This window comes from Selenomonas sp. oral taxon 892 str. F0426, from assembly GCF_000468035.1.
Taxonomy (GTDB): domain Bacteria; phylum Bacillota; class Negativicutes; order Selenomonadales; family Selenomonadaceae; genus Centipeda.
Map to the genome: position 1 here is coordinate 1 of NZ_KI260545.1, position 57,671 is coordinate 57,671.

The following is a 57,671-nucleotide window of genomic DNA, read 5'->3' on the forward strand; positions in this document are numbered from 1 at the left end:
TCCCCATGTTGAGCAGCTCTCCATAGGCACGATAGCCGACAAATGAGACGAGAATCGTCACCATCACGACAATCCCGGTGAGCGTGATGGCGTTCAGCTGAAAGCCCAGACCTCTTCCCTTCTTTTGACCTTGTTCCTGCAAAATATTCTCTCCTTTCCCCTGCACACGATCACGCCTGCACAAAACACATCTCCTTGCATCGCCGTGTGTCAAAGACGACAGATCGACTATCGTCATCAAACGATACTATACGCATTTTTTAATTCTCCATTCATGCTTATTTTCCTGCCTCCATAAAATTTATTTCCAACAAAACCGGGGTTGTTGCACGAAGACCCTAGCGTCTCGTACAACAACCCCGGTTTGTTCTTCCGTCTCCCGCTGACACTATCCCCATGCAGCAGTGCCAACAAGCATCATTCCATGCTACGCAAGCGTCACGAGCGGCTTGCCAGTCATCTCCTTCGGGATTTCAATTCCCGCAAGCGACAGAAGCGTCGGCGCGATATCGCAGAGCGCGCCCGTATGCACTTCCTTCACGCGGTCAGAGACCACGATGAACGGCACTGGATTTGTCGTGTGCTTTGTAAACGGCTGATTCGTCTCGTAGTCCCACATCTTGTCTGCGTTTCCATGGTCTGCCGTGATGCAGACCTCGCCGCCGACCTCGCGGATGGCATCGACAAAACGACCAACGCACGTATCAACCGTCTCAACAGCCTTCACGACCGCCGGCACGACACCCGTATGTCCAACCATGTCACAGTTTGCATAGTTGAGGATGATGAAGTCATACTTACGCGACTTGATCGCATCAACGACCTTGTCCGTGACCTCGATCGCGCTCATCTCAGGCTGCAGGTCATACGTAGCAACCTTCGGCGAGTTGACGAGAATGCGATCCTCGCCCTTGAACGGTTCCTCAACGCCGCCGTTGAAAAAGAACGTAACATGTGCATACTTCTCCGTCTCGGCAATGCGCAGCTGCGTCATGCCGAGATCCTGCACGTACTGACCGAATGTATTGTCAAGTTCCTCGGGCGGGAACGCCACAAGCGCATTCATGCCTGCCTCGTACTGCGAGAACGTCGCAAAGGGGATCTTCAGTGACTCATCGCGCTGGAATCCATCAAACTTCTCATCTACGAATGCATGCGTGAGCTGACGTGCACGGTCGGGGCGGAAGTTGTAAAAAATCGCACCATCCCCGTTCTTCATACCGTGGTAGCCCTCGACCACGAACGGGACGACGAATTCATCCGTGACACCCTCGGGCTTCTCGCTCGTATCGGCATAGGAGGCGAGCAGTCCCTCAACGGCTGTCTTTGCTGTATGCGGTGCCTTTGCATGAGCAATCGCCTCATAGGCAAGCTGCTCACGCTCCCAGCGATGATCGCGATCCATTGCATAGTAGCGGCCACTGACCGTCGCGATGCGCCCGACACCGATCTCTGCCGCCTTCTTCTCGACCGCCTCGAGATACTCCTGTGCGCTCTTGGGCGGTACATCACGTCCATCCAGAAACGCGTGAATCCAGACCTCAGACAGCCCCTCGCGCTTTGCCAGCTCAAGTACGCCAAAGAGATGCTCGTCATGGCTGTGTACGCCGCCGGGTGAGACAAGTCCCATGACGTGCAGCGCTGCGCCGGGCGCCTTTACACCGCGCACGATCGTGAGCAGTGCCTCGTTCTTGAAGAAATCCCCATTGCGGATGTCTCGTGTGATACGTGTGAGCTGCTGGTAGACGATGCGCCCGGCGCCGATGTTCGTGTGGCCGACCTCGGAGTTGCCCATCTGCCCGTCCGGCAGTCCGACATATTCGCCGGAGGCGTTGATCTCATTATGCTTGTATTTCGCAAGCAGCCCGTCGATGACCGGGGTCTTTGCCATGGCAATCGCATTGTACTTCAGGTCGTTCGGGTCGCCATCACCAAACCCATCCATGATGATGAGTGCCACAGGGGCGTTTTTAAGTTTTGCCATAATATTTTATTCTTTCTAAGAGCTTTCGCCCAATACTCAGGAAGCGCAGATTCTTCGCTCCTGCGAAGAATCCGCGCCACCCAAAACGATTGATCTTTGATTGTATTAGAAATTGACGATCGCAGCGAAGTCCTTGGCCTTGAGTGCCGCACCGCCGACAAGTGCGCCGTCGACGTTCGGCTTCTCCATGAGGCCCGCAATTGTCTCGGGCTTCACGCTGCCGCCGTACTGGATGCGTAGGCCCTCGGCTGCTGCCGCGCCATACTTCGCCTCAATGGTCTTGCGGATGTGTCCGCAGACCTCCTCCGCCTGCTCGAACGTCGCCGTCTTGCCCGTGCCGATCGCCCAGATCGGCTCATAGGCGATAACGAGCTTGGCAACATCCTCTGCTGTAAAGCCCGCGAGTGCTGCCTCGATCTGATATGCCACGTACGCAAGGTACGTCTCCGCCTCGCGGATCTCGAGCGACTCACCGCAGCAGATGATCGGTGTGATGCCCGCTGCATACGCCGCATGAGCGCGCTTGTTCACGCCCTCGTTCGTCTCGCCGAAGTAGTCGCGGCGCTCGCTGTGGCCGAGCACGCAGTAGGAGACGCCAAGCTCCGTCAGCATATCCGTCGAGATCTCGCCCGTAAAGGCACCGCTCTTCTCCCAGTGCACATTCTGTGCGCCGACCGCGATGTTCGTTCCCTTAACCGCATCGGTAACGCCTGCAAGCGCCGTTGCCGTCGGGCAGACCACGACGGTCGCCTTTGCGTCCTTCACGAGCGGAGCAAGCTCCTTGACGAGCGCGACGCCTGCCGCGACCGTGTTATTCATCTTCCAGTTTCCTGCAATAATCGGTGTTCTTGCCATATGCTATTCTCCTCTATCGTCCATCTCACGCATTTGCAAGTGCGTCAATCCCCGGCAGGACCTTGCCCTCGAGCAGTTCCAGCGTTGCACCGCCGCCCGTTGATATGTGCGAGATCTGATCCGAAAGCCCCGTTTTCTTCAGGGCTGCGATGGAGTCACCGCCGCCGACGATTGAGACCGCGCCGCCCTTCGTCGCCTCAGCAACAGCGTGTGCGACCGCCTCGGTCCCCTTTGCGAAAGCATCGAACTCGAACACGCCCATGGGGCCGTTCCAGATGACCGTCTTTGCTCCCTGCAGTGCCTTGACGTACTCCTCCGAGGTCTTGTCACCGCTGTCGAGCGCCTGCCAGCCGTCGGGGATCTTGTCCACATCGACCGTCTTCGTGTTTGCATCCGCGGCAAACTTGTCCGCGATGACAACATCGACGGGCAGGACGACCTTAACGCCCTTCTTATCTGCCTTTTCGAGCAGTTCCTTGGCGAGCTCAATCTTGTCGCGCTCGCACAGAGAATCGCCGATCGGATAGCCCTTCGATGCATCAAAGGTGTGTGCCATGCCACCTCCGATGATGATCGTGTCAACCTTATCGATCATGTTCTCGATGACGCCGATCTTGTCCGAGACCTTCGCGCCGCCGATGATGGCAACGAACGGCCGCTTTGGATCCTCGAGCGTCTTGCCAATGTAGTTGATCTCCTTCTCCATGAGGAAGCCCGCCACTGTCTCAAGATACGACGTGATGCCGACGTTCGAGGCATGCGCACGATGCGCTACGCCGAATGCGTCGTCAACAGCAACATCTGCGAGGGCTGCGAGCTGTTTTGCAAATGCAGGATCATTCTTCTTCTCCGCCTTGTGATAGCGCAGATTCTCGAGAAGGAGTACCTCACCCGCCTTCAGATCGCCGGCAGCCTTCTCCGCGTCAGGACCGACGCAGTCCGGCGCCCACTTCACTTCCTTGCCGAGCAGTTCAGAGAGGCGTGCCGCGATGGGTTTCGTCGAGAACTTCGGCTCGCGCTCCTCGCTCGGGCGACCGACATGGCAAGCGAGGATGACCGCAGCGCCGCCATCCAGAAGATGCTGGATCGTGGGGAGCGTTGCGCGAATGCGCGTGTCGTTCGTAATGTTCTGGTGCTCATCCATCGGCACATTGAAATCCACGCGGACAAATACCTTTTTACCCTTGACATCGATGTCACGAATCGTTTTTTTGTTCATATTTTAGCCTCCAAAGGAACAAGGTCCGGCCCAAACTCGGCCGGACCTCGTGAAAGATCGTATGCATATGGAAACGCCGAGGGAGGACTAGCATTCTCTGTCCGCATTTCCTTATATCACTGTTTACTTGTCTCAGCCGAGCTCAGCGAAGTACTTGATCGTGCGAACCATCTGGCTCGTGTAGCTGTTCTCGTTGTCATACCAGGAGACAACCTGAACGAGCGTGTTGCCGTCGCCCGTGTCGCTGACCATCGTCTGCGTTGCATCGAAGATCGAGCCGTAGGTCGTGCCGATGATGTCGCTCGAGACGATCTCGTCTGTGTTGTATTCAAACGACTCCGTCGCTTCCTTCTTCATCTGCGCATTGACCTGATCAACCGTAACTTTGCCCTCAACCACCGCATAGAGGAGCGTCGTGGAGCCCGTCGGAGTTGGAACGCGCTGTGCCGACCCGATGAGTTTGCCGTTGAGCTCGGGGATAACGAGGCCGATTGCCTTCGCTGCACCCGTCGAGTTCGGGACGATGTTGACCGCTGCTGCACGGCTGCGGCGGAGATCCCCCTTGCGCTGCGGGCCGTCAAGCACCATCTGGTCACCCGTATAGGCATGGATCGTCGACATGATGCCGCTCTTGATCGGAGCGAGATTGTTGAGTGCCTTTGCCATCGGCGCAAGGCAGTTCGTCGTGCAGGATGCTGCCGAGATAACCTTGTCGTCCTTCGTCAGGGTCTTGTGATTGACGTTGAATACAATCGTCGGGAGATCATTGCCGGCAGGAGCCGAGATGACAACCTTCTTTGCACCGGCCTTCAGATGCGCCTCAGCCTTGTCCTTCGCCGTGTAGAAGCCCGTGCACTCGAGCACGACATCGACATCATGCTTGCCCCAGGGAATCTGGGCAGCATCCGCCTGCGCATAGATGTTGATCTTCTTGCCATTCACCGTGATGGAGTCGTCACCCGCCGTGACCGAGTCTGCATACTTATAACGCCCCTGTGTGGAGTCATACTTCAGGAGATGTGCAAGCATCGTCGGACTCGTCAGATCGTTGATCGCGACGACCTCATAGCCGGGAGCATCGAACATCTGACGGAACGCGAGACGACCGATACGGCCAAAACCATTGATAGCAACTTTTACTGCCATTGAAATACCCCCTGTTGAGTGTTGAATTTTCGACGCAGTGAGACATCCCACTACGCTCTTTATATAGTTTATATTATAAACCATTCCCAATAAAAGTCAATTTATTTATCTTGCACCAGGAAATTTCCCCAGAACATTTTATGCAGATGTAAAAATCCCTTGCCATAGCGTGCAAATTTTCGTTAAAATATGTCCATAGGAATACGAGGAGGTACACTATGCTCGAGGAACTCAAAGAATACGTGCGTCGCTGCGCATTGGAGGCGGATCACGCGGGACTGTGCAAACACCGCTCTGGGAATTTCAGTGTACGCGATGCGGCCAGCGGTCTCATCTGCATCACGCCGACGGGCATGGATCGTGAGACCATGACGATCAACGACATCGTTGTGATTGATATGAACGGCCATACAGTCGAGTCGCTGAACAGACGAAGGCCCACGAGTGAACTGATGATGCACACGGCGATCTATCGGAGCCGCAGCGACGTGTACGCGATCGTGCATACACACTCGCGTGCAGCGACATCATTCGCCGTCATGAATAAACCGATCCCCGCCATCGTCTACGAGCTGTCCATCCTCGGATGTAAGGAGGGCTACGTTCCCGTCGCACCCTACGGGCGTCCCGGCACACGTGCAGCCGCTGAAAACGTCCTCGCCCCACTCGCCATCTCCGATGTTGCGCTCATGCAGGCACACGGCGTCGTCGCCGTGGCAGAGAATCCCAAGGAAGCCCTCCTCAAGGCAAGCTACGTCGAAGAACTCGCCGACATCTACTATCGCTGTCTCACCGTCCTCGGGCATGAACCCGCAACCATTCCAGCGGACGAGTTGGCAAAGTGGAAATATCCGACGGTTTAGCAACAGCAGCTTTCCCGCCGCTTTTCTTAGCCTCCCCCGTCACAACGGGGGAGGGGGACCACGCGAAGCGTGGTGGAAGGGGCGCCACGATCTATTGTACAAAAAGAGAGGCACACAATGAACACAAACATACTCGACATGGAAACCCTCGCCCTCGACGAAGAGGAACGCGCCCTCGTTATCATCGACCAGACCAAACTCCCAAACAAAGCTGAATATCTTCATCTCAAAACGCAGGGCGAGATCTGGACGGCAATCCGTGACCTCCAAGTGCGCGGCGCCCCTGCTATCGGCGACGCCGCCGCCATCGGCATCTACCTCGCCGCACTCGAGATCGACACCGATGACTATGTCGAGTTCGCACGCCGTTTTCATGAAGCAGCCGACTACCTGAACTCCTCGCGGCCCACTGCCGTCAACCTCTCATGGGCGCTGAACCGCATGGAAAAAATCGTTCAGGGAGCAAAGGACAAATCCATCCCCGAGATCCGCACACTCCTACGTGACGAAGCTCTGCGCATCAAGCAGGAGGACATCGACATCTGCAAAAAAATAGGCGAGCATGCGCTCACCCTCGTAAAACCTGGATACGGACTTCTCACCCACTGCAACGCCGGACAGCTTGCCACCGCCAAATACGGCACCGCAACCGCCGTCATGTACCTCGGACACAAAAAAGGCTACAACTTCAAAATCTACGCCGATGAAACGCGCCCCCTTCTGCAGGGCGCACGTCTCACTGCCTATGAACTCAGTGCCGCAGGAATGGACGTCACACTCATCTGCGACAACATGGCTGCCACCGTCATGAAAAACGGCTGGATCGACGCCGTATTCGTCGGCTGCGACCGCGTCGCGGCCAACGGCGACGTCGCCAACAAAATTGGTACCTCCGGCGTCGCCATCCTCGCCAAACACTACGGCATCCCGTTCTACGTCTGCGCCCCCACCTCCACAATCGACATGAACACCCCCACTGGCGCCGATATCCACATCGAACAGCGCCCGGCAGAGGAAGTCACCGACATGTGGTACAAGGAACGCATGGCCCCTGAGGGCGTGAAGGTGTATAACCCAGCGTTTGACGTTACCGATCATGAACTGATTACGGGGATTGTGACGGAGGAAGGAGTTCACTCTTTCGCGAAGGATTTCTCATGTGAAATTCAAATTTGACAAGGCATTTTATCACTTGCCGAACCACATCTCTAGGAATTATTGATTTGGGAAAACCACATTTTCTGGAACAGGTAACACGCCTGCCCGCACCACATAATGAGCCCATTTTTGTTGAATTCTCGTGATATATGGAGGTAGCAACCTCCCCACACGTTTGTCTTTGTCTTTCTGAAACTCTTTTATCTCAATATCTTTTAATTTGAATTCTATTGCTACTTCCTCTGCAATGCACGGAATAATAATATGGTCTGCTCTTTCCAGAAAAGTGCCATGTCTAAAGAAAATTTTTCTATCACGCTTTTTCAATGCTGCATTTATTTGTGTACGATTATCTAGGTTCTTATCTATTCCCGTTATAATGTTGAAAGAAAATTGTTTTCCATCTCCAAAGACGAGATCTCCATTCTCATTAAACTCCATCCCACTAATAGCCATATCTTTTTCTTTTAGTTTCTCTCCTTTAAGGCAATAATAACAAGGAGCTCCATCTCGAGATAAATCACATTGAGCACGTATATTGAGATAATAACGAGATCCTTCTTTAATCAAATCGCCAGTATATGCTTGCTGAGGCTTTGTATGCTCACCGTAAGAAAAAAACCTTTCCCCTTCAAGAACCTTTCTTGCCTCCTCGGTAGAAACCCCTTCTAGCTTGGTGGCAAAAACTGTTTCATCAAAGTAATATGTATCAACGCAATTACTTAGACTTCTTGTTAAAAATTCTCCAAATTCATGCTGATAGCCATGTTCACTATCTGCTTTTATCATATCCCAGACGATTTTTGCCCAAACAGGTGAATATTGATATAGTCTGAGAAGCATTTTATTTTTACTTCTCAGAGTAATTCTCTCCCATTCTTTCAATACATACACGGAGGGCATAGTGAGAAGCCAACTCTCCATTTCATTGAATAAGTGCTCCTCAGTGTCTACATCTTCCTTGTTTTTTATAAAAACACGAGAATCTTCCAAACAGCCACCATTTTTTAATTTACTGCGAATATCATCTTCTTTTAATGCTGTAAATATGAATATAGGGACGAGACTATGTTGTAAAAAGTCTTTGATAAATTCAATCAGTTTATTTTCACTGTCATCCCTAAGTGTATCTGGTACTAAAATGCGTTCTTCTACGGATCCTAGCTTCTCATCTATAAAATTCCAATCTACAATAATAAACGCAGCATTCTGCAATGAAGGAATCATTTCCTTGCTTGGTTGCTCTTTGGAAGTTGCTACAGGAATATTCTGCTCCTCAAGAAGCTGTTTGATCTTAAATATTTTGGATTGATCATCATCTATCTCATCATCGAATATAACGGCAATGCCTTGGAAAAGTTCTCTTACATTCATATTCTATCTCTCCCTAACAAATTCAATAACAAAATTTGCTCCAGCAAGCAATTTATCCCTTGAAAATTCTGCCAGTTCAATAGAATAGTCGTATCGATCTAACAACTGGCGAGCGATATATAAGCCAAGCCCTCTCCCCTCTTCTCCTTTTCCAGAATAAAACGCCTCAAATATATAATTAACATCGTCAACCTTAATCCCTGGACCATTATCAGAAAAAATCAATCGTTGTTCATTTCCATTTATTGTTATTAATATTTTTCTTTCTCTTTTCGTATCTTTCAACCAATATAGAGAATTATCAAACAGGTTGATAAATACCTGAAGCAATACCGCTTCTGTTGTTTTCGCCACTAATGGGGATCCTGTTATATCAAAGGATAGTTCAATATTATACTCTTTAAATACACGCTTATAAAGGTTATAGACTTTATCAAGAATTTCTTTTACATTGATGTTTTTCGTCTTAGATTTTGTTGAAGGAAATAAGAGCCTAACATCTTTCATTTGACCGTCAATGATAGAAAGATTACCACGTATAGATGTTAAACGCTCCAACAATACTTCTTGATCAATCACTTCGCCCATCATAATTTGTCGAATAAGCGCATCCATTTGCTCAAGAGTTTTTTTGATAAAGAGCATCACATCGTGTGCTGCAGTTTCAATAGATAAACCAACTGCAGCAAGATTTTCTGTTTTATAAATACGTTCTTCAAATACTTGACGTTCTTTTTTATAACTTTTTTCAAAGTCAGCTAATAAATTGTCGACTTTCGGTGTCGTACCTATTTCCTTTTTTAGTCTCTCAATTACTTCAGAAGGACGTCCTTTCTTGATATCATCCAGTTCTTTTTTTTTCTTTTTTTCAATCAAATATTGAGCAAATGGTTTTTTTCTTAGATACTGTAAGATAATTTGGAGTACAAAGATAAAGTCATGAAGTGCTCGTCCATCCTCGATTAGCCCTTCTCGGTTAGTTTTATCTACTAATTTAGGATTTTCAGATTGTGTGATATAAACACATCCAACAATTTGATCATTGCTCAAAAATTCGTCTGCTCGTACAGTTCCACGCGCAACATCAATGTTCAGCCAATCATCTTCAGGATCACCATAGGGCATCACGCGAATGCCATCACGATACAAATATATTCTATGGTCACGAATTACCCCCTTTTCTTTTTGTTCTAAAAAAAATCTAGGTGAATTATGCATATCTGCATTAAAATCAAAGAGATAAAATTCAAAGCGGAAGTTGCCACATTCCATTGGGGAGTCATCCATTACGCCTATACTCTTTTTGTATAGATTTAGCCCATTAATGTCTGGATCCTCAAAATCAAGTGACTGCATCTGCCCATTTAGTTCAAAAGAGATTCTATTCCCGTCTGCTATATACTGGCCATTAGTCACCTTAAATACAGCCTTGTGGTCAAGGCAAGAACGTAGTTTTTCTTTATAGTCTGATGTAGATTTGTATTCTTGCCCATTTCTATAAATCCAGACAGAAAAATCACTATTCTCATCGTTGGAAAAAATAGGCTGCAATTTTCCGACTTCTGCTTGTATCCGCGCAACCCTATTAACATCCCAACGTGTTTTAATGTTTTCAATTTCGATGATGGTACCGTGTGGCTTTCTTTTTCTCTTCGTTATACCTAGTATAACTTCTCTATCAGTAATATAAGTAGGACGTGATTCGCTTAACTCTATTTCTAGATGATCCAAAAAAAGCTCTTTTTCGACACCATCCTCTGTCAAAAAGTCATTGTCATACTGCGAAAAATCATAAATCAACGTGTTTTCTGTCATTTCTCCAGCATCCCCCCCCATATCATTATTTTTTTGACGTCGTGTGATAATTTTTATTTTCTTGCCAAGCTTAAAAATCGCAAAACGACCGATTCCTTTTTCTCCTTGTAGGAAACGTCCTTTGCTTGTTCTAGCATTGCCCCTTTTTTGTTTCAATTTTGTTGGAGTTGCAGGGTTTAGCCAATGACGTTTGAGAATCTCCGCATCCATACCGCACCCATCATCTTCTATGACAATTTTAGATGTATCAGTCACAGAAAAATTCTCGCTGAAATTAATAAATTCAACTTTAACCCATGAAGCATCGGCATCGTATGCGTTTTTTATAAGCTCAATCAATGCAATCAGCTCATTTTTTATCAACTGATCGCCCAACATGGTAATCAAGCGTGCATATGGTCGTATTGCAACTTTTTCACTCATTGAAAATCCATCCTTCCACTAATAACAAATTCTTCGTGATAAATTTCTCTTTGTCTTTTATCCGATGAAAATCTTCCTTCTTTATCTCTGTATGGAGTAAGTAGTTTATTTGAGATCTTACGTTTTGATGCTTTTAAATTAGAAAACCCATTCTCTCGAAGGCAACAAATTAAATGTTCTGCATTTCTTATCTTAACACCCTTATATTCAGTATCACCAACGACAAAAAGAGCCATTCCTCCTGTATTCAACATTTTTGCACATTTAGAAATAGCCCTTTCAATATCGGCATAATATCTTGCTACTGCACGAACTTTTCTATTAAAACCTTGTTTGTTTTTTAAATCTTGCACTATACTGAGCCCTACAGGATTTAAGGGTATATTCTCCAGCTGAACTTCTTCACTATTATAAAGGCTGCCTATAGAACCTTGTCTTAAAGTGCGATAGTCCTCAGCGTAATCCAACCATAATGAAGAAAGTTGATGTAAATCAGCATATTCATAAGAAGTCACATAAGGAGGACTAGAGACTATCATATCTACCTTGGGTAGTTTCGTAATTTCTAAAAAATTTTTACAAATCATATTTACATCTTTATGCTGATAGTAATATTGTTGTATTTGTGCAATTGCCTGAAGAAATTTTTGACATTGCCTGTCAAAAAGATACCAAACATCTTTGGGGGATTTATCAGGATCTACTTGGGGCTTAATAGATTTGGTTAACCATCTTGAAGCCCCTTTTAAAATGGAAGAAAGAACACATAAGAACGCATTTAAATAAATATCGTCTTTTGATATACTCATCATTACTGATCGTTTTAAACGTAATACATCAAGAAAACGTTCTCTTGAAAACCAATATTGTAGCCTTATATTTGCATTTTCATATTGAACGTCAGATAAATCCATTGAAAAAAACCGTTTTTTAATTTCTTGATAATAATCATTAAATTTTTCTATGCTGTATTCCGAGTTTTTCGTTTTTGCAATTAGAATTGCTACTGGATTAATGTCACATCCCCAAAAATGTTTACTATGCAGCTTTGCCTCAAGTGCCACAGTGCCACAACCACAGAAAATATCTGCAACACACTGAACATCCACTCCTTCTTCTTCTGCGTATTCAAATGCTTTACTTGCAATAAAGGCTGGAAATTTCGCAGGATAAGAGTGAATTGAGTGCATAAGTTTTTCTTTCTCTTGACTAAAATTCCACGCATTCTCTATGATGATTGATTCAATAGTATCGCTTTCTTTTAATCCGATCATGGCTATACCTAACCTTCTATCATAATAATTGCAAATATAATCCCCCACACTATATCGCAGAGATTTTTCATTGCATTTTGTGTTTTGATGTTTCTACTAAAAAAGTTTTGCGTTACCGTGCCATGATTTTATCTCCACATGTAAGGTGGAGCTGGCAACTTCGAGATCTTTATCGATTTTCACCTTGGGTACACCAATCTGCGGCATTGCTTCGATCTGTCCACGCTGATAGAGGGTTAGATGTTTGAATGTGCGGGGCATACAGAACCTCCTGGTGGTGTTTTGGCAAAGATATTTTAGCAAATTGATTCCATATGTTCTACTTTTTATGTGTCCAATTTCATTTTATAATGAACCTTCTACAGATTTTCCTTATACCACTGGATCGCTTCTTTGATCCCCTTTTCGAAATCATACTCCGGCGAATACCCAAGCTTCTCTCTGATCTTCGAAATATCCGCCCCGCTGTGGCGAATATCTCCCTTGCGTTCCGGGCCATAGATCGGCTTCAGATCTTTGCCGAACAATTCGCTGAGCACCGCATACATCTCATTGAGACTTGAGCGCTTGCCCGCCGCCACATTGTACGCCTCGCCCGCCGCCTCATGCGGCGCGACACACGCGAGGAGATTCGCCTGCACAACATCCTCGACATAAACAAAGTCGCGCGACTGCTCCCCGTCGCCGTTGATCGTCGGCGGCTCATCACGGAGCAGACACTCGATAAACTTTGGAATCACCGCAGCATACGCCCCATTTGGATCCTGCCGACGACCGTAGACATTGAAGTAACGCATCCCATAACAGTCCAGCCCATAGTGCATCGTATACTGGTACGCATACTCCTCCGCAGCAAACTTCGTCACCGCATACGTCGAGAGACGATTGCCGACAATCTCCTCCTGCTTCGGCATCGTCTCATCATCGCCATAGACCGCCGCACTGGACGCGTAGGTGAACTTCTTCACCCCGTTTTTCGCCGCCGCCTCCATCATATTCACCGTACCAACAATATTCGTCAGCGTATACTCAACCGGCTGCTCAATACTCTCAGGAACACTCACCGCCGCCGCCTGATGCAGCACATAGTCCACGCCCTCGCACACGCGCATGCAGAGCGCCGCATCTCGGATATCCCCCTCGACAAACTCGAAGTTCGGATTTTCCCGAAATCCCGCGATATTCTTCGCATATCCCGTCGACAGATTGTCCAACACACGAACCCTGTGCCCCATCGAGATCAGCGCCTCGGTCAGATTCGAGCCAATGAAGCCCGCACCGCCTGTGATAAGGAATAAGGGATGCTTGGGAAAGATAATTATTGTATGACAGTTCACGATTTCCCTCTTCCCATGCAATAAAATCCAACAAAGATGCCATTTGGCACATCATTTGTATCAATTGTCTTGTTGATAAGATCTCGCATATTATTCTCTGTATGTATCCCTGAGCCCACGCAATCACCAGCTATGTGAACTTCTTCTTCGTCAGGTTTTCATTGATATCGAGTATGGGTGAGAATAAAATCATGGATGTTCCTCCTGTCGATTGATAGATATTGCTATAATATCACACAAGACTATATTACCACACCTCCATATATTCACACGCTCATATATGGACTGTATTTCAAATCGTTATAATTGATAAGTACCTTATCACTATCATCAGAATCAATTTGCTTCATGATTCTGACGTTTTCCTCTTTATAATTGGAGTCTGCTAGTAACACTAATATTTTTTGAATCAGTTGCTCATACATTTCAACAATCTCCTCCCTATGAGCACGATTACGACTACATACGTAATCCACGGCATGCAGGAAAGCATCCGATTTTTTTATTCGATCAAAAAAGCGCAATTCTGCATTCGCCACATATCCATTTTCATGCAGATCTGCAATCAACTCTTGGGCAACTTCTTCTATTGGTAGGTTAATAAAATATTCCCGCCTGTGGAGAAGACCATCCTCAAAATTGGAAAAATCCCAATCTAAGGACACTCCCAGCTTTTCATATCCATGCAGCACGTAAAATCCACGATATCTCTTCCTGAAGGAAGATAACACCACATGCCTAAAAAGGAACATGCTTTTTATTTCTATTGCAAATTCATCGGGATGATAAATCTCAAGAGGAATCGCTTCTACTAAGAGAGAGAATTTATCATTCTGTCGACCAACAAAGTATCGAATTGGACAATGACTCAATATATGCTCAGTAAACAAGCCTTCTGGTTTATTATCATAGCATTCTCTCTCGGAAATATCTTCCGCCTCTTTTTCTAATAGACATTTTGTTGTCGAAGACAGATATTCAGGAGAAATGTTAGCAATAAAAAAACACATCTTTTTACGTCGCAGTTCTAGTAGCGTGAATTTTCTTTCTTGCTTTGTATCATGAATATAGTATCCCCCAATATGAATATTTTTCAGAACATCTGAATATAGTTTCTGCAATTGTTCTACGCAATACCTATATTGTATTGCAGCTTCATAAAACAATAAGACGGTATCTTTAATTTCAGGATTCCTTTGTGCAAGCAAATAGTCGATTCCTTTTTTCATTGTTTTTTGAATCGAATTCTCCAACTTGTCCCTAAAAAGTCCCCTATAATTATCTTGCAGACGATCGCGACTGATAGACAAAACTTTATCTGCATCGTCAGATAATAGATTTATCCGCCAGTCAATGAATGCAGGAATGATTGATTTTGAGGAAAATATCCTAGACGATACATCATGCCTTACATAGATATTACGAAAAAACACAGAATTTCCATATCGCATATAGTGCAGATGTTGTACGGTACGATATAAATGGTCATCCTTACCATCTTCCTGGTCTCCACCTATACGATACTCAGGCTCTAAGAGAATGTCACACCATATATAGCATCCGGTTTCCAAGACAAACGTTTCAACGGACATACGACCATCAGCAACTCCTATGGATGGCTCATTAAGCTCTAAAGCTAACGAGTCTCGTTGACAAAATATTCTTGTACCTTTTACAGGGATCTCGTTTCCAGTTTCCTCTAATACAACAGGAATATAATCGTATTTCTCCTGTTGAAAAAGATCAGCAGGTCTGCTCAAATTCATATTTCCATACATACCGCGAATAATTTTTAATAACGGAAAAACGTATTTATCTGTAGGGAAATAATAATCCGAGCAGCCAATATCATTTGCTTGTAGTTTTTTTCTCTCTATACGAAAACTTACTCGTGTCCCCTGCTTCCACGGTTTTTTATACCGACTCACATCTATGTATCCATTGTCGCCCCTCTCTGGGGCATAAAAAACAATCCTCCGCGGAGGTTCATCCATGGTTTTTGTAATCATTTCAAACTGACTTGTCAAAAGAAAAACAGATTGTAACCCCAAGCCGAATACTCCGGATGGTCTAAACCAAACTGGCATACACTGAATTGCATCTTCACGGATTTTACTTGATTTATTATCAATTCTCGCTATTTTCTTGATATCCAGTTCAGATACCCCTGTTCCGTAATCTCGGATAGCGACCTCGACGTACATCCCCTCACTATCTTTCTTCACTTGAATCTCACCATGAACTTTATAGTCATCTAAGTTAATACTATGACTGGAAAGTTGTTTTCGAACACCATCCTCATCATTCAGGGGTAATATCTCCTCCATAAACAAACGTAGAATCGTTGCATCTACCGCATTTTGTATGATTTCACGTATACACACAAACTTATTTTTATAAATATTTTGTCCTTTTAGTAAATCGAATATCCGATTTCCAGAAATCATATATGATAGATCCAGCAATTCTGAATAATGTCGTTCTCCACGTAACATCAGAATGCATTCCGAAAATCTTGGAGCATTACCAAATTCTTGTGCTGGTATGATCTCTCCCCAGTGTAAAGAAAAAAAATCACAGGCTTTTTTGATCCAATCACACCATCGCTTCATTTCCCTGTATATCTTTATGCCTTCAACTATTGTTCCACCATTCGCATCTACAACATCATTTGCATCAAAGATCAGTTTTATCTCTCCGTCCTGCACCAGATAAGACTGCACAAACTCATGCTTTTTCTTATGAATCAATGACAAATCTGGTAAAGGGGTAGCTGACTTCAATGCCACTTCATCGAATCTATCAGAGTCTAAATCTAATAAATCGCCTAACAGCAACATAGATGCAATAAAACGTGGATGCATAAAGTCACCATAAAGACCATTGACAACAGGATTTAGCTCCATAATTGCCGAAACATCTTTCTGGTGCATTTCACAAATCTGAGCTAAAGTTCTGCGCAGTCTAAGTCCAAGCAAGCTCTCCAACATATCATCCCGTAATATACGCTGTCCACTTCTCCGTGCATGCCCAGATCGACTCATATCTTCTATAATATGTAAAACAGCACAATAAACATTCCAAGAAATTACATTGGCATCTATTGTCCTGTTGAAATCTATTTGGTATACCAATCTAGATGACTTTCCCAAGTCTGTATCGTCATTTAAATGTTCACGCACAAATTTTTTGAACGGCGTTCTCGAACATTCCTCTCGAAGCTCTTCATACTCCAAAGCCATGCCAATATCATGATAATAAATTGCCAACAACAACATCATAAGATCCGTGGCTGATAGTTTCTCTACACGCTCTTTTCCTAATAAGTTCGCAACCTGTATAGCAATCTGTTCTGAATGCGTTTTATCATGCCGACTAAAATGTGGAAAATAATTAGAAACGGTCTGCAGTTTTTTTTCGACCATGCTTCTTAGCACTTTCCATCGGCTGAAGTCATCCTCCTTTCCAATTGACCGCAACAGTTTTTCCATCTGTATTTCCATAACTAACTGCACAGCAATCACTCTTCCTATAACAACAATATATGTAAATAGAATATTTTTTCATAAGAATTTTATGGCTTTCAAGTTAAAACACGTTGTTTGCATTCTTCCGTCCCCCACACAATCTTATCATCTGCGTCAATATCCTCACCCGTCTGGATTTCCATCACCTTCAGCAGGGTTTCCGCTCGTATCGTATGAAACGATCCACGAGGGATGCGTACCGTCTGCCCCTCGGCGACGGAAAACTCGTTGCCATCAAGTTTCACCCAACCACGCCCCTCGATCACTGTCCACGTTTCATCACGCCGTTCGTGCATATGATAAGTAAGTGAACGCCCCGGACTAAGTGTGATCTTGATCGTGAGACTCTCCGTCTCGGCATCGATGATGCGGAACTCGCCCCATGATTTTTCGGTATACATGACCGGTGTATGAAGCTTCTCTGCATACGGCTTCATCGCACTGGAGCGCTCCTTATCCGAAATGAGAATGCCTTCAGGACTTGCAGCGACCACAACATCCTTCAGCCCCATGCAAAGAATCGGCATCGGCAGTGTATTCACAACATGGACATTTTTGCACATCTCATCCATCGTGACACGACCAATCGAAGACTCCGGCATCACCTCGGCAAGCGTATTCCACGTGCCAATGTCAAGCCATGTTCCGCTATAACGTCGAACTGTAATATTTTTTTCTTTCTCAACCACGGCATAATCAAAACTAATTTTGGTGAGTTCCTCATAGCGGTTGAAGAGCTTCTCATAATCCATATAGTCCAACGATTCACGTGCCTTGCCGAGCGCATAGCCAAGCTTGAACGCAAAAACACCACTGTTCCACAGTGCCCCCTGCGCAATGTATTTCTCAGCGGTTTCCTTATCCGGTTTTTCCTTGAACGACTGCACCTTGCTCTGTGCTTCTTGGGACACAGGAATAATATAGCCGTATTTCTCACTCGGATAGGTCGGCTCAATTCCCATCAGTACGAGATTTGCGGCATCTGCTCTCTCTGCCTCTTGAAGAAGCTGAAGAACCGCATGAAAATAATCCTCATCGACATAAGGATCGGCGGGACAGATCGCGATTGCTTCATCGAGAGAAACACCGCGCACCTCATGCAAATATGCCGAAACCAATGCAATCGCAGGGAACGTGTCGCGCCTACACGGCTCAATGGAGATATTCACCCCCGAGCCAAGCTGCCTCCGGATGAGTGAAACCTGCTCCCGTCCTGTTGCAACCGTGACTGGAACACGGGGAGCAACGCTCTGCACCTGACGACAGACACGCTGAATCATCGACTCACGTATACCGTCCTCCCGCTTCAAGAGCCGAAGAAATTGCTTGGAGTAAAGATCATTGGACAGAGGCCATAGCCGCTTGCCCGCACCACCGGAGAGTAGTACGATTTGCACATCACACCTCATATTTTCTCATAAGTCTCGTTCTGCTATCGCGGTCAGTGACACCTTCTCCAAAAAACTGTTCTGCAGCTGACCGGATTAAAAGGGAATCACACTGATATTTTCTTCTCCCTATATTGAATAAGTTCGGCTAAAACTGAAAATATAGAAACTCGGTCACATCTGACAGATGACTAATTCCATAAACAAATATCCCGGCAAGAACAACCGCCCATTTATAGTTTGGTTGTAACCGCTTGATAATATCATTAGAGCTCGGAGAAAAAGAAACCAATAAAAGTGCCAACAACAGGACTTTCTTAGGGGCATCAAAAGCAACAAGAGTCATCAAGTTGGTATCAAAGTGCCCATTCATGAAGTCAGCAATCACATGGGGTAAAAGGACGCCATTTCCACCCACCATTGCATATAAGACTTGAAGTGCATCTGTAACAGATTCTGCACGGAAAAAGACGAATGCCACCAATACCAGACCTAGGGTCAGAACATACCCAAGAGGCTTCCACATCCAGAGATGATATTTTTTCCACGTATGATTGAGAACGAGTCCAAGTCCATGCAGAGAACCAAAAATAATATAAGTCCATCCGGCTCCATGCCAAATACCCGCGATGAACATTGAAGCAAAGGTCGCCACCATCGCCTTGCCGAATGTGATTTTTTTACACGCCATCACCATCGGCGTATAAAGATAGTTGGTGATGGTCGTTGTCAGCGACATATGCCAGTGCTGCCAGAAGTCAATAATCCCATAAGCACGATATGGTGCGTTGAAGTTAATAGGAATGCTAATATTCATCATACGGGCAATACCAACCGCCATATCACTATATCCGGAGAAATCAAAATACAATTGCATCATGTAACAGATGGCAACTGTCCAGCTGTCCACCAAGGTGAGCTGCTCCGGATGAGCAAAGCCTTTCGCAACAACAGTAACAAAACTGTCCGCAATCAGCACCTTCTTTGCAAGACCAATAATAAACAGACTCAACCCGCGTCCCAAATTATCCCAGTCCACATGACGCAAAGAGGAGTCCTTAAACTGCTTCATCATGGGACGATGATAGAGGATCGGACCAGCCAAAAGGTGCGGAAAAAACGATACAAACAGCGCATAGTGAATGAAGTTGCGCTCTTTTGCAACACCTTCATAACAGTCTACGAGATAGACCATCTGCGTAATCGTAAAGAAACTGATGCCAAGCGGAAGGATGATATGCAGGAGAGGGAACTGTGCGCCCAGATAATTCAAATTCTCAAGGAAGAAATCCGTATACTTGAAGAAGCCAAGCAATCCTGCATTAAAAATAATTCCCAACAGGAACACTGTCTTGGCATTTTTCTTTTGTTTTTCCTTACGGTATCGGATGATGTAGCCACTGATCACATAGTTAAAGCCGATGCTAAGCAAAAGGAGCGGCAGATACTTAATGTCCCAATAGGAATAAAAGAACAGGCTAAGTCCGACGAGCCAGATGTTTGCCCATTCCGATGTTTTCTCCCGATTGCCGAGAAAGAAATATCCGCCAACGGCAATCGGGAGAAACAGGAACAGGAACTCATACGAGTTAAAAAGCACCGCTTAATTCTCCTCTATCTTTTCCTGAATGAGGTCGATCATTTCACCGACATTCTTCAGATCCTGCAGTTCGCCAAAGGCAAACTTGATATCGAACTGCTTTTCGATGGCAACAACAAGACGGATGTGAGACAGCGAGTCCCAATCCTCGATTTGCTCTGCATTGCTCTCATTGGTGATGACGAGATCCTCATCATCAAAAATATCCTGAAAAATCGGCTGAAGGTCGTTTAGAATTTCCTCTTTGCTCATGATCATCTACTCCTTTATCTTTAGAACACTTAGAAGCCATCGCCACCCGTCACAGGAATGTTAACGCCTGTGATAAAGGTATTCGCATCTGAAAACAGATATTCAATCACCCCGACAACATCCTCAGTCGTTACATTCCGCTTTGCAGGATTCCCAGCCGCACTCTGTTGAACAACCTGTTCGTGCATATTCTGAAGGAATTTCGTCTCCATCATCGACGGAGATACCATATTGATCTGAATGTTCTTCGGCGCATACTCGACGGCAAGTGCTTTCCCAAGCCCCATCAGGGCGTATTTTGCCATGACATAGCTTGACAGGTATTTCGGCGGCATATTGATCGTACACGAGGAAAGCCCGATCACAATCTTCCCCTGCTTAGCCTTCGTCAGCTGCTTGATAAACGCCTGCAAAACAACGATAAGTGCTCTGCATTGAACAGTCATTTGACCCTCTGCATCACTCCAAGTGATCTCTGTAAATCGCTGATTTTCAATTGGTACAGCAGGAACATGGAGGATATGTGTCGGTACGAATCCCTCCGATTTCAGCCCGTTTGCAAAAGCCACCGTACTCTCTTCATCACGAAAGTCAGCTTGTACCAACCTCATCTGCGCAGGAATTTCCTGCGCTATTTTTTCCAGTTCTTTCATATTGCGAAAATACTGGGCGACGATCTCGTCGTCTTCCTGCCACCTATGCCGCCGCAGGAATGTGCAGCAAAGATCAGACGAAGCTCCAAGCAATAAATATCGTTTTCCCATCAAAGCACCCCCGCTTCTATTCTCGCCTTGGAGACTTTCTTCCCATCCTGATTGCGAATGACCGCCTTGACAATAATCTGCCGAACGCTGTCATTTTTCTCCGTAATCTTACCCTCTACGCGGAGTGTATTTCCAATAAATACGGGATGCAAAAAGTCACTGTGTACGCTTTGCAGCAAGCAGCGCTCTCCTGGAAGATGTTCCCCTGCAAGACAGCTATAGAGTGATGCAGTCAGCATCCCATAGACAACGCGGTCCGAAAAGCCATGATCCCGTGCGAAGTCAGAACTTACATGGAGTGGATTATTGTCGCCGGAGACTGCACGGAACTGCTGCATCATTTCCGCTGTAACCTCGCGCGTAAACGCAGCACTCTGTCCCACATAAAGGTCTTCATAGGTCAAGTGATTCATGCAGATACCTCCGTTAAGGAAATGAATTTCCCCTGTTTCTGATAAGTGTCAAGAGACAGCTTCCAGACAGTATCATCTCCCTCCTGCGTAATCTTCTCAAAGCCAAACGTCGCATAGAGATCGGAAACCATCTTATTCTTTGCCGTTTTATAGTAGTAGCCAATCAACTCCTTACAGCCGTCAGCCGCAGCACACTCTACAAGCGCATCGAGCATCATCTGTTCCATGCCTCTTTTCAGAACACGGCAGCTCATCAGCCACAGGCGAATATGCACTTCATCACCGATTTTTTCACCAATCACCACGGAAACCAGACCATTGTCACCAAATTTGTCCGTCAATCTCCCATATAGCGTGATATATTGCGGCTCATTCGCCATCTGCTCAATATCCGCACGCGTATAGCGGCGCGTTGTCAGATTGAACTGATTGGATTTATTGGTGAGCTGGGCAATTCTATCAAAGTACAGCGGTCGAAACGGTGCTATCTCTGCCTCCATCTGGAGTGATTTCAGGAAGTCGTCATAGCTCTCCATCGCCCCTGCCAATTCTCTGCGCTGCTTGTTTTCCATATAGGAGGCATTGCGCTTCCGATCATCCTCAGAGATCGTTACCGGCTCAAAATAACCGCCCCCCTCAATCGCCCGAATGTAGGAAAACACATCCACAGGATCGACTTCCGGCACCGTCACCTCGGGCATCGTATCGCGCACGATCTGTCGCTCCGCTGGATTATCATCGATGAAAACGAGGCTGTCCGTACCGATATTGATCTCTTCAGCAATCGCTTGGATGTTTCGATTCTTTGGTTCCCAGTTGGCTCGGAAGGAAACAAAATCATCTACATGAAGCACACTATCCGGGTGGTCAAATCCCGTCTTGGCAACATCTTCCTCATTCTTGGAGCAAACCGCCAAAATGATGCCTCGCGCCTTCAGCCCCAAGACATATTGCTGAAATGCAGTATATGCCTCAGCCGTCGGCGTTTCGTGCCCGATCTCAATATTCTCCATGCCATCATCGCCAATGATGCCGCCCCAGAGAGTGTTGTCGAGATCCAAGACAAGGCATTTTTTGTTTTTACCCAAGATCCCCTTGATGATCTTCGCGAGACTGAGCGAAACATCTGGGATCACATCGTAGCTCATCGCAAATTTATAGGCATAGTACTGGAAACGATCATGCCACTTAGAGAGTCCAATACGTGCAGCAAGTCCGTGTAAATCATGCAGATAGAAATTATTATGCGTTGCGGCATAGTCGGAAAAGCTTCGGTTAAGGAGCTCGATAAACCGCGTCATCCCGTAGGACTCGACCGTATCCAAATTTCCAAGACCTGTCTCATACGAGAGTTCCATATTGTTCTGTATGATGATTGCAGAAGGATAACGCGCAGCGAGTTTCTCCCAAATCTGCGTAAATCGTTTCATCTCCGCATCGTGTTTATCACGAACCACATCGTTGCTGTCACCGAGCGTAGGAGCGTCCAAAATATTTACTACACTCGTAAATACAACAATGATCTCCGGCTGAAATTCGTCAAGTTCCGAGTTACCAAAAACGGCATCCTCATAGTACTTATTGTATTCGGATTGATAGAACTGCGGACGAATCCCTGCCTCTAGAAGAAAGAGTTCCAGAACATTCTTAATGTCATCGGTTGTCGATCCGCAGAGAACGGCAATCCGTTTGTCCATATATCCCGTACCCTCACGCGCCAACAATGCCCGTCGGATGCTCTTTTGCTTTCGCATCAAGAGATCATTGTCATACGGATAGGTAAAGATTTTCTGTAAATCAAGCGGCATATAATCGCCTCCTATAAAAATTACTTTATTATACGGAGTCAAATCATTATCGCAGAGTCCTAGTAGGAGTTTAATTCATTTTCCAAATCACGAATATGCTCCTCTACATTGTCTTTCGTCACCCAAACACCGAATCCACGGGGGAGGGGACTATCTTCCATTCCAAAGATACGGTCAATGATCTTATCTCCCACATTCGGACGATAGTGAGCCGTATCATAGTAGTTATGGTTATCTATCGCAATCTCATTCAATCCGCTAAAATCATAATATCCTGTAATCCTAGCCAGTCGTCGTTTGAACTCATTGAATTCATTAAGGTCAATCTCTAAATAGTTCACCTTGCTCATTGGATTGATGAACACGATGAGTTCAATGCCATTTTCATCCGCCAGCTCTTTGATCTCCTGTATTTCTTGCATTGCCTCATCCATTCGATTACCGGAGCCACGCGTTGTAACATAGAGAAGGTTATTTGCATATTTCTCAGGATCTTTCTCTATTTCTTGCTCTGTTATGTAATGAAAAGGTCTTCCTGTATCATAAATATCAAAAACAGTGCCCTTAGTTTTCGCCGAAACAATTGATGGTTTTTGTAACAAGAGCAATACGTACTGCGCCCAATCATATTCTTTATAAGATCTGCGCAAAAAATTCTTCTCATTGACCTTGGGATCGCCCCAATAAGAAACATTATCTACGCCAAGAAGAATCTGCCGTATCTCAACCCCACCTGCAATAAGCTGTTTCATATCATTCAGCCACTCATAGGGAACACCGGCAGCATACGTCATATTATAATACGTATATCCATTATGGATGCGTGTGAGATCTATGCTTCCCACACGAGACGGTCCAAAACAAAACGCATTGTATTTTTGGGGATTTTGCAGCAAAAACTTCATTTTAACGTAATGTTCCGGTGTCCCAAGTTTCGGTGTCGAATAGTCGCCCCTGAAAAGCCCGTAATCGTCTACTACATAATTATAGCCCATCAGGATCAATAAAAAGACTCCCGTAATAAAAATAAGTCTTTTCACATACTGTTTCACAGATATTCTCCCAAAAAATCACTTAAGTTCCGCTCATTTTAACACGCAAAGTTCCTGCCGCATTTCTTTACATAAAATACGGCAGGAGCCTCATAAACGAATCGAATTGCTCAAGAAAAATATGCCTTAATGTGTGCACAAACCTCAGTAATTTCCTCATCTGTCAATTGTGCCGCAGATGGAAGCCAAAGTCCCTTACGTGCAATCTCCTCCGTCACTGGATAGCTGCCCTCATAGCCGTAGGCAGGTTCTGCATGAAGCGGTGGATAGAAATCGCGCGAACCCACGCCGTGCTCCTTCAGATAGGCTTTCAGGCTTTCGCGATCCTCTACGAGAATATCAATAAACCACGGGGTCGTGTTTTCATAATTCGTAGGAATAAACTCGATCTCTTTGACATCAGAAAGCAGCTTTTCGTACAGCTTGCCGATTTCCTTCTTGCGCTCGACACGATAGGAAAGCTTCTTCATTTGTTCCAAGCCGACGACCGCCTGCAGATCTGTGAACTTAAAGTTCCAGCCCTTGATAAGATAGTGATCCATACCGCCCTGCGAGCGTCCGAAATCACGTATTTTCTTGATACGGTCGAACAGTTCCGCATCGTCCGTGATGAGCGCACCGCCCTGACCGGTCGTGATGACCTTCGGCGCACTGAATGAAAAACTGCCGATATGCCCGAAAAGCCCGAGATGCTTTCCGTTGAATCGTGAGCCGAGAGACTGTGCGGCATCCTCAATCAACCAGAGTCCCTTCTCTTTGCAGAATTCTGCAAACTTCTCGATTTCATCCGGATAGCGCCCATTGATCGTTACGAGCATAACAGCCTTTGTTTTCGGTGTAATCGCCGCTTTCATTTTTTCAAAATCCATGCAGAGATTTTTCCGATTGATATCCACGAAAACAGCCTTTGCTCCAATCAGCTCTGCAGAGTTCGGTGTGGCAACCATTGTATAGTCAGGAACGATAACCTCATCATCCTTCTTCACACCACAGGCCATCAGGGCAATTGAAAGGCTGACCGTACCATTTGCAACGACAGAACAATACTTCGCCCCTGTGTATTCGGCGATACGGTCTTCAAACTCACGCGTCTTTCGGAACTCTGTCACCCAGCCGCCGGACTTCATATACTCATGTACTGCATTCGCCTCAGCTTCGTCAAACCACGGCTCCATCTGATTGATAAATTTATCCATGTGTATTCTCCTATAAAATCTCACCAAGTAAAACTTATGTACAGCAGCGAGCATTAACCTCTTATCTGCCAGACACGGAGTTTAGAAATTCTCGTTCCTTCGCCAAAATTTCCTCGCGGTTTCTTGGCACCATCGACTTTGCCGGATTGCCTAGATGCAAATACCATTCCTTTGTAGATTTATTGACTAGCGATAATGCACCTACTGCCGAGCCTTCAGCAATGGTAACATTGGGCAAAATCACGGTATTTGACCCGATAAGCACATGATTTTTTATGACAACTTCAGCTGCCTGGCATTTCGGTCTGAACTGAATGGGAATGGTCACATTTCCAAACCCCTCCAAGAAGTCATCCGATCCGCAAATAATACGGCATCCTGCAGCAATACCACAGTAGTTGCCTACTTCAAAGTAGGAGGCTTTTCCTCCAATAACAGAGCAGGAAGGAGATATATGACAGTAATCGCCGATCTTCACACTGGTGGTAAAATAACAAAAATCGTCAATGATGACATTATCGCCAATCTCCACTTCACCAGGGTAGCGGAAATATACGTTGCGCCCAATCTGGACATTCTTTCCGATCTTCTTGAATTTATACACCAGATCTGTATATGGCATAATTGCACCTCCGACGATCAGATGCGAACCCGATCCACCTCAGCCCCCAAATAGGGCCCATTCTTGATCTCGACGACCTGCGTACCGTCTTCTAATATCTTATACCCATGCGCGCCATTGAGCAAGACCAAAACTTCTCCCTGCTTGACAACAAAGCTGTCGAGCAGCGTATGTTCCTCATCCTCATCAAAGATACTTGCCTGAATCGAACCTTTTTGAATCACAAGCACCTCTTGTGTTCGTTCGACCGTACGCTCTACAAGATTATGCTGATGCGCCAACAGATCCTTACCCGCTTCATAGCGCCATGTTCCAACCTGAATAAAGTCACTATCATCCGAAAAAAATCCAAGACCATCCTGAATATCATCTGCCGTGATATGCTTCGCTAAAATCTTCCCGCTTGGAGATTGTACGATTTTCATGTATGTACCTCATTTCAATCAAATTACAACAAAACAAGAAGCACTTTAGCAATGCTCAAGATACCACTCGACCGTCTCCCGAATCCCATCTCTGAAATTCTTTTCCGGACTCCAGCCAAGGAGTTCAGCCCCCTTGCTCCCGTCCACAGTCTTATACGGAGCCCCATCAGGCTTCGAGGGATCGAGTTTCAGTTCTCCCGTATAGCCGACATCCTCTTGGATGAGTTTCGCCATATCGATGATGGAAATTCCCTTACCTACACCGATGTTCACCGGCTGTTCCGAGTGCGGCGCATCAAGCCCGCGCACCATCGCTTCCGCACCATCATCGACATAGAGCCATTCGCGTACGGGCTTTCCCGACCCCCACACAATGACCTCGGGCAGGTTCTCGCGCTTTGCCTTGACAATCTTCATAACGAGAGCGCCGAGCGCATGGGATCGCTCCTCCTCGAAGTGATCCTCCGGACCGTACATATTGGAAAGAATCAGATTGAGGGAGTCCAGCCCATACTGCTTCTCATATGCCCATGCACCGACCCAGGAAGTCTTACGCGCATGACCATAAACCATCACTGACTCGTGTAGCTCTCCTTCCCAGAATTCGTCCTCTTTAAAGAATGTCGCGCGAGCCGGATAGGCACAATTCGAAATAGGGTTGACCAGTCGCTGCACAGAAAGCTCTCTGCAAGCCTCTAAGAGGTTGATCGTCATCAGAAGATTGTTGCGGAAAAGCTCTGCCGGATGCTTATAACCGAACTGGATTCCGCCAACGTATGCCGCACAGTTGATGACTTTCTCAGGCTTTACTTCTTTGAACAGCATTTGAACAGCGGAGAAATCCCGCAGATCCATCCCCATCGAAAGCGATGTCGGATAAAATTCTAAACCACGTGCTTCCAGTTTTTTTGCGACACGTTTTCCAAGAAAGCCCGTCGCCCCCGTCAATAAAATCATTTGTGATCACCGCCATAGCTGTCAAACTTCATATCGTAGTCCATCATGATCTCTACAAGACGTTCGAAGCTCGTCTTGTTCGTCCATCCCAGCTTCTCCTTCGCCTTGGTCGGATCTCCCCACAGAAACTCGACCTCGGCAGGACGGAAGTACTTCGGATTCACCTCAACCAGCAGACGATTCGTCTTGCGGTCATACGCCTTTTCCTCGACACCCTCGCCGTCCCAGGCAAGCTCCACACCGATATGATGGAAAGCGAGTTCCGTAAACTCGCGTACTGTATGCGTTTCACCCGTCGCAATGACAAAGTCATCCGGCTTCTCCTGCTGCAGCATGAGCCACATTGCCTCGACGTAGTCCTTTGCATAGCCCCAATCGCGCTTCGCATCCAGATTGCCAAGGGAAATTTTATCCTGTCGCCCCTGCGCAATGCGCGCGACGGCGCGTGTGATTTTCTTCGTTACAAACGTCTCACCACGGCGCGGAGATTCATGGTTGAACAAGATGCCATTGCACGCATACAGATTGTAGGCTTCTCTAAAGTTCACCGTAATCCAGTACGCATATAGCTTCGCTGCGCCGTACGGACTCTTGGGATAGAACGGAGTTTTCTCGCTCTGCGGTGCAGTCTCAGGAAGCCCGCCAAAGAGTTCCGATGTCGATGCCTGATAAAAACGCGTATTGCTGCGCATCTCTCGAATCGTGTCAAGAAGTCGAAGCGTACCCAGCCCATCTACATCTGCGGTAAATTCAGGCACGTCAAAAGAAACCTGCACATGGGATTGTGCCGCCAAATTATAAATTTCATCCGGCTGAATCTTTTCCATCAGGCGATTGAGGTTGGATGAGTCAATCATATCACCGTGATACGTGTGAATATCCTTCATCAAATGCTCGATACGTGCCGTATTAAACACGCTCGCACGGCGAACAATGCCATGCACCTCATAGCCTTTTTCCAGCAGAAATTCTGCAAGATAGGAGCCATCTTGCCCCGTCAGCCCTGTAATAAATGCTTTTTTCATCTTCGTCCTCCATTCTATACTTTGTAGATTCACGCAAATCCACTATCTGCATATCTATCTCTAGCCTGAAAGTAATCCTCAGGAATGCCAATATCGATAAAAAATCCATCCGAAAGATACGCTATGATGTCCAACTTTCGGACATAGATTTCCAAATGTTTTTCAAAGGAAAACTTATCCTCCGCCTCATTCAGTAGATCCCTTCGAAGGCAGTAGATGCCACCATTGATCCAACCGGCAGATTGCTGCTCCTTTTCACGAAAAGCGCAAACTTGTTTTCCTTCCAGAACCACGGTACCATACCGATCAAAGTCCTTCATTTCTTTAACGGCAATGGAAACATCCGCCTTGGATTCTTCAAATTCCCTCTTCATCTGAGAAAAGTCCACATCAAAGTAGGTATCTCCATTGAGCACAAAGACATTTTCCTCGTCACAACAGGAAAGTGCTTTCTTGATTGCGCCCCCTGTCAAAAGAGGCGTTTTCTCCTCCGAATAAATCAACCGGACTCCACGATAGCTATCGCCAAAATATTCCTCGATCTTATTGTGCATATACCCTGTTGACAGAATGATTTTCTCGAAACCATATTGAAACAGCTTATCCAATAAGATTGATAAAAACGGCGTTCCCCTGTCATCTATGGAAGCCATTGGTTTAGGTACATCTGAGACAATATGCTTCAGCCGTGTACCAAAGCCACCGGCCAAAATGATTGCTTCCATGTATCTCCTCCTAAAAAGACTTAGACCTTACAGAAACCAGCCGCGATAGGTCAGATCATAGGTCAAATCCTTCTGCCTTGTCCCAATCACTTTGCCGGGTACACCTCCCACAAGGCTGAATGGCGGAACGGACTGCGTGACAACAGCCCCGGGGAGGATGACCGCCCCCTCCCCAATGGTAACCCCGGGCATAATCATCGCCCGTGTGCCGATCCACACGCGATCCTCGATCCGAACCGGTGCGGAATAATAGGCAAAATCCGTTGAATTGATTCGATGACCACCGGTATATATGGCGGCTTCTGCCGAGATGTTTACATTATTCCCAATATATACATCATCGCGCCAATCAAGAATGACATTTCGATTGATTGCCGTATTTTTCCCGATCGAAATACCATGAAAAGTTGGTGGGTATAGGTAAACCCCCATATAAATAAAGACTGATCTATCCATCTTCATTTTTACAACAAAGCGATAGTAAACCCATCGAAATAATTCGCAAGGGATATGTGCAATGATGTGATTCACAATGTATCCACGAAAAAAACTATTTGTTGCTAATAAAAGTTCTTTCAGTGGCGGAAGATCATTGATATATCTCATAAACTTACCGGACTTTTTCAAAATTTTCTCCCACCTTAAGTCCTAGAATCGTCGCCCATTTTTTTCTATTCTTCGGCGAAACAAAGGTATCATAAAAAAATTCAACTGCCCCCCGAGATAGAGAGCTTCTCACTTCTGCCGATTCTGTCAGGCAACCCATGTGTTCCAAATACTCCTCCGTTCTCGATGAGACAAGATACGGTTTCTCGTACTCCGTCGTAAAAGGAACTCCTTCAAAACAATGCTCCGATGCCACAATCGGAATCCCGATCGAGAGACCTTCAATCAATTTCAATTTCGTCCCGGAGCCAACAATAATCGGTGAAACCATAAAACGGCAAGAACATAGTAACTCATACAGACGTTCCTCACTAACAAAGCCGGTAAATTCAATATTTGCATGAGAAAACTCTTTTCGAACAGAATCCTTAACCCCGCCTGTAATGAGCAATTTCATCTCCGGATAACGTTTTGAGTACTTCGGAAAAACAGTTTTGCAAAACTCCTTCATACTATAATAGTTTACATAGGAATTCAGTGAACCATTGAAAATGATATGCTTTGAAGCCCTTTCTTTCCATCGAATATCAGGCATCTCCATTGGAATCGGCAAAAAGATCACATTGGTCAATCCAAACTCCTTTTCCAAAATTTCCTTATCCACCGGAGAGACTGTAACAATCTTGTCCGCCTGCGGCAAAATTGTTCTTTCATACTTTTTCATCCGGCTAATTTCCGGCCAAGCCAGACAACCATATTTAGACAATGCTTCCTGCTCGTAAATATATTCCACATTATGTTCAACAAGAATGATCCGTATTCCCTTTTTTTTCACAGTTTCAAAGTCGATATGCTCTGCCGTAAATGGCAGTTCAAGAAGAATTGTATCAATATTATGCTTCTCGATGTAGTCCATCACATGTTTCTTATTTTCTCTTGATTCAAGAACCTGAGCACGTCTTGGTTTACCGGACAGCAGCCATTCCGACAGCGCCTTCACTGGTCGTTTGCCAACCTTTGGATGACAACGCCGAAGAATCAAAAGATCTTCGAATTCCGGCATGTACTCGCGCCAATCCTCGCATCCATCATTGACATTACTCATGACACCGTAAAGTTTGACCCCCATCTGATGCAACATACGATGATGTACCCGGAGACCTTGCAGTCCCCCGTCGATAGCAGGATAAACTTTCAGCGGCATAATTACAAGAATATTCATCCAGTTCACCTTTTTCGAGCATTCGATTCAATGTTAACATAATCCGGAATATACCATCTAAAACTACCGACTTGCATAAAGTCTCGTACATTCAAAAAGAATCAAAACGTACGGCTCCACATAAAGTGTAACCACTCCAAAAAACATTCCCCAAACAACGACAAAAATGCTCAGAAATATAAGATCATATCGCTGCTGAATCCTCCCTGCTGAGGAAGCTAATACGCGAAACCATAGGATAAGCCCTACTACCCCTAGATCAGACAGCATCGTTGGAAGTGCAGCCAGCGCAAACTGAAATCCAATTCCCAGCCCCAACAAAGGGCGGTCCACAAAGCTTGCCGTGACATCAAAGATACTTGTCAGCCGTGCAAAAGTCGAAAGCTCTCCCTCCGCCCCGATCGCCGCCAATGCCCCACTTGTTGCAAGAGCATTTATCGTATAGAGTACATCCTCCATGCGTGCAATCGCATATTCCATTTCTTCTCCAAAGAAAAACAGAACACCTCCAACAACCGAAAAGACAACCATCAGTGTCACAATAATATAGGGAATACTCTCACGCAAAGTTTTTTTATAAATATCATATCGCAGGGAAAAGTAGACCAAGAACAAAATAAAGAGACACCACCATGCAGAAAATCCGCCGGAAAGAATCATCAAGACAATCAAAAGAAGTAGATAGACATGATAAACAGAAATTCCCGATTTATTAAATCGAACCGTTTGAATTTTATTCCAGATAAGAATACTCAATGCAATAACAAACATGGAAAGGATAAAATGTGATGCCTCTTTTGTCACCCCTTGCAGAACATAGAGATCGCCGCCTTTTGTAAAGGCATGTGTAAAGGTGCTTTCACCTACACCAAAAATAATTTCATTAATGTCATACGTCAGGGTTAAATTCCCAAGTATGTTTTTTTCAACAAACTCAAATATGGCGTAGTATGCCAATGGCTGAGAATATACAATCACCCTTTTCAACACAACCATAAGATCATCATCATTACAGATGATTTTAACACTGGCAACTATGCCCAAAAACGTCACCACACCAAAATAAAGACGGAATGCATTCCCTACTTCAAGAGGAGCGACAACCTTGGTGCATTGCCCCATTGTATAAAGATCCCACGAATAATCAGGAAGTGGTGGTATAATCGGCTCTGTATAAGGATAAACAAGTGCTGCAAGGATACCCGCCATAAGGCTTGCCAGAAGCAGCCCGGTACGAAATACTAATTGTTGCGGCAACTGCATCCTATGAATCAAAATATAATATAAACCGTACAGAAAGCATACAAGTCCGGATAATTTTCTAAGGCTGGAAATCTCCGTATCGCCAACCAACAGCAAATATCCTTGCGGCATCGCAATGGCCATGATGGTTGCCAGTGTCAAAAAGGAGAGATATTTTTCCTTTGAAGAGCCTCCCGCCAACAAAATGTATCCCATATAGATCAACAATAACACCGAAGCGATTGGCACTCATACCCCCCCTTACAACGATAGCAAATAAGCAGACAGTTTTTCCTTTTGATTGTAATTTTCTCTCAAATATGCCTGTGCGCGGTTGACAAAATTTCGGCGCACAGAAACATCTCCCAAAAGCTCTGTGATATACCTGCAAAGGGCTTTTGGGTCGTCATCCACAAGGACTTGCTCTCCATGGATAAGCCCTGTTCCCTCGTTGCCGATTGTGGTAGCGACAACAGGAAGCCCGTTTACAATGGCGTTCACCGTCTTTAATTTTACGCCGGCGCCATATCGCATGGGATTGACAAAAACACTCGATCGTGCATAGAGCTCATCCAATTTCTCCGGTGTATCATGGATCTCTACATTGTTATAATCACTTGTCAGCTTCTCAATCCACGCAATTCCTTGTTTCCTGCTGTTCCCGGCAATAATCAGACGATACCCCTCGACATCCCGCGTCAGATGCGGATGCACTTTCTGCAAATAAAAGCGAACAGCGTCCTGATTGTTAATCATGAACAACGACCCTATCAGCAAGACCGTCTTCGAATCCAGTGCCTGTTCCCTGTATTCCGTCTCAATTGCCACAGGCAAAAATGTCGCATGGATTTGGGGATATGCTCTTTTGTAGCGAAGCATTTCATCATAAGAAACAAAAGCGATATTCGGGAGGGAACGAACGACAGCAACATCTATTTGCTTATACTTGAATGCATCCAGAAGAAAGTACACTTTTTTCCAAAGGACGCCCTCACTGCTCGCAAGCCCTTTGAAATAAACATAGTTGTCATTGTTCATATGCAGCATCGCTTTATCATAAGACAACCTTGGATTCTGCAAAATAAGCATGGCAGCAGTATCATCAACGATCAAGTAATCATATTTACCCTCTAAGCCCACATGTTTTAACTGTTCTCTTGATTTCAGCTGTAACGGAAGAAAAGAAAATATATCGACGATGCGGTTCTTGCGTGGACAAAGAAACAAGTTCCGCACATATTTTTTTACTTCGTCCACATATTCCTGCTTTGGCGATTCTTTCACTGTGCAGATCAAATCTACAATACATCCCATCTGTCGTAAGCATTTGATGCGATTCCATGAATCCACCCGATCACCATGATCCGGTGGGTAGACGAAATCACAATTCACCATCAGTACGGTTTTCCCTTCAAATCCACCCAAAATCTTCACCCTTATCTACTTGAGGTATTTTTCCGGAACATCATAATCTTCTGCTTTGAAATAGATAACCTGTGTTCCCTCATTTTCAAAGAGGAATGGGACATACAGTAAATCCTCCAATTCGTTCAGAACACGTTCCTGCTTATCCCTTTCCACATAGAATAGTAAGAAACCACCGCCGCCGGCTCCCAGCAGTTTTCCGCCTGTTGCCCCTGCCTTCATCGCTCTCTGATAGATACGGTCAATGGAATCTGTAGAAACAGCATCTGAGATGCCGCGTTTCAGATTCCATGTATAGTCAAGCAATTTCCCGAACTCGTTCAGATCTCCTTTGGAGGTCAGAATCTCCTCAGACTGATCGACCAAGGCTTTCATTTCAATCAGATTCTTAATCTTGTTCGCGATATTTTTTTCTGTTTCCTTCTGTATCTCCGAAGAAAAGCGTGAGAATCCTGTAAAGAATAGCATGAGGTTGTCATTAAATTCTTTTTTTCGCTGATTTGATATGATAAGAGGCGTAACCTTATAGCCGTTTTTGTCCATATCGATGCGGTTCAAGCCGCCAAAAGCCGCCGCGATCTGATCCTGAATCCCGCCGGCCTCACGGCAGAGAACGCGTTCCACGTAAATGGCTTCATCCGCCAGCCGCCGTTTGTCTACACGTTTTCCCTTCAGTCCATAGAAAGCATTCAACATGCCGACTGCAAAGGAAGATGAGGTTCCAAGTCCCGTCCTCGCCGGTAGATCTGCCTCGTAGGAAAGGCGGATCTCGTGCATGTCCTTAAACTTCATGAGGTTACGGATCAGCGGGTGTTCAATATCATCTACAGTTTTAACACGTTCAATATTGGCATAGGAAAACTCGCTGGAATACTCAAAGAACGGCGGCAAATGACGTGCCGTCACATAACAATACTTATCGAAGGTCGTCGATAAAACGCTCCCTCCATACTGCTCATAGAATTCTGCCATATCCGTTCCGCCGCCAAAAAACGACATACGAAAAGGCGTCTTCGTTATAATCATTTGCCCACCTCGTTTATTGTATACGTCCCTGTTTTAAAGACTATTAGACCTTTTCTTTATGTAATTTCTCATAGACAATCCCCTTTACCGTTTTCATATAGCTACATATATCTTTGAATTCCTGCGTCCGATGAAAGAACAATATCTGCATCGCCCCCATCAGAACTGCAATCAGCAAGCATTTTACAACAAGATAAAGATATGTATCAGGAAGTGCTAAATAGTCAACCATGATATATATCAACAAAATTTCTACCGCGACCAACAAACTCCATCTAAGATGACTCCACAAGTACGACTTCATACTTCGCTTAAAGATAATTCGAAATACAAATTGTACACGGCCATAAACGATGCACAAAAGTCCTGCGATTGTCCCTATCATAATGCCAACAATGCCGTAAACGTATACGAGTCCTATGGAAAGGAATAAATTTACAGCAGCAGATGCAACCATATAGCTGCGATCATTATCAAACGTCCCATGCGTACTGCGGAAATTATATGCGTTTTCAAACTGTATTCCCAATAATGTATTAACAGCCAAAGCAATGGCATACGCCTCCGGCAACAAAAAATCCCCACCGAAGAACGTTCGCATGAACGGCTGCAATACAACTGCATAGATGCACGCAATGTAAGCGCCCCAGAACAAGTACATCATATCCAACATACGGTATACTTTATAACTTTTCTCTTTATCCTCAGCGTAGATCAGATTTCCGACACTGGGTATGATCCCCTGCAGTATTTTATACATGATGGAATTGACTCCCGTGTAAATCAGGATATAATTTGAGAGCAATCCTGCCATGCGGAGTCCGAGGACGGTCGAAACGACAATGGCATCTGTGCCAAAATAGATGATATAAGAAAGCTTATGTACGAGAAAGTTTCCAACATCTGTAAAGAATTTACGTGCACGCATATCTGCAACTGTCACCTTTACCGAATGCAGAAATGGATACATTTTTCCCGCCTTACGATGCAGGTAGACATTCGCAATAATATTGAAGGTCAGACCCGTTGCCGCATAGAGGAAATAGTCCTGCCACACAATAACCGCCAAAAACTTGACAAGATTCGAGCTGAGCGTACATGCAATATCCGCACGTGAGCAAACAAAATCCTTTTGATTTGCTGTAAAAAGTGTCCTGCGATATGCCAAAAAATAAGAACTGAGAACTGTCCCTATCTGTATCACATAAACGAACTCAACATAGTACCACGAGATACTATCATCCTGTACAATCCATGGGAGGAAGAAAAAGAGAACAACGCCGACCAGAAAAACGAACGTGCCTATAACGAGATAAATATACCGATATACACTCATCAGCATATTGATTTCTTGCTCATTTCCATTTGCAAACTCACGATAAAGACCATAGCTGATGACAGTACTGACGCCAAGCTCCGCCAAGGACAATATCGTGAGAAGATTGGAAAACAGACCTTCCAGGCCGAGCAGCTCGATCGGCATATAACGGGTAAACGCCTGTCGCAGCAGAATGCCAAGGACTGCTGCCAACACGTAGAACACCATCGAATACGCGCTGTTTCGCAGGACATTAAGAACTCGCATTAGCTCCGATACAACCCCTTGTCTAAAATATTCATGTATTCAAAAGGTCCATAATCCGCCAAACGCCGAATGCGCGCTGAAATAGAAATCTGAGAAAGCCCTGCAATCAGTCCATCACATGCCGCCAGTGTGTACATATCACGCAATGCCTCAAGGCCATCCAGATAATGTGTATTCTCCCGATCCAACGCATCCAATATTGCAAGACGAACACCTTCTCCTCGGTGCACATCTTCATAGTAGAGCAATCGTTCTCCATAACGTTCCTTGAACGCCTCAAGCCTCGTATTATCATCGGTTGCAAGGAAAATATGGGTAAATCCACCTTCTTTGTCCAAGACATCATCAATTGCGGAGAAAAAATCCTCCACCGTCACCATATTGGGATGTCCTTCCCATTGGAGTGCGAAATCCGTTCCACGAACATGAACCCCTAAAACCTTTTTCTCCGACTCTCCCCGTGGAAGGAGTTTCCAAAAGCTATTCTCAAAAAAACGCTTTGTTTTTTCATTCAGATGGAGATGCTTGCGGGCCACACCTGCCAATTTTTTCAAATATTCTTCATTGACAACATATCCGACAGGCGCGTCAGGATTCAAATTTCCTAGATCATATTCAATACGCGAGAAATGTGGCAATTCAAGAAAGAAAACGCGACTGCTTTCATATACATCTGAAAGAGATACATCTGTTGGCTGTGAAAAATAATACTCAAAGGCATTATCCGTCCCATCGATCAGATGCGCCTCTCGATAAATACAACTGTCGTGAAATTTTATAACCGGCGTAAACCCCAACCGTTCTGCCTCCCAAAGAGCATATAACATATAACGGTACATTGCCCCCATAGCACCATTGACTTCAATAAAAAAAATGTTCTTATCCGGATGTTTTTCTCCATAGGACTGCAAATGAAGGGAATTTGGATTATGACCTATCGTCATGACATTATTCACAAAGGTCGCGTCATTACAATGACGTAAAACTCTCTGCAGATAATTCACTTTGGGATGTTTCTTTAGGAAAGTCTTTATATGCTCGCTAATACGATACTTCCAATAGAACTTATTCACAGCCATTTCTGACAGGAACTCCTCTCTTATAATAAGGACTCTATTCCTTAGCAACTTTATAATATGTCGAGAAAAGAGCTTTTCTCATTTTATTAGCTGTAAACTCTGCTTCATAGAGAGTTCTAGCATTCTTCCCCATATTAATCAATGATGACTTATCCAGTGAGTCCAAAATTTCTTGCAAAGATTTGCCGCCATCATCCAATTCGAACAACCATCCGCTTTGATTCTTGTGAACCAACTCTGGCAGGGCTCCCCGATTACTCGCAATCACCGGAGTTCCATTGCGCATAGCTTCAACCGCTGTAAGACCGAAGGCTTCCCATCGGGAAGGCATAATAAGTGCATCGCAAATGCTATAATACCCGTCGATCTGTTGATAGTCGACCCATCCTAAGAAAGTGACCCGATCATCTGATACGGATATCTTCTGATCCTGTACAACAGAATCACCAATCACATATAAATGCACATCCTGTCTTGATACGTTATAATGAAATTGCTCCAAAAGCCAATCCAGTCCCTTTTGCCGATCCAATCGACCTACAAAGAGAAGGTTTATCTTATCCGGATCAAATCCGAGAATTTCTACAGCTGGCACTGCTCCAAGAACATCCGCCCCATTGTATATGCGCAACATTTTTTTTGAGGGAATACCAAATGCAATCGCGGCATTTTGCTCGTAATCCGATACATTGATAATACAATCCGTCACGTATGATAACAGCTTTTCCACAAGAGCATATATTTTTTTATTTCTGAGAGATGTTTCTCTCAGAAATGCCCACCCATGTGCGTTATAAATGATTTTTTTCTTTCCTTTGGGCAGAAATAGATAGGGAAAACGTACAAAAACACCTGCCCATGTGCTGTGAACCATCAATATGTCAGGCTCTACTTGGCAAATCACTCTCCAAATGCGAACCATAGCCCGAGGAATATTCAAGAGAGTTCTTGCATAGGGATAGTAATATACTTTTGACGATGGAAGTTCCCATCTTTTTTCCGACATAGGATGGCTCAATACTAAATAGTCATCTATATCGTCCGGTGTTTCACCAGAGAACAACGTATGCAAATAGGTCGCCACGCCGCCTTTTACATACTCTCCAACATGCAACACCTTCACAATCGACCTGCCCCCTTATAAGGTTTAATACGCACCTTTTCCTGTAAACACCGTTTTTACCGTTTTAAACAGATATACCAGATCAATCCAAACAGACCAATTGCGTACATACCATGTATCCATAGCAACCCGTTCCTCATAGGTCGTATCGCTGCGCCCGTTTACCTGCCACATCCCCGTGATGCCCGGCGGAACCATGTAATACTCACGGATATAGTCCCCATACCGCTCAACCTCTTTTGTCACAATAGGGCGGGGGCCGACAAGACTCATATCGCCCATCAGCACATTCCAGAGCTGGGGCAGTTCATCAAGGCTTGTTTTACGAAGAAACGCCCCAAGTTTTGTAACACGGGGATCGTTTGTAAGTTTGAAGGACTCCTCCCACTCTTTCCGGGCTTCCGGATTCTTTGCAAGGTATTCTTCCAGACGTTCCTGCGCATCCGATACCATGGACTGGAATTTATAGCAGGGAAAAAGCTTCCCGTTCCGTCCCACGCGGCGATGCGCGAAGATGATACGCCCCTTATTGTCAATCCCAACGAGAATCGCCAAGATCAAAAGAATCGGCAAGATCAAAAGCCCGCCGCAGATCGTAGCAACAAGGTCAAAGATACGCTTTGCCAGACGATTCCTCCTCCGTGCAAGATTGTTGCGGATACTGAGCATAAAGACTTTTTCGGTATAGAACGGCTCAACACCGACATGTCCCAAAGGAAGCATCATCAAATCAGGAACAAACAGAATATCCCGAACAAGGGGCTGAATCTTTGCGACAAGTTTTTCAAGACGCTCACTGTCCATTCCCGGTGCTGTAATGATGACGGTCTGTATCCCGGAATCCCGAATAATGGTCTCAGCATCGCTCACCTTGCCCAATAATAAAAATTTTTGCGGCAGCATCTCTGAAATCGGGTTATCGTCCAAAAGACCGACAACCCGGTAACGATAGCCCAAATCGCCTTCAAAGAACTGAAGGACAAGCTCTGCTGTTTTGCCGGCGCCGATGATGATAACGGGCTTTACAAACGTCTGTGTCACCTTAAGGAGCTTCATCAGGACATAGCGCACGGCATAGACGTTGAACAACGCAAGGCATCCAAACAAAACGACATAGAGACGTGATGCGAGTATGCTTGCCTCCATAAAGTAAAGTGCCACAATACAGGTGATAAGCGCATACAGTATGGCATAGAAGATCTGCCGCACCGTCTCAAGGATCGGCTGCATCTTTGTATAGGTTTGCGCAATCCCGAGGAAAGCGATAAAGACGAGCGGAATCCAAAAGAAGAGATAGGCATCGGGAACGTGATAGGATGTCCCCATAAAGAGCCCATAGAGGTCATGCAGACCAAATGCCATCTTCTCCGCAAGGAGAATGGCAGCATAATCGCAGATAATAAAAAGCAGAGGGGCACATATTCTGCGTATGCGATCCGGAATCTGAGTTCCCGTATGCATAAATATGCTCCCCTCCTTTTCTGTATTATGCTTCGCGTCGATAGACACGTAGACTATAGCCCATTGCAATAAGAATACCAACCACAAAGCCAATCGCCACAATCAACTTCTTGCGCGGCGCAACAGGCTTATCGATATCCGGTAGATTCGCCATATCTACAATCTGGATATCCATACTCTCCATGGCTGCCTGAATCTTATTCTGCTCATACTGTTTGACGAGATTCAAATACACCTCATTCTTGATGGTCGAGTCCCTCTTGAGGCGCATATACTCCATTACATCATCCGGGAAAGTTCCCAGTTCTTCTTCCTTCTTGGCCTGTTGTTCTTTCAGGGCGACAGCACTTGCCTTTGCAACAGCAAGATTAACCGAGGCGAGAGCACGGTTACTGAGCATCTGCGATTGCGTTGGGTTGAGCGTTACCGTATTGGACTCGACCGTAGCCACAACCTCCGAATGAAGGAGGTGTTGCAGCTGCTCGAGTTCCTTGCGCGCTTGCTGGACGCTCGGATGCAGTTCGGTGTAATTCTGCTCAAGGCCCACGATTTGAATCCGTTTGGCAACAATCTGATCACGGATCTTCTGTACGGTCTCATTATCCGAGATGTTATATGCCTTGCTCGCAGATTGTTGCTCTCCAAGCCGCTCATTCGCCGCATCAAGAGATGCCTGCGCCGACCGTGCTGCAACCTCCACCTCGCCGATCGCCTTATCGAAGGCTGCCATCTGCTCGATTGCAGCCCTAGCCTGATCATCAGGGCTGTATAGCTTATGCTCACGACTAAATTCTGCCAGTTTCGCCTCCGCCTCCTCGACATCACGCTTCGCCTGTCCTGCACGATCATCGAGGAACATCATGAGAAGGGACTGCGTCTGCTGGTTCATATTCGTCTGCATGAGGAGGAAGTTATCAACAACCGCCTGTGAGATACGCTGCGCGTCTTCTGGCGTCTCCCAAACAGAAGTCACTTCGATTAAATTTGTCCCCTTGGTATTTTTTATCTCAAGATATTTTTTTGCAAACTTTTTTTCATCAGGTTTCTTATCTTCTTCAAAGTCAAGACTGTCAATGATTGGTTCTAAAACTGTTCGTGATTTCATGAGTTCAATGTAATTCAATGTGGGTGAAGAAACATTGCCTCCTCCAAGGAGTGCCATCGCTGCTGCAGCGCCTGAAACATCAACTTTTGCAGCAGTACGCGTCTGAACCAATGTCGTAGACTCGTACTGTTTTGGTAGAATGAAAGAAATTACGAGCGCCATAAGCGTACAAATTCCAACAATGCCGAATATAACAGGCTTGTGATCACTCATTATCCGAAACAGACGTCCGAGGTCGATCGAATCTTCATTGCGTTCCATAATTCAATCTCCTCCCGACTTACTTCGTCAAAGCCTTATACATCGCCCACACATTCACATATGGCAGGACATCCTCATCAAGCTTAATCCCATTGGAGCGCGGTACATAGACGATGTCGCCATCCTGCAGAACGACATTCTGTGTGAGGTCGTGTTTTTTGATGTAGTTCTTGATATTCAAGGTCTTATAGTACATGGTATCGCCGACAACACGCAGTACCTGCACCTGCGTACTGCGTCCACGACGCTTAATGCCTCCCGCAGAGGAGAGCGCCGCATATGCATTGAGATTATCGGCAGAGAGTTCGTGTATCCCTGGCGAGCCGACTTCCCCCATGACATAGACCTTGCGTGGTCCGTAGGAACGCATGATCAGTGACATATCCGGGAAGCGCAGATATTGCCCCATGCGCTCCATCAACACAGCCTTCGCTTCATCAAGGGTAAGTCCGGCAAGCTTCACCGATCCGACGTACGGAAGCTGTGCGTAGCCGTCGGGACCGATCATGATATCGCTCATACCTGCCCCCTCCGGTAGTCCAATGACCTGGATATCAATGACATCGTATTTGGTCAGGCGATACGTCTCAAGCAGGCGATCCGGACGAAGAGTTGCTGTCTTGAAGTCACCGCCCTCAACGATATGATGCGGCATATCGTTCCCTGCTATGGAGACAGATGTGCTCTCTGACGCCTGTACAGTCGGTGCCATGATCCCAACACTCCCAGCAACGACAAAGGCACTGAATACTGTGAGGCCTTTCTTCCATATCATCGTAGACGGCTCCTTTTCTTATTATGACCTAGTTCCAATTATACAAAATTAAAGTAAACTGTCAAGGTGTTGCCCTTCGTCAAAAGAATTCCATTGTTTTGAGCAAAAAGACCCAACCAAAAATAGTAAAGCAAGACAGTGCACTGCTGTATACGACACAGTTGCCCGCCAGCTCCGCATCTGCCCTCATCTGCTGTGCCATGGCAAATCCAGCGACGGCACAGGGTGTGGAAAAGATAGCAATGAGCGTAACGAGTTCAACATTCCGAAAGCCAAGTGCAATTGCAAGTGGAAGCACGACGGCTGGTACAATGATGAGGCGTGAGGTTACCGAGAAGATCAGCTGCCGCAGGTGTGTGTGATAGCTGCCGCCGTGGAACGATGCACCAAGGATGATGAGGGCGACAGGCGTGGTCGCTGCCGCAATCTGGGCGACGGGTTTGAGGACAGGCGCAGGGATCGGCAGCTGCACGAGGCGACACAGTGCCCCTGCAATCGCGCCGAGTATCATGGGATTCATGAGTACGCTGCGCAGAATCGGCAGAAGGTCGAAACGTCCGCCGCGAAAGGTCTCAAGCACAAGCACGCCGAGTATATTGTAGAGCGGAACAATGACGGCGATCATCATGGTTGGGATCGCAATCGCCGCATCTCCAAAGATATTAGCGACGAGCGGAATGCCCATGAGGACGTAGTTGCCGCGAAAGGCCGCCTGGATCATCGGACCGCGCCGCGCGTTATCAGGCTCAATGCGGCAGACGATGATTCCGAAGACGAGAGCCGTGAGGAGCACTCCGCCCGCACCGAAGATCATGAGCAGTGGCTGAAACGCTGTCCCCGGATCGGAGATATAGATGTTGTAGAACATCATGAAGAAGAAGAACACACGGAACACCATGCTGTTCACATGCAGGAGTTCTTCCTCACTTAGAAAACGAGACCGCTTCACAAAGACGCCGACCGCCATCAGGCAGAAGAGAGGCACGACGCCGCCGAGTGCGACAAAAAAATTACTGAGCACAAAAACGCCTCCCCACCCTACCCTGTATTATAACAGGAAAGAGTAAGAGAGGCAACGAAGAAAAGAGGGTCCTCAAAGAGTTGAACGCATTTTTCTATAAAGCTCAATTTTCACAAATCACCATTTTCTGCTCGCGGAATGTGACAATCGTGAGATCAAATGCGCATGCAAGCTCACGGGCGCGGTCATAGTTGCGCCCAACCCCCTCTGGGACGTGGGCATCCGAGCCGATGGTAATGTACCGCCCGCCGAGTTCGTGATAGCGGCGGTAGACGGGCGCGAGTTCTTTGATGCCGCGCGGTACGGAAAGGCGGCGCGTGTTGATCTCGATGGCAGTCTCCGTCTCGATGAGGGCACGCAGGACGGCGTCGATGTCCTCCGTAAAGGCGCCATACGAAATCTCGGGGTTGTCAAACGGTGCGTTGCGCGCGATGTAGTCGATGTGGGCGAGCGCGTTGATAAAGGGATGCGCATAGATCTCGTCGCGCATGACGGTGAAGTATTCGTGATACATCTCGCCCTTTTCGCGCCCCTCAAAGGTCTCGGGATAGTAGAGATCCTTCACATCCAGAAAGTGAATCGATGCAAGCACAAAGTCAAACGGGACACGCCGCAGGAATGCGGCGTTTTTTTCGCGCGCACTTGCCATCATCCCCATCTCGACGCCGAGCGAGAGCGTCCCGTCCGCGCGCAGGGGTTCATACTTTGTCCAATACGCCTCGGGATCGAAAATAAACTCCTCCGTGCCCGCCGATGGAAAGTCATAGTCCAGATGCTCGGTAAATACGAGTCCGAGTCCCTGCTTCGCCGCCTCTCGAAGCGCATCCGCCGCCTTCATCTCAGAATCAGCGGAGAACTCCGTATGAACATGGCTGTCAAAGTACATCGTTATCCCTCCAAGCGCCCAACCGCATCGGACAGGCGTGCAAAATCCGCCAGGGAGAGCTGCTCGCCGCGCATATTCTCCGCAATACCTGCCGCCGCGAGTCCCGCACGGCTCATCTCCTTGGTCAGTCCCGCACCTGTGAGCGCATTGAGCAGGGTTTTGCGCCGCTGGCCGAATGCGGCGCGAACAAGCCGGAAGAAGAGTTTTTCATCGTGCAGCTGAACTGTGGGCACGTCCTGCGCATGACAGGCAATGACGGCACTCGTAACCTCGGGCGCGGGCAGGAAGGAGCGCGGCGGCACTTCCATGACCATACGCGGCACGGTGAAATACTGCACGGCAACGGAGAGTGCGCCATAGTCTTTCGATCCGGGGCGCGCCGTCATGCGGACGGCGACTTCCTTCTGTACCATGGTAACCAGGCGTTCAATGGGCAGTCTTTGCTCGAGCAGGGTCATGATGATCGGTGTGGTGATGTAGTAGGGCAGATTCGCAACGACCTTGAATCGTTCTCCTGCACGAAGTCCCAGAGTCTCAGGAATATTCAGCTTCAGAATATCACCCGGCACGATGGTCACGTTGTCATAGCCCTTGAGCGTCTCCGCAAGTACGGCGGGAAGTTTTTTGTCCAGCTCGACAGCAACGACGCGCGCACCACTCTCGGCGAGTCCCTGCGTGAGCGTACCGATGCCGGGGCCGATCTCAAGCACAATATCCTCTGGGGAGAGTTCTGCCGCGTCGACAATGCCCTGCACAACGCCTCGATCCACGAGGAAGTTCTGCCCAAGGCGTTTGCTCGCACGCAGGTGAAAGGCGCTGAGAATATGGCGCGTAACCTTCGGATCGGCGATCACTGGTATGCTGGCGTTCATCATAACTCCTCTATGGCGGATATAAATTCCTCGCGTGTGACTCCATACGTGTTGAGACGACGGAGAAATGTCTTGGCGTTCGCAAAGCCAAGTCCAAGGTGGCGTCCGAGACGTGCGCGTCGTGCGGCGGCGTCGTCTGTGCCTGTCAGTCCGTGCATCATCATATCGCTCATTGAAAAGATCTCGGCGGGGGCATCCATCGGTGTCCGCACCTTTTCGAGCGCCGCACGGATCGCGTCAGGACTCGCCTGCTCGACGCCAACATCGCCATCACTCACATTCGTCGCGTCCTCGACGGGGATGAAGGCATGACGTGCATGCGGGAACATCTCCGTGAGACGCGCGCGGATGCGCTCACCGACGGTATCGGGGTCGGTGAGGACGATGATGCCGCGCTTCTCATACGCGGCGCGGATATTTTTGATGGCGGCGCTGCGCAGACGGAATCCATCCGTGATGATGCAGTCCGCCTCCACCGCACGACGCACCGCCAGTACATCCATCTTTCCCTCGACGATGATAACTTCTTTAATCACAATCGGCTCTTACGCTCCTTGCTCTCATGAGTCACAGAATTCGCCCCTTCCACCTCGCTTCGCGTGGTCCCCCTGCTGACCTGTCCAAGAAGCAAGTCCGTAGGACGAAGCTGATTGGGAAACAGGTCGTATGCGAAAACGTCCCAAGAACACGAGCGTCCGCGAAGTGTGATTGGTTGACGTTGACCGCTCCCCCGTTGCGACGGGGGAGGCTTTTTACTTCTCCACCATAACACAAGACAGGCTTGATGGAATTATGCGGATTTCTCAAGTAGATCTTTTGCTACAGGGGCTTCATAGAGGACAAAGGGATCGATGTCAATACATTTCGTCGCGTCGCGTTTTCCTTCGAGATCCCATGCCACTGAACCATTCATGACAGTCATCGTATTCACAAAGACCTGCCGGTCACGCAGCCGTGCGAAAACGCCCGTAGCCATGACAAGCTCTGAAGCATCGTAGCAGTGTACCGTTCCGTCGTTGAAATAAGCATAGACGATATAGTTGTCACCAGGGACAACCTGCAGTACCTCCGGATAAAACTGTGAATCCATCGTACTCATCTCACAGCCGCCTCGCAATTTCCCCATACAGGCTCTCATGTATCTCCGTGATCGGCAGCGGTTCCCCATCCACACTCGACGGAATCCGCACCCAGCCGTAGCGCTCGGCGAGGAGGACGTAGGCGTCATGGGCGCGTTCGAGGTAAGCGGCGTCGCGCTCGTGGATGTCAGGCGCTGCGCCCTTTTCCATTGCACGCATGGCGATGAGACGCTCCGCCGCGCGCGGCTCCATGTCGAGGAAGAATACGGCATCGGGTACAGGCAGCCCCATCTTTCGGAACTCAAGATCGTAAAGCCAGTCGAGATAGGCATCACGCTCCGCCGCATCCGTAATCTTCACCGCCTGATGCACCATGTTCGACGTGGTATAGCGATCGGCAAGAATAATGGCACCCGCCTCATAGTCGCGCCCCCACTTCATCCGATAGGAAGCATAGCGGTCAACGGCAAAGAAGGTCGACGCCGCATAGGCATTCACATCGTCCGCATGGGCGCCGAAATCGCCGCGCAAATACATCCGCACAAGCATGGACGAGTCCGCCTCGTAGTCGGGAAAGGTCACGGGCACGACGCGGTGTCCTTCACGCATAAGTCGCTCGGCTAAAAGCCGCGTCTGTGTCTCCTTGCCCGAACCGTCTCCCGCCTCGATGATAAAGAGTTTTCCGTTTGCCATATCAGCCTTTCGCAATCACCATGAGTGTTCCGAGCGACGCATCCGCCGCTCCCACGACGCGCGCACCGATGGTCTTCATCGCACCGAGATAGCGAAGCGTCTCCGCATCAATCCGATCGCCAGGCGCAAGTACGGGAATGCCCGGCGGATAGAACACAATCGTCTCCGCCGCAATCCGCCCCTCGGCGTGCTCCACCGAAACACGCTCACCGCGTGCAAAATACGCATCGCGCGGCGAAAGCACCGTCTCTGGAATCGGCGGCAGTGCCAAAAATGACGCCGCGCCACGCGAGGTGCACAGCGGTGCGCACGATGCCGCCATATCCCGCAGCGCCGCAAAAATCCGCTCTACCTCACGCGCTCCGTCCGCATAGGACAGGAGAAGCAGCACATTCCGCGCGTCAGCAAGCTCGCACGCGACATTGCGCCGCCGCAGCTCTGCCTCCGCCGCAAAGCCCGAGAGTCCGAGTCCCGTGACCTGCACCGTGATCTTCAGCGGATCAAGCACTGTACATCCAGGCGCCCCTGTATACTCTGCGCCGAACGACCAAAGCCCCGGTATCTCGTTGATACGACGACGCAAATCGTTCGCCAATCGAATTGCAGAGGCAAGACACTCTCGCCCCTCCTCTGTCATCTGCTCTCGTGCCAGATCGAGTGAGGCAAGCAGAATCTCATTTGGACTCGTGGATTGCATAATCCCCGATGCCGCGCGAATACGCTCCGTCGGCACACGCCCGCCGCGTGCGAGCAGCATTGATGTCTGCGTCAGCGAACCGAGCAGTTTATGCGTGCTCTCCGCCGAGAGATCCGCACCTGCCTCCATCGCAGACGGCGGAAGTTCCTCAGAGAACGCGAGGTGTGCCCCATGCGCCGCATCCGTGAGGAGGAGCATATCGTTAGCATGCAGGAAATCCGCGATCGCCGCGAGTTCCGCTGCCACACCGTAGTAGGTTGGATAGACGAGAAGCACCGCACGCGCCTCAGGATGTGTGCGCACCGCCTCTTCCACCGCCTGCAGCGACACCCCCATCGCAATCCCGAGCCGCGTGTCAATCTCCGGCTGCAGATACACAGGGCGCACGCCCGTGAGGATCATCGCCCCCACGATGGAGCGGTGCACATTGCGCGGCACAAGTACGACATCACCGGGCACAAGCGACGCCATGAGCATCGTATGGATCGCGCCCGTCGTCCCATTCACCATAAAGTACGCCGCATCGGCTCCGTACACCTCTGCTGCCAGCTTCTCCGCTGCACGAATACAGCCCGTCGGCGCATGGAGATCATCCAGCTCCGCCGAGAGCGAGACATCGGCACACAGCCCCTCCTCTGTAAAGAAGCGGCGCAGAAGCGGATGCGCTCCACGCCCGCCCTTGTGCCCCGGCGTGTGCATGGGCAGGACGCCGAGCCCCGCATAGCGAAGCAGCGCCTCAGCGATAGGAGCAGTCAATTGTCATACACCATGCGGTTCTGCACGCGCAGATGCACCTTCGTCCCCTTGCCAGGCTCGGATAGGATCTGCAGTGCTGCACCAATGATCTTCGCACGCTCCTCCATTCCGATCACGCCGAAATGACGTCCGCGCTTCTGGCGCTGTGTCTCCATATCAAGTGCGTCGTCCGCATCCTCCTGTTCCTCAGATATACGGCTTGCATCGAATCCGACCCCATCATCCGCAATGAGCACCGTGAGTGCCTGATCCGTATAGTGCATGCGCACGCGTACTTTGTCCGTCTTGGCATGGTTTATGACATTGTTCAGTGCCTCCTGTACAATGCGGAAAATCGCGATCTCCACATGCTTTGGCAGAGAGTAATGTGCCCCCTCGAGACTAAATGTCCCACGCAGCTTCCCACGCTCGCCAAAGAGGCGGATGAGCTGCTCCACCGCCTGTGGAAGCCCGAGATCATCGAGCGCCATTGGACGCATATCAAAGATAATCTGCCGCACACCCGTGAGACATTTGCGTATCTCCTCGCGCATCTCCACGAGCGTCTTCTTCGCCTCGTCCATATCCTTGTCCATGAGGCGCTCCGTGATCGTCGTCGTAAAGAGGACATTCGCAAGATCCTGCGCCGGGCCATCGTGAATCTCGCGCGAAATGCGGTAGCGCTCCTCCTCCGTCGCCTTGATGATGCGCGCACCAACGAATTTGTCCTTCTGCACAGCCTCGATCTTCCAAAGTACGCCGCTGACCTGCGTGCTGAGATAGCTAAGTACCGATCCGATCGAGAGCGCCATATGCTCGGCACGTGCCACGACGTTATAGAGATAGCGCAGACGGATCTCAAGCTTATCCCGCTCGACGCGCATTGCCTGTTCCTTCTCGCGCTCGATCGCAAGATTGATCTGAATGATCGAGACCGCCTCATATGTCTCGCGGATCTCATCCTCCGTATGCTCGGCGAAGTTCTGACTGACCTCTGCGAGTCGCTGTTTCGCCTTTTGCTCATCAGCTGCAAGTGCATCCACGCGCTCGATCGTCTCTGCAACGCGCTTCTTGAGCTCCATCAGGCGATCCCGCGCATCATCCACCTCGTTGCGTGTGTTCTGATAGATGTCAAAGATCTGTGTCTTATTGTCCTCGATCGTATCGATTGTATTGGTCAACAGCCTGCGCAGCTGCCCCTCCTCGATACCCTCCACCGGCTCTTCCATCATACGCTCACTCTCACGCCGCCATCGTTCACTCGTACGCATCGCATCCTCCTATCCTCTGTCTGCGTTCATTGTACCCCATTTCCCCCTAAAAGTCACGCAGAGTTCTCCCTTGCATTTTCCTAAAAAAATCGGTAAAATACCAGAATGGAGAAAAGCGCTCTGCGCCAAAATATAAACGAAAGCACAGGTGAACCCGATGAGCATATTCTCACGCTTCCTCCCGAAGCGCAAGCCACCCGAACTCAAGAACAACATCCCGAAGGAAAAAGAAAACATCCGCAAGACCTTCGGCATTTACTGCAAGAAACACCACGGTCCGAAAGAAGGGAAACTGTGCCCCTCCTGTACGGCACTCCTCGCAACCGTCTTTACGAAGATGGATCGCTGCCCCTATGGAATCACGAAACCCATCTGCGACCGCTGCGACCGTCCGTGTTTCGGCACGAAAGCAACGCAGGAATTCCTCACGATCATGAAGAGCACGCAGAGCGGCATGCTCCTGCGCCACCCCATCATGACAATCAAGCACAAGATCGCAGGCATGGGCGTCGACTATGCGAAGCAGCAGCAGGAGAAAAAGGCCAGCGATCGTGTAAAGGCTAAGGAAAAGGCTGCAAAGGAACGCGCAAAGGAAAAAGAGAAGAAAAATAACGAATAGATAAAAAGGCTGTGTCGAAGCGAAAACTTCGTACACAGCCTTTTCCATATCCATTTTATGCGAGGTTCTTGATGTAGTCCTTCAGCTCGTCCGCCGCACGTGTCACGCGAGAGAGGTTCGCCGTGATCTCCTGTGTCGACGCCGCCTGCTGCTCGCTGATGGAGCCGGTCGTCTCGATGGACTTGGAGATATCCTCGACGGCGCGGTTCATCTCGTTCAGTGTCACCTGGATGCGCTCCGTTGCCTCGCGCGACTGCTCGGCGAGCTTGCGCACCTCCTCAGCAACAACGGCAAATCCGCGTCCCTGCTCACCAGCACGCGCCGCCTCGATGGCAGCATTCAAGCCGAGCAGGTTCGTCTGACCCGCGATATTCGTGATAAAGTCGATGACCTTAATCGTATCCGCATTGCGCTCCTGCAGGAACTTCGCCTGCTTGACAGACTCCTGCCCCGCGTGTGCAAGCTCTGTCGCGCTCTTTGCGACCTGCTCAATTGCCTCATAGACCGTCTGCGTCGAGGTTGCGATCTGCTCAATCGCGACCAACAAACGCTCGTGGTCAACCTTCGTCTCTTCTGCCATGTTCTGCATCCTCCCTGATTTTACCCGGGTCTGAATAATTTCATAACGTGTCGTTCGCTATACTTTTATTCAACATATATAAGAAAAACCCTTCTCCGATAAAAAATTTATATGTTATTTCTCCGGCATCAGAATGATGTTCACGGGGAGATTCGATGCGCCTGGCGGCGAGTACTCGAACTGCACGGGCTGTGCACTCGCATAGGTACCGAGATCGGAGAGCTCCGTATACTGCGTCAGGAAGAGCAGGCCCTCCTCGCGCGCCTCGGCCACATTCGGCGGCTCCGGCAGTGTTTGATCGCCGAAGTAGGGACGAGTCGCAGGCGTCTCGACCAGCCGCCGATTTGCACCGTTCTCCGCGCGCATCGCCCCCGCATAAACACCGCCGAGAGGGCTCAGGAAGTAGCGTGTGTTCTCCCGGCCGGCCGTGGGGATGCTGATCTGGTAGAGGATGCCGTAGTTGCCGTAGTTGACAACAGACGAACCGTCCGTCGCATCAATGCCCTGACGATAGACATCGTGGAGATTATCACCGATTGGGAAGTAGACGGCGCCATCCATCGACGGACGGTAGATCTTCTTTGACGTGATGACGCGGTTCATCCCGCGGAACGTGCCGCGCAGCGCGATCTCATCGCGCGGCAGGACACGTGCTGTACGGAGAAATGCGAATGGATCGACATCTGCACCGTACATGATGACAGAGACACGCACGGGGGCATTCGCATGGAAGTCATAGACACCATAGACGAGCTGTCCCGGCGCGAGCACGGTCGTATCCATCTCCGGCACGAGGAGACGTGGGCGTTCCTTCGTCACATAGATACGTTCGTTCATCTCGTGCGTGTCGAAGTAGCCGATCTGTGTCACCTTGCCGACATGCAGATAGTCTGCACTCGGCGGCGCTGCCGCCCCACGCGTCACGGAGACCGACGCAAGCTCTGCATCCGTCTCGAGGACGACAGCAACCTTTTTCGGCTGCGACGTATCGTTCAGATGATAGTAGAGCACACGCGCATCGCCCGTCACTATATCCCGATAGAGGACGCCCGTCTCCTTGACATACTCCGGACTGTCCGAGAAGAGCAGCGTGCCGCCCGTATCGTAGGACTCTGTCGGCCAGCGGTGCATGAGACGTGATGTGCCCGACGAAAAGATCCGATTGCGCGGCAGCTCTGTCGAACCAAGGATACTGGCAACACGGTCGCGAATATTTGCCTGCGCCGCACCGCGCTCACGCAGAACCGTCATATTCTCACCGCGCCCTGCGGCATATGCCTGCCCTGCTGCACAGACTAAGGCAAGCGTCAACGCTGCCATTTGATGAAACATTCCCTTTTTCATTTATCTGCAGTACATTCCCTTCACTCGTTCATTCGTTATTTGCAATCAGTGCCCTGCGCAGTGCAGCAATGCCCTCACGTATTCCCCCCGGCATCTCTGCCAGCCGTACATCGAGGCGTGCGGCAGTCTCCGCCTTTATGAGGCGCAGGCGAAACTCCGTCAGGCCAAAGCGCGGCGGCGGGATATTGACACGGCGCAAGAGATACGGATTCGTCTCCAGCGTGTTCAGCCCCGCCTCACCCGTCACAGCCGTCAGATACTCCTCCTCGGCAAGCATGGCAACGACGCCCGCATCATAGTCCCCGTTCGGATAGGAGAAACTATAGATCGTCTTCATTCCCTTCCACTCGAGCATCAGCTTCGAGAGGCGAAGCTCCTCGCGCTGCTTCTCCCGCGAGAGCGTTGTGAGCGGCAGATGATTTGCTGTGTGGCTGCCGATCTCCATGCCACGCCGCTCCAGATCAAAGAGGTTTTCCCACGTCATATAGTTAGGTTTGCCGATATCGTTCGTGACCACGTAGAAAACCGCCTTCATGCCGCGCTCCTCGAGCATTGGCAGAACAACGCGGTAGTTGTCCTCATACCCATCGTCAAAGGTGAGGATGACCGGCTTCTCAGGCAGCTGCTGTTTTCCCTTGCGTGCACGTGCATAGTCCTGCGGTGTGATGGTCGTATAACCCTCCTCCCGGAGTTCATCGAGCTGAGCAGCAAAATCCTCGGGAGGTACCACGTACGGTTTCGCCCCGGGGCGCGGATTCTCTGTCACCATATGATACTCGAGAATGGGAAATCCTGCCGGCGGCACGGCCATCAGCACCCATGCCATAAAGGCCGTGAGCAGAAGCACAAGCAGCGGCAAGCCCTTCAAGAATAGACGCACGATTCTGCGGATCAAACGATTACCTCCTCTGCCGCCCTGCGGATCTTCCGCAGACGGTGGCTCATACCTGACTTGCTGATATGACAGAGTGCGGCCAGCTCTGCCATCGTGACCTCCGGATGGGCACGCCGCATCTCCGCAGTCTCACGCAGATCCTCCGGCAGTGTGTCGAGCCGCCCCTGTGCCACGAGTTGTTCAATCGCTGCCAGCTGGTCAGCCGCCGCATCTACAGCACGTTGGAGATTCGCTGTCTCTACATTGACGAGGCGATTCACCTGTGCTCGCACCTCCTTGAGGTTGCGCGCCACCTCGATCTCCTCTGCCGCCTCCTCCGCGCCGATGAGTGCAAGGAAATCCATGACGGCATCTCCCTCCTTGAGATAGACGACGTAGGTGTCATGCCGATCGGTCAGCCCCACAGGGAAGTGCAGGCGGCGCAGGAGCGTATGCAGTGCCCGTCCCATGACGGCACTCCTCGACGTGATCTCGAGATGGCAGCTTGCCTCAGGCCGGTTCACACTCCCGCCTCCGAGAAATGCTCCGCGCAGATAGGCCGCACGGCAGCATTTTTTACGCAGGAGCTCCATATCCGTCCCCGCACGGAGATCCTCGCCCCCCGCCCGAAAGCCAAGGCGCGTGAGCAGAGGCGTAACCCCTTCGCCTGCAGCAATATTGACAATGTATTTGCGGCGTCGCAGCTGTGGCATGCGTTCCATTGCAACCGAGGTAGCAATCGCCGCATCCATGGAGCGCAGGAGACGGATGACACGACGTGCGACAGAAGCACTTGCCGCCTCAAAGCGCAGTCCCAGGCCGCACTCTCCATCCGTCACCATGGATGCGCCCATACGCAGGAGTGCGGCGAGCTCTGCCGTCTGGCAGCAGCTGTGCTCCGTATCTGTGCGTGCGAGTGCATTCTTTACATCCGAGGCAAAGGACGGCATGTCAATTCACCCGAAAATCATAGACCATGCGCATGACGTTGCGGCTGAGCTTGTCCGGATCGTGCCGCACGGCATCCGACTGGTTGATGATGTCCGCCGCGACGAAGCCAATGCCGAGGGCATTGATTGCAGCCTCATCCACGACAACGGGAGCAATGCCATCTGCTGCATACTTTTCCAACAGATCATCCGCAATCGGTGCATTGTTTACAAGCATGAAGTCAATTGCGCCGCGGCCGGCATGGCGAATAATCGCCTCGGCATGCATAGATGCCGTGTACCCATCCGTCTCACCGGGCTGCGTCATGACGTTGCAGATGTAGATCTTGAGGGCACGGCTCTTTCGGAGTTCCTCCGCCACACCATTTACGAGGAGATTTGGCATGATACTCGTATAGAGGCTGCCCGGACCGAGGATGATCGCGTCTGCCGTGCGGATCGACGCAAGGGCGGACGGTACCGGTGCGACATCCTGCGGATGGAGACGCACGCGACAGATGCGTCCCGGCACCTCTGGGATACGCGACTCACCTTCGACCACAGTCCCATCCTCGAGGATGGCATCAAGACGAACGGACTGTTTCGATGCGGGAAGCACACGGCCTTTGACCGCGAGAACCTTCGAGGACTCGCGCAGCGCCGTCTCCATATCGCCAGTGACCTCCGCCATTGCCGCGAGAAAGAGATTGCCGAAGCTGTGCCCCGCAAGGTCGCTGTGCCCTGCAAATCGATACTGAAAGAGCTTCTCCATCAGCGGCTCTGTATCGGCAAGTGCAACGAGGCAGTTGCGCAGATCTCCCGGTGGGATGATGCCCAGCTCCTCACGCAGCCGCCCCGAGGAACCTCCGTCGTCTGCAACGGTCACGACGGCTGTCACATTGCTCGTGAGCTCTTTGATGCCGCGCAGGAGCACGGATAGGCCATGCCCTCCGCCGATCACTGTGACCGCGGGGCCACGGCTGAGGCGTGTCTTTTCATAGACGAGATCGACGAGACGGGCCGAGGTTCCCTCCGGCATGAGCGCCGTGATGACAGAGCGAATGACATGACGCGTCGCCAGGAGCATGAGGAGCGTGCCAAGCAGCGCAATCAACGCCCCCGCAATCGCTGTGAATCCATAGTCATAGCTGCCCTGCCAGGTGTAGACGAAGCGAAAGATCGCCTCCTCTATGGTGTCGATGTATTTGTAGTTAAAAATCAGTGCAGCACCGAGCCCGACGAGGAGTGTTCCGATGGCAAAGACGAAGAGCCATCGCTTAAAGCCCATGCCGGGATAGAGCCATTTTATGAGATGCATGTATCAGCCCTCGCTCACATGCTCATGCACCTCGTTCTTCATGAGATCGCGGTGCTCGAGATGCGCCTCATATCTGTCCTTGATGCGGTCATAGAGATGCTTTGCAATGAATACACTGCGGTGCATACCGCCGGTGCAGCCAATCCCGATGACGAGCTGACTCTTGCCCTCCTTCACATACTGGGGCAGGAGGAAGTCAATCATTCCATCGAGATACTGTTCGAACTTCTGCGTCACATCCCACGACTCAATGTAGGAGGAGACCTGCGGAACGGTGCCGCTCTTATTGCGCAGCGAGTCGACATAGAAGGGGTTCGGCAGGAAACGCACATCAAAGACGAGATCGGCGTCGAGAGGAATGCCGTACTTGAAGCCGAATGAAAGGATATTGACGTCCATCTGTGCATTTCTGCCCGGCGTATCATAGTGCTGACGGATGATGTCGCGCAGCTCAGCCTTGCGCAGGCGTGAGGTGTCAATCAGCTGCGTGGCACGTGCGCGCACAGGAGCCAGGCGCTCGCGCTCGCGTGTGACCCCCTCTGAAATCCGCGCATCAGGCGCGAGCGGATGCGGACGGCGTGTCTCCTTGTAGCGTCTGATGATAACATCGTCAGACGCCTCAATGAAGAGCAGTTCATATGCGATATCCCCGGCATCGAGTTCTCCCAGCACGCGGACGAAGTCATCAAAGAACTCGCGGCTGCGCGTATCCACCACGATCGCCGCACGACTGATCTGCCCGTGCGTCTCGCAGCAGAGATCGATGAATTTCGGAATAAAGACCGGCGGCAGATTGTCCACGCAGAAATAGCCCAGATCCTCCATATAGCGTGCTGCAAGCGACTTTCCTCCGCCCGACAGCCCTGTTACGATCACCGGACGGAACTTCTCCGCCACGCGCTTCGGTTCTCCCATCACAATTCACCTCACAGTACAAATTTCTCAATCGCGAGTGCAATTCCATTCGCGTCATTCGATGCTGTCACATAGCTGGCGCGCTCCTTCGCCTCTGGCATACCGTTCTCTGGAACCACGGAAAAGGCACCCATCTCAAGCATTTCAAAGTCATTGTCCGCATCGCCCGCGACCATGACCTCATCGAGAGTCAGCCCCATCGCATCTGCCAGCGCCTGCACACCGACCGCCTTGTTCACCCCCGGCGGGTTGATGTCGAGACTCGTGCCCGTATTCTGCTGCGGCAGGATGCGATCGCCGAAACGCTCCTGTACGGCATTGAGATAGGAACCGATCCCTTCGTCCAGATTGCGCAGAACGATCTGAGGGACATTCTCTGTGTAGCGGAGATAGTCATTCCCCACTCCTGTCACAGTGAAGTTCGCAGTTGTACGATAGGCGTCAAAGTATTCCTCAATGTACGCAGGTGCATAGATCTCCATGCCGCTGTACCAGTTCACATACCAATCACGATCGTAGACAAACGTCAGCAAATCCCGCACGAGCACAGGGTTGAAGTACTCTGCGAAAACAGGCGTCCCCTCTGCTCTCCCGACATAGCCGCCGTTGCAGCAAATGACAGGCGCATCGGAGGCAAGGAGCCGTGCAAAGTAGAGCGCCGAGTGCAGCATACGCCCCGTTGCGATCGTCACCATAACGCCGCGTGACATGGCGCGCGCAATGATATCCTTCGTACGGGTTGTGATATGCTTGTCCGAGGTGAGCAGCGTGCCATCCAGGTCAAGTGCTATGAGTTTGATCGCCATGACTCAGCCCCTCGTCATCGGCACAGGTGCGTCTGCCCCCATGCCGAGCACATAGTGATAGATTGCCGCCGCAATGCCATTCTCCTCACAGGTCAGTGTCTCATAGTCCGTCACTTCTTTAATCTCTGGAAATGCATTGCCCATCGCAACACTCTTTCCCGCCGCACGCAGCATGGGGAGATCGTTGTACGCATCACCGATCGCCATTGTCTCCTCGATGGGAATGCCTAGCTTTGCGGCAAGCGATTGCAGTGCCGACGCCTTCGAAATCCCCTTCGGCACGATCTCAATCAGACAGTCCGCCGAGCGCGTCACATCCACCTGCGTGCCGAATGCCGAAAGAAGCGTCTCTGCACGCTTGATCGTGACCTCACGCCCTTCCGTCACGAGGAGCAGCTTACAGTTACCCGCCACATGGGCATAGAGGCCATCCCAGCCAACTGCCATGCCCGTGAGCTTCTGCGAGTTCTCATAGAAACGCGACTCTTCGCACGCCTCCGCATAACGCAAAACACCGCCGCTGTAGCTCTGGATATACCAACCGCGCTCCTTGCAAAACGTAAGGATATCGCGGGCGAGAAGCGGATCGATCAGGTGCTCCTCATAGATGTGTCCGCTCGGACTCTTGATGAGCGCGCCGTTGTATGAGATGATCGGCACATCGACGCCGAGTGCCTTGGCAACAGGCAGAGCCGCTTCGAACATCCTCCCTGTCGCGATCGTGACCGTAACCCCCGCCTCCACCGCACGATGCACCGCAGCAATATTCTCTGCTGAGACGACATTCCCGTCCGGCAGCATCGTCCCGTCTAGATCCGATACAAACAGCCTAACGCCCATTTCATCCCCTCCTGTTTTCCCAAATTGCTGACAAAGCCCTTTCCCCTATGGTATAATACCCCGGATAACGAATATACTGA

General features: G+C 48.7%; 52 protein-coding genes. 3 read left to right on the forward strand and 49 right to left on the reverse strand.

Annotation, left to right across the window (positions count from 1 at the left end; all coding sequences use genetic code 11):
• Positions 1–427: 427 nt before the first annotated feature.
• From gpmI to gap, 4 genes are all read right to left on the reverse strand, one after another.
• On the reverse strand, positions 428–1,984 hold the full coding sequence (gene gpmI / locus HMPREF1992_RS08680) for a 2,3-bisphosphoglycerate-independent phosphoglycerate mutase (RefSeq protein ID WP_021685514.1): 1,557 nt from the start codon (positions 1,982–1,984) through the stop codon (positions 428–430).
• 105 nt (positions 1,985–2,089) lie between these two features.
• Positions 2,090–2,839, reverse strand: a complete 750-nt coding sequence (gene tpiA, locus HMPREF1992_RS08685; protein WP_021685515.1) for a triose-phosphate isomerase — start codon at positions 2,837–2,839, stop codon at positions 2,090–2,092.
• Between the two features lie 25 nt (positions 2,840–2,864).
• Positions 2,865–4,058 carry a phosphoglycerate kinase gene (gene pgk, locus HMPREF1992_RS08690; RefSeq protein WP_021685516.1) on the reverse strand — a complete coding sequence of 398 codons (1,194 nt, stop codon included), beginning with the start codon at positions 4,056–4,058 and terminating at the stop codon, positions 2,865–2,867.
• 132 nt (positions 4,059–4,190) lie between these two features.
• Positions 4,191–5,204 carry a type I glyceraldehyde-3-phosphate dehydrogenase gene (gap, locus tag HMPREF1992_RS08695; protein ID WP_021685517.1) on the reverse strand — a complete coding sequence of 338 codons (1,014 nt, stop codon included), beginning with the start codon at positions 5,202–5,204 and terminating at the stop codon, positions 4,191–4,193.
• 218 nt (positions 5,205–5,422) lie between these two features.
• Between gap and HMPREF1992_RS08700 the strand changes: the two genes are divergently transcribed.
• Together HMPREF1992_RS08700 and mtnA are read left to right on the forward strand one after the other, a co-directional pair.
• Positions 5,423–6,067 (forward strand): class II aldolase/adducin family protein, encoded by a 645-nt coding sequence (locus HMPREF1992_RS08700; RefSeq protein WP_021685518.1) that lies wholly within the window; start codon positions 5,423–5,425, stop codon positions 6,065–6,067.
• Positions 6,068–6,184: 117 nt separating this feature from the next.
• Positions 6,185–7,243: an S-methyl-5-thioribose-1-phosphate isomerase gene (gene mtnA / locus HMPREF1992_RS08705; protein WP_021685519.1), complete on the forward strand. Its 1,059-nt coding sequence runs from the start codon at positions 6,185–6,187 to the stop codon at positions 7,241–7,243.
• Positions 7,244–7,282: 39 nt separating this feature from the next.
• Here mtnA and HMPREF1992_RS08710 read toward each other — a convergent pair whose 3' ends face one another.
• The 37 genes from HMPREF1992_RS08710 to HMPREF1992_RS08890 all read right to left on the reverse strand — a co-directional run bounded on the left by HMPREF1992_RS08710 (position 7,283) and on the right by HMPREF1992_RS08890 (position 49,366).
• On the reverse strand, positions 7,283–8,599 hold the full coding sequence (locus tag HMPREF1992_RS08710; RefSeq protein WP_021685520.1) for a hypothetical protein: 1,317 nt from the start codon (positions 8,597–8,599) through the stop codon (positions 7,283–7,285).
• Positions 8,600–8,602: 3 nt separating this feature from the next.
• Positions 8,603–10,837 carry a sensor histidine kinase gene (locus HMPREF1992_RS08715; protein ID WP_021685521.1) on the reverse strand — a complete coding sequence of 745 codons (2,235 nt, stop codon included), beginning with the start codon at positions 10,835–10,837 and terminating at the stop codon, positions 8,603–8,605.
• Entirely contained in the window at positions 10,834–12,111 is a 1,278-nt protein-coding gene (locus HMPREF1992_RS08720; protein ID WP_021685522.1) for a class I SAM-dependent methyltransferase, read from the reverse strand. The genes HMPREF1992_RS08715 and HMPREF1992_RS08720 overlap by 4 nt, the downstream gene beginning before the upstream one ends.
• Before the next feature lie 359 nt (positions 12,112–12,470).
• Positions 12,471–13,448, reverse strand: a complete 978-nt coding sequence (locus HMPREF1992_RS08725; RefSeq protein ID WP_037359333.1) for an SDR family oxidoreductase — start codon at positions 13,446–13,448, stop codon at positions 12,471–12,473.
• Positions 13,449–13,714: 266 nt separating this feature from the next.
• Entirely contained in the window at positions 13,715–16,939 is a 3,225-nt protein-coding gene (locus HMPREF1992_RS08730) for a hypothetical protein (protein ID WP_196801401.1), read from the reverse strand.
• Positions 16,940–17,031: 92 nt separating this feature from the next.
• Positions 17,032–18,372 (reverse strand): sugar phosphate nucleotidyltransferase, encoded by a 1,341-nt coding sequence (locus HMPREF1992_RS08735; protein WP_037359340.1) that lies wholly within the window; start codon positions 18,370–18,372, stop codon positions 17,032–17,034.
• A 139-nt stretch (positions 18,373–18,511) separates the two neighbouring features.
• A complete protein-coding gene (locus HMPREF1992_RS08740; protein WP_021685528.1) occupies positions 18,512–19,963 on the reverse strand; it encodes an MBOAT family protein in 1,452 nt (483 codons plus the stop codon).
• 3 nt (positions 19,964–19,966) lie between these two features.
• The gene (locus HMPREF1992_RS08745; protein ID WP_037359343.1) at positions 19,967–20,215 is read right to left on the reverse strand and encodes an acyl carrier protein; all 249 of its coding nucleotides are present in this window, start codon (positions 20,213–20,215) and stop codon (positions 19,967–19,969) included.
• Between the two features lie 29 nt (positions 20,216–20,244).
• A complete protein-coding gene (locus tag HMPREF1992_RS08750) occupies positions 20,245–20,979 on the reverse strand; it encodes an SDR family NAD(P)-dependent oxidoreductase (protein ID WP_021685530.1) in 735 nt (244 codons plus the stop codon).
• The gene (locus HMPREF1992_RS08755; protein WP_021685531.1) at positions 20,979–21,392 is read right to left on the reverse strand and encodes a MaoC family dehydratase; all 414 of its coding nucleotides are present in this window, start codon (positions 21,390–21,392) and stop codon (positions 20,979–20,981) included. The genes HMPREF1992_RS08750 and HMPREF1992_RS08755 overlap by 1 nt, the downstream gene beginning before the upstream one ends.
• The gene (locus tag HMPREF1992_RS08760) at positions 21,389–23,200 is read right to left on the reverse strand and encodes an HAD family hydrolase (RefSeq protein WP_021685532.1); all 1,812 of its coding nucleotides are present in this window, start codon (positions 23,198–23,200) and stop codon (positions 21,389–21,391) included. The genes HMPREF1992_RS08755 and HMPREF1992_RS08760 overlap by 4 nt, the downstream gene beginning before the upstream one ends.
• Before the next feature lie 59 nt (positions 23,201–23,259).
• Positions 23,260–24,252, reverse strand: coding sequence for a hypothetical protein (locus tag HMPREF1992_RS08765; protein ID WP_021685533.1), 993 nt, complete (start codon positions 24,250–24,252; stop codon positions 23,260–23,262).
• 110 nt (positions 24,253–24,362) lie between these two features.
• Positions 24,363–25,448 carry a DegT/DnrJ/EryC1/StrS aminotransferase family protein gene (locus tag HMPREF1992_RS08770; protein WP_037359346.1) on the reverse strand — a complete coding sequence of 362 codons (1,086 nt, stop codon included), beginning with the start codon at positions 25,446–25,448 and terminating at the stop codon, positions 24,363–24,365.
• Positions 25,449–25,509: 61 nt separating this feature from the next.
• The gene (locus HMPREF1992_RS08775; protein ID WP_021685535.1) at positions 25,510–26,070 is read right to left on the reverse strand and encodes an acyltransferase; all 561 of its coding nucleotides are present in this window, start codon (positions 26,068–26,070) and stop codon (positions 25,510–25,512) included.
• A 17-nt stretch (positions 26,071–26,087) separates the two neighbouring features.
• Positions 26,088–26,495: a hypothetical protein gene (locus tag HMPREF1992_RS08780; protein WP_021685536.1), complete on the reverse strand. Its 408-nt coding sequence runs from the start codon at positions 26,493–26,495 to the stop codon at positions 26,088–26,090.
• Positions 26,496–26,540: 45 nt separating this feature from the next.
• Positions 26,541–27,452 (reverse strand): NAD-dependent epimerase/dehydratase family protein, encoded by a 912-nt coding sequence (locus tag HMPREF1992_RS08785; RefSeq protein ID WP_021685537.1) that lies wholly within the window; start codon positions 27,450–27,452, stop codon positions 26,541–26,543.
• Entirely contained in the window at positions 27,449–28,477 is a 1,029-nt protein-coding gene (gene gmd, locus HMPREF1992_RS08790) for a GDP-mannose 4,6-dehydratase (RefSeq protein ID WP_037359349.1), read from the reverse strand. Before gmd ends, HMPREF1992_RS08785 begins: the two co-directional genes overlap by 4 nt.
• Before the next feature lie 29 nt (positions 28,478–28,506).
• Entirely contained in the window at positions 28,507–29,202 is a 696-nt protein-coding gene (locus tag HMPREF1992_RS08795) for a nucleotidyltransferase family protein (RefSeq protein WP_021685539.1), read from the reverse strand.
• Between the two features lie 27 nt (positions 29,203–29,229).
• The gene (locus HMPREF1992_RS11945) at positions 29,230–29,829 is read right to left on the reverse strand and encodes a DapH/DapD/GlmU-related protein (RefSeq protein WP_051290507.1); all 600 of its coding nucleotides are present in this window, start codon (positions 29,827–29,829) and stop codon (positions 29,230–29,232) included.
• Positions 29,813–31,012, reverse strand: coding sequence for a glycosyltransferase (locus HMPREF1992_RS08805; RefSeq protein WP_231366978.1), 1,200 nt, complete (start codon positions 31,010–31,012; stop codon positions 29,813–29,815). Before HMPREF1992_RS08805 ends, HMPREF1992_RS11945 begins: the two co-directional genes overlap by 17 nt.
• 81 nt (positions 31,013–31,093) lie before the next feature.
• On the reverse strand, positions 31,094–32,521 hold the full coding sequence (locus HMPREF1992_RS08810; RefSeq protein ID WP_037359354.1) for a hypothetical protein: 1,428 nt from the start codon (positions 32,519–32,521) through the stop codon (positions 31,094–31,096).
• A gap of 12 nt (positions 32,522–32,533) precedes the next feature.
• A complete protein-coding gene (locus tag HMPREF1992_RS08815; RefSeq protein ID WP_156023450.1) occupies positions 32,534–33,697 on the reverse strand; it encodes a glycosyltransferase in 1,164 nt (387 codons plus the stop codon).
• A 15-nt stretch (positions 33,698–33,712) separates the two neighbouring features.
• Positions 33,713–34,723, reverse strand: coding sequence for a GHMP kinase (locus tag HMPREF1992_RS08820; RefSeq protein ID WP_021685544.1), 1,011 nt, complete (start codon positions 34,721–34,723; stop codon positions 33,713–33,715).
• Positions 34,724–34,766: 43 nt separating this feature from the next.
• Positions 34,767–36,254, reverse strand: a complete 1,488-nt coding sequence (locus HMPREF1992_RS08825; protein WP_196801402.1) for a lipopolysaccharide biosynthesis protein — start codon at positions 36,252–36,254, stop codon at positions 34,767–34,769.
• 53 nt (positions 36,255–36,307) lie between these two features.
• Positions 36,308–37,387 carry an O-fucosyltransferase family protein gene (locus HMPREF1992_RS08830; protein WP_021685546.1) on the reverse strand — a complete coding sequence of 360 codons (1,080 nt, stop codon included), beginning with the start codon at positions 37,385–37,387 and terminating at the stop codon, positions 36,308–36,310.
• A gap of 34 nt (positions 37,388–37,421) precedes the next feature.
• Positions 37,422–38,510 (reverse strand): glycosyltransferase, encoded by a 1,089-nt coding sequence (locus HMPREF1992_RS08835; protein WP_051290508.1) that lies wholly within the window; start codon positions 38,508–38,510, stop codon positions 37,422–37,424.
• Between the two features lie 24 nt (positions 38,511–38,534).
• Positions 38,535–39,971, reverse strand: a complete 1,437-nt coding sequence (wbaP, locus tag HMPREF1992_RS08840) for an undecaprenyl-phosphate galactose phosphotransferase WbaP (RefSeq protein WP_037359362.1) — start codon at positions 39,969–39,971, stop codon at positions 38,535–38,537.
• A 25-nt stretch (positions 39,972–39,996) separates the two neighbouring features.
• Positions 39,997–41,337 (reverse strand): GumC family protein, encoded by a 1,341-nt coding sequence (locus HMPREF1992_RS08845; protein ID WP_021685549.1) that lies wholly within the window; start codon positions 41,335–41,337, stop codon positions 39,997–39,999.
• Between the two features lie 19 nt (positions 41,338–41,356).
• Entirely contained in the window at positions 41,357–42,112 is a 756-nt protein-coding gene (locus tag HMPREF1992_RS08850; protein ID WP_021685550.1) for a polysaccharide biosynthesis/export family protein, read from the reverse strand.
• A gap of 79 nt (positions 42,113–42,191) precedes the next feature.
• Positions 42,192–43,133, reverse strand: a complete 942-nt coding sequence (locus HMPREF1992_RS08855) for an AEC family transporter (protein WP_021685551.1) — start codon at positions 43,131–43,133, stop codon at positions 42,192–42,194.
• A 103-nt stretch (positions 43,134–43,236) separates the two neighbouring features.
• Positions 43,237–44,019, reverse strand: coding sequence for a histidinol-phosphatase HisJ family protein (locus HMPREF1992_RS08860; RefSeq protein WP_021685552.1), 783 nt, complete (start codon positions 44,017–44,019; stop codon positions 43,237–43,239).
• A 2-nt stretch (positions 44,020–44,021) separates the two neighbouring features.
• Positions 44,022–44,891, reverse strand: coding sequence for a 16S rRNA (adenine(1518)-N(6)/adenine(1519)-N(6))-dimethyltransferase RsmA (rsmA, locus tag HMPREF1992_RS08865; RefSeq protein ID WP_037359369.1), 870 nt, complete (start codon positions 44,889–44,891; stop codon positions 44,022–44,024).
• Complete coding sequence (rnmV, locus tag HMPREF1992_RS08870; protein WP_021685554.1) at positions 44,891–45,427, reverse strand: ribonuclease M5; 537 nt, start codon at positions 45,425–45,427, stop codon at positions 44,891–44,893. Before rnmV ends, rsmA begins: the two co-directional genes overlap by 1 nt.
• Before the next feature lie 254 nt (positions 45,428–45,681).
• The gene (locus HMPREF1992_RS08875; protein ID WP_196801403.1) at positions 45,682–45,981 is read right to left on the reverse strand and encodes a DUF2442 domain-containing protein; all 300 of its coding nucleotides are present in this window, start codon (positions 45,979–45,981) and stop codon (positions 45,682–45,684) included.
• Positions 45,982–45,991: 10 nt separating this feature from the next.
• Positions 45,992–46,663: a dTMP kinase gene (locus HMPREF1992_RS08880; protein ID WP_021685556.1), complete on the reverse strand. Its 672-nt coding sequence runs from the start codon at positions 46,661–46,663 to the stop codon at positions 45,992–45,994.
• Between the two features lies 1 nt (position 46,664).
• Positions 46,665–48,116, reverse strand: a complete 1,452-nt coding sequence (locus tag HMPREF1992_RS08885; protein ID WP_021685557.1) for an aminotransferase class I/II-fold pyridoxal phosphate-dependent enzyme — start codon at positions 48,114–48,116, stop codon at positions 46,665–46,667.
• Positions 48,113–49,366: a sensor histidine kinase gene (locus HMPREF1992_RS08890; RefSeq protein ID WP_037359372.1), complete on the reverse strand. Its 1,254-nt coding sequence runs from the start codon at positions 49,364–49,366 to the stop codon at positions 48,113–48,115. Before HMPREF1992_RS08890 ends, HMPREF1992_RS08885 begins: the two co-directional genes overlap by 4 nt.
• 157 nt (positions 49,367–49,523) lie before the next feature.
• On the opposite strand from HMPREF1992_RS08890, the gene HMPREF1992_RS08895 reads away from it, so the two are divergent.
• Positions 49,524–49,985, forward strand: coding sequence for a nitrous oxide-stimulated promoter family protein (locus HMPREF1992_RS08895; protein ID WP_021685559.1), 462 nt, complete (start codon positions 49,524–49,526; stop codon positions 49,983–49,985).
• 55 nt (positions 49,986–50,040) lie between these two features.
• On the opposite strand, the gene HMPREF1992_RS08900 is transcribed toward HMPREF1992_RS08895, so the two are convergent.
• The 8 genes from HMPREF1992_RS08900 to HMPREF1992_RS08935 all read right to left on the reverse strand — a co-directional run bounded on the left by HMPREF1992_RS08900 (position 50,041) and on the right by HMPREF1992_RS08935 (position 57,591).
• Positions 50,041–50,565 (reverse strand): methyl-accepting chemotaxis protein, encoded by a 525-nt coding sequence (locus HMPREF1992_RS08900; RefSeq protein WP_037359375.1) that lies wholly within the window; start codon positions 50,563–50,565, stop codon positions 50,041–50,043.
• 114 nt (positions 50,566–50,679) lie between these two features.
• Positions 50,680–51,909, reverse strand: a complete 1,230-nt coding sequence (locus HMPREF1992_RS08905; protein ID WP_021685561.1) for a hypothetical protein — start codon at positions 51,907–51,909, stop codon at positions 50,680–50,682.
• Positions 51,910–51,937: 28 nt separating this feature from the next.
• Positions 51,938–52,804 carry a polysaccharide deacetylase family protein gene (locus HMPREF1992_RS08910; protein WP_021685562.1) on the reverse strand — a complete coding sequence of 289 codons (867 nt, stop codon included), beginning with the start codon at positions 52,802–52,804 and terminating at the stop codon, positions 51,938–51,940.
• Positions 52,801–53,733, reverse strand: coding sequence for a DNA-binding protein WhiA (gene whiA, locus HMPREF1992_RS08915; RefSeq protein ID WP_021685563.1), 933 nt, complete (start codon positions 53,731–53,733; stop codon positions 52,801–52,803). The genes HMPREF1992_RS08910 and whiA overlap by 4 nt, the downstream gene beginning before the upstream one ends.
• 1 nt (position 53,734) lies before the next feature.
• Positions 53,735–55,030, reverse strand: a complete 1,296-nt coding sequence (gene yvcK, locus HMPREF1992_RS08920; RefSeq protein ID WP_021685564.1) for a YvcK family protein — start codon at positions 55,028–55,030, stop codon at positions 53,735–53,737.
• Positions 55,031–55,033: 3 nt separating this feature from the next.
• On the reverse strand, positions 55,034–55,945 hold the full coding sequence (gene rapZ / locus HMPREF1992_RS08925) for an RNase adapter RapZ (protein ID WP_021685565.1): 912 nt from the start codon (positions 55,943–55,945) through the stop codon (positions 55,034–55,036).
• Positions 55,946–55,956: 11 nt separating this feature from the next.
• Complete coding sequence (locus HMPREF1992_RS08930) at positions 55,957–56,751, reverse strand: Cof-type HAD-IIB family hydrolase (RefSeq protein ID WP_021685566.1); 795 nt, start codon at positions 56,749–56,751, stop codon at positions 55,957–55,959.
• A 3-nt stretch (positions 56,752–56,754) separates the two neighbouring features.
• The gene (locus HMPREF1992_RS08935) at positions 56,755–57,591 is read right to left on the reverse strand and encodes a Cof-type HAD-IIB family hydrolase (RefSeq protein WP_021685567.1); all 837 of its coding nucleotides are present in this window, start codon (positions 57,589–57,591) and stop codon (positions 56,755–56,757) included.
• Between the last annotated feature and the right edge of the window lie 80 nt (positions 57,592–57,671).

Bases quoted from the DNA above. Each gene is read 5' to 3' on its own strand.
- HMPREF1992_RS08860 (WP_021685552.1), bottom strand. From the start codon at position 44,019: ATGTACTTTGACAGCCATGTTCATACGGAGTTCTCCGCTGATTCTGAG.
- HMPREF1992_RS08755 (WP_021685531.1), bottom strand. From the start codon at position 21,392: ATGAATCACTTGACCTATGAAGACCTTTATGTGGGACAGAGTGCTGCG.
- HMPREF1992_RS08895 (WP_021685559.1), top strand. From the start codon at position 49,524: ATGAGCATATTCTCACGCTTCCTCCCGAAGCGCAAGCCACCCGAACTC.
- rapZ (WP_021685565.1), bottom strand. From the start codon at position 55,945: ATGGGAGAACCGAAGCGCGTGGCGGAGAAGTTCCGTCCGGTGATCGTA.
- HMPREF1992_RS08715 (WP_021685521.1), bottom strand. From the start codon at position 10,837: ATGAGTGAAAAAGTTGCAATACGACCATATGCACGCTTGATTACCATG.
- HMPREF1992_RS08750 (WP_021685530.1), bottom strand. From the start codon at position 20,979: ATGGGAAAACGATATTTATTGCTTGGAGCTTCGTCTGATCTTTGCTGC.
- HMPREF1992_RS08890 (WP_037359372.1), bottom strand. From the start codon at position 49,366: ATGCGTACGAGTGAACGATGGCGGCGTGAGAGTGAGCGTATGATGGAA.
- HMPREF1992_RS08785 (WP_021685537.1), bottom strand. From the start codon at position 27,452: ATGATTTTATTGACGGGGGCGACGGGCTTTCTTGGAAAACGTGTCGCA.
- rsmA (WP_037359369.1), bottom strand. From the start codon at position 44,891: ATGAACGCCAGCATACCAGTGATCGCCGATCCGAAGGTTACGCGCCAT.
- HMPREF1992_RS08900 (WP_037359375.1), bottom strand. From the start codon at position 50,565: ATGGCAGAAGAGACGAAGGTTGACCACGAGCGTTTGTTGGTCGCGATT.
- gpmI (WP_021685514.1), bottom strand. From the start codon at position 1,984: ATGGCAAAACTTAAAAACGCCCCTGTGGCACTCATCATCATGGATGGG.
- HMPREF1992_RS08935 (WP_021685567.1), bottom strand. From the start codon at position 57,591: ATGGGCGTTAGGCTGTTTGTATCGGATCTAGACGGGACGATGCTGCCG.
- HMPREF1992_RS08930 (WP_021685566.1), bottom strand. From the start codon at position 56,751: ATGGCGATCAAACTCATAGCACTTGACCTGGATGGCACGCTGCTCACC.
- HMPREF1992_RS08730 (WP_196801401.1), bottom strand. From the start codon at position 16,939: ATGGAAAAACTGTTGCGGTCAATTGGAAAGGAGGATGACTTCAGCCGA.
- HMPREF1992_RS08745 (WP_037359343.1), bottom strand. From the start codon at position 20,215: ATGAGCAAAGAGGAAATTCTAAACGACCTTCAGCCGATTTTTCAGGAT.
- HMPREF1992_RS08760 (WP_021685532.1), bottom strand. From the start codon at position 23,200: ATGCCGCTTGATTTACAGAAAATCTTTACCTATCCGTATGACAATGAT.
- HMPREF1992_RS08780 (WP_021685536.1), bottom strand. From the start codon at position 26,495: ATGAAAATCGTACAATCTCCAAGCGGGAAGATTTTAGCGAAGCATATC.
- mtnA (WP_021685519.1), top strand. From the start codon at position 6,185: ATGAACACAAACATACTCGACATGGAAACCCTCGCCCTCGACGAAGAG.
- HMPREF1992_RS08875 (WP_196801403.1), bottom strand. From the start codon at position 45,981: ATGGATTCACAGTTTTATCCGGAGGTACTGCAGGTTGTCCCTGGTGAC.
- HMPREF1992_RS08770 (WP_037359346.1), bottom strand. From the start codon at position 25,448: ATGGATAAATTTATCAATCAGATGGAGCCGTGGTTTGACGAAGCTGAG.
- whiA (WP_021685563.1), bottom strand. From the start codon at position 53,733: ATGCCGTCCTTTGCCTCGGATGTAAAGAATGCACTCGCACGCACAGAT.
- HMPREF1992_RS08845 (WP_021685549.1), bottom strand. From the start codon at position 41,337: ATGGAACGCAATGAAGATTCGATCGACCTCGGACGTCTGTTTCGGATA.
- tpiA (WP_021685515.1), bottom strand. From the start codon at position 2,839: ATGGCAAGAACACCGATTATTGCAGGAAACTGGAAGATGAATAACACG.
- pgk (WP_021685516.1), bottom strand. From the start codon at position 4,058: ATGAACAAAAAAACGATTCGTGACATCGATGTCAAGGGTAAAAAGGTA.
- HMPREF1992_RS08805 (WP_231366978.1), bottom strand. From the start codon at position 31,012: ATGCCGCTGAAAGTTTATCCTGCTATCGACGGGGGACTGCAAGGTCTC.
- HMPREF1992_RS08830 (WP_021685546.1), bottom strand. From the start codon at position 37,387: ATGGCTGTGAATAAGTTCTATTGGAAGTATCGTATTAGCGAGCATATA.
- HMPREF1992_RS08710 (WP_021685520.1), bottom strand. From the start codon at position 8,599: ATGAATGTAAGAGAACTTTTCCAAGGCATTGCCGTTATATTCGATGAT.
- yvcK (WP_021685564.1), bottom strand. From the start codon at position 55,030: ATGCATCTCATAAAATGGCTCTATCCCGGCATGGGCTTTAAGCGATGG.
- wbaP (WP_037359362.1), bottom strand. From the start codon at position 39,971: ATGCATACGGGAACTCAGATTCCGGATCGCATACGCAGAATATGTGCC.
- HMPREF1992_RS08775 (WP_021685535.1), bottom strand. From the start codon at position 26,070: ATGCCATATACAGATCTGGTGTATAAATTCAAGAAGATCGGAAAGAAT.
- HMPREF1992_RS08850 (WP_021685550.1), bottom strand. From the start codon at position 42,112: ATGATATGGAAGAAAGGCCTCACAGTATTCAGTGCCTTTGTCGTTGCT.
- HMPREF1992_RS08905 (WP_021685561.1), bottom strand. From the start codon at position 51,909: ATGAAAAAGGGAATGTTTCATCAAATGGCAGCGTTGACGCTTGCCTTA.
- HMPREF1992_RS08820 (WP_021685544.1), bottom strand. From the start codon at position 34,723: ATGATTATAACGAAGACGCCTTTTCGTATGTCGTTTTTTGGCGGCGGA.
- gap (WP_021685517.1), bottom strand. From the start codon at position 5,204: ATGGCAGTAAAAGTTGCTATCAATGGTTTTGGCCGTATCGGTCGTCTC.
- gmd (WP_037359349.1), bottom strand. From the start codon at position 28,477: ATGAAAAAAGCATTTATTACAGGGCTGACGGGGCAAGATGGCTCCTAT.
- HMPREF1992_RS08795 (WP_021685539.1), bottom strand. From the start codon at position 29,202: ATGGAAGCAATCATTTTGGCCGGTGGCTTTGGTACACGGCTGAAGCAT.
- HMPREF1992_RS08700 (WP_021685518.1), top strand. From the start codon at position 5,423: ATGCTCGAGGAACTCAAAGAATACGTGCGTCGCTGCGCATTGGAGGCG.
- HMPREF1992_RS08720 (WP_021685522.1), bottom strand. From the start codon at position 12,111: ATGATCGGATTAAAAGAAAGCGATACTATTGAATCAATCATCATAGAG.
- HMPREF1992_RS08880 (WP_021685556.1), bottom strand. From the start codon at position 46,663: ATGGCAAACGGAAAACTCTTTATCATCGAGGCGGGAGACGGTTCGGGC.